Origin of the sequence: Shewanella ulleungensis (assembly GCF_014648315.1) — a bacterium.
In the GTDB taxonomy this organism is placed as follows: Bacteria; Pseudomonadota; Gammaproteobacteria; order Enterobacterales; family Shewanellaceae; genus Shewanella; species Shewanella ulleungensis.
This window is the reverse complement of record NZ_BMQW01000003.1, coordinates 230,687-288,357: the sequence shown is the minus strand read 5'-3', so window position 1 is coordinate 288,357 and position 57,671 is coordinate 230,687. Positions and strand designations below refer to the sequence as shown.

The window sequence follows — 57,671 nt, the reverse complement described above, 5'->3', positions numbered from 1 at the left end:
GTGTCCTGCTGACACAGTTAATTGAGTGCTATGTTTTTGGTTTAAAATAATATCTTGCTTTGCCCTTTCCCACGCATTCAATACTGCTTCGGCATGTCCGAGCATTCGTTCACCGGCTGGTGTAGGTTGAATATTATTGCGTAGACGTTCAAAAAGCTCAACGCCTAGAATACCTTCTAATTGTTTTACCCTAAAGCTGACCGCACTGCGTGTTAAGTAAAGATTTTCAGCAGCCTTACCAAAGTGGCGTGTACGGGAGACTTCTAAGAACGTTTTTAATAAATCTGTATCCATAAAAATTCTTTACCATGAAGGACAAAATATTTTGATTTAAAAATTGATAATACTAGCCAATACTCCAGTTGAAAATCTTTATATCTCATAATCTAGAAGGTATTAGCCATGTCTCAGCAATCATTTGTCAATGCGAAACAAGGTATTGAAGCTCACACCAATGGGTCAAGTGACAGTTTCCGCTCTACTAAACGCTTCTATGATGACGCTAACTTTCCTAAAGGCTTCAAACGCTGCGGTGATTTTACCAGTAAGGAAGCTGACTTGCTTGAACAACATGGTCAAGCAATGAAAAGTTTAGCCGAAGGCAACCAACTGCCGTGCAATGTCGATGAAGACCAATTTGTAAACGTTGCTAAAGGCAATTTACCAGCATCTACAGTAATGGAATTACTGTGGGCTAAATATTGTCGTTTAGCAAAAGGTAAACCTTTTTATGCCGTCGTCGGTACAATTCATACTCCAGCAAGTGCAAAAGTTGAAATTGAATTTGATGACGTTGAAGATGATAGCACTGACACTGATGAATCTGAATAACGCGTATTGAAACCATAAAACAACAAACACAAACGTTAACACCACATTAACATTTCAAGTGAAAGTAGAGCATTTTTACCGCTCTACTTTTTTGTTTTTATCACAAAAACAACCAATCCAGATCCCACTCACTCCTAGACATCATGCAATGACTGCTTTTGTGACAAAAAGGCTGTTTTTAAGCCTTTAAGTTCAAACTACCAGCGAAAACTTGATTTAGTGCAATTTTTCTATACAAATACTTCACATTTAGTTACAAACTGCTAATATAGCTGCTGAACAGTTTGTCCTACTTTTATGTTTGAATTTTATGACGACACATTTTAATCACCCTATGTTGGTTATGTCGTAAGAAAATAAACTCAACCTCAAATACGACAACAGCATCATATGAAGACGCATACCTTGTAACACTAAAACAAATAATAAATGCGGAGTTTCAATGATTAGGCCCCTTTTTTATATTGTCGTGATGCTATTAAGCACTCAAACTGCATACGCAGCGAGTAGCCATAATAGTCACTCAACGTCAGTAATGGATAAATTTGCCCTCGATATTGGGGTATTTTATGCTAACTCAGATTCGAATATGGCTGTTACCAACCCTAAAACAGGCGGATCGTTTCCGATCGATTTCGAAGATGACTTTTTACTCGCAGAAGAACAATATCTCCCCTATTTCGAACTCACCTACTCTTTTAATCAACGTCACAATCTTTTTATCGATTGGAAATCTCTCGACCGAAAAGCCGACAATAATGCCGTTAGCCAAGATTTCATTCTTGAAGATATTGACGGAAAAGATTACCTCATCGAGGTGGGCACTAAACTCAATACAGAATTAAATATTGATATTTTACGTATAAGTTATGGATACGATGTTTGGCAAGGTACTGATTATGCGGTTGGTGTTTCTATTGGATTGCACACCATGTTTGTCGAAACAGTATTTAAAGGCACTATAGGCACTTGCATACCGGACTCATCTCTCACTAGTTTGTGTAACAATGTCGTCGCAACTCCAGAGGTGGTAGATGAAACGCTTACAGCTCCTTTACCTAATGTAGGTGTTTATGGTGCTTATGAGTTTTATCATGGTTGGAACTTTTCGGCACACGCGCAGTATTTCTCAATTAAATATGATGATGTCGATGGCTCATTAATCGATGTACGCTTAGGTGTAGAAACTAAGTTTTGTGACAACTGGTCGTTAAAATTGGCTTATAATTATTATGACGTAGACATCACAATAGAGAAGCAACGTAAGATGAACAACGATGAAATGAGAACCTTCGATCATAAAATCAGTTACAGCTTCACAGGTCCTATGTTTGCCGTTTCGTATGCCTTCTAAGAAACGTTGATGAACACCATAAAAAGCATCTTAGGATGCTTTTTTTGTGATCAGTAAAATGATAATGTCCTATTATTAATTCTATTATATCTAATCACCCTAATGTCTTTTTATCGCCCTATTTATGAGGCAGTTAATGTCTAACACATTATTGCAGACCGCGGCAGCAAATCTGAAAAAAGCAGTGCCGTTAATGCTTAAGTACAGAATCCCCACCACGCCAACCAACTATGCGCTTTGGTATGCTTATGTTGGTGAGCAAAATCCATTGTTAAATCAAGAACTCGATACCGCAATAAAGCAGAATCAAACATGCTCGCCTGTTACCAGTGAGTTGCTATATCGTAAGCATGTGGCCGATCCTGTCGAACTTGATGTACGCGACATGCGTAAAAACTTGGATGCTATGGTATGTGAACTGTCACAATCTCTCAGAGACACAAATTTAGACACTGAAACATTTCAGACTCAAATTGATAAAGACTTCAAGAAATTAAGTGATTTGGAAACCAAAGGCTTTTCGCTTGAGCAAGTCATTGGTGTTGTAAGAAGTATTGTAAAAGAATCCTCTAGCATTCGCTCAAGTACGGTCAGCTTTACTGAGCAATTGCAAAAAGCCCAATCCGAAATTGATACACTCAAAACGCGATTGGCAGAATCTGAAAAAGACATGTTATTTGATGCATTAACCAATGTATTAAACAGGCGCGCTTTTAACCACGATATTGAAGCACAAATTGATTTATCGCCAACAGGTACATGCTTGATTTTAATTGATATCGATCACTTTAAAAACTTTAACGATACCTTCGGCCATCAATTAGGCGACCTAGTCTTAAAAACTGTTGCTAAACGTATTCAGGAAGCGTGTCGAGATGGAATAAAATTGTATCGTTATGGTGGCGAAGAATTTGCCATTATCGTGCCGAGTAGCCAATTGAGAGTCGCAAGACAGTTAGCAGAAGGGATCCGTCGAGCGCTAGAAAAATTGAGCGTAAAAGATAGACGCAGCGATAAAGTGATAGACTCTATCACTGCTTCATTTGGTGTTTCAGAGTGGAAACCAAAACAAAATGTCGGGAACCTAATTGAAGCAACTGACAAGCTATTATACGAGGCAAAGCGTCTTGGCCGTAACCGAGTGATGCCAATTGCCAGTTAATCAATTGAATCACCTATTTTGATTGTTGGTGAGGTTACTCATGATGTTTAATCTCACCAACAAGCTTCATATTAATCACTAACGCTTTGGTAATTGTAGATATCTTGCAGCATTTTCTGCACTCGGTTTTGGCAGATAAGGTACATAACCTAAAAATGGAGCGTGCATCATTTGCTGTAAACTGTCGAGATTCTCGTCAATAAACGCCATATCTGCATCAACCTGATTGGCAACCCAACCAGCAATACATAAACCATCTGCAAGTAGCGCTTCTTGCGTTAACAAAGCATGGTTTAAACAACCTAATTTCATCCCAACAACCAGAATAACTTCAATAGTCGCATTTTTCTTTACTGCTTGAGTCAAGTGAGTATTTTCACTATTCGAGGGTGAAGATTGTAGAAGTTTCGCTTGCAACAATTTAACCGTATCTGACAAATACTCACCATTACCTAACGGCAAGCGCCATCCACCAGCGCCTTCTATCAAGGCAAAGTCTGCATGTAGCATTGCTGGATGAAACATTATATTAAGTACATTTTGCGCACTAAGGCTTAGATTGACTTGCTTGGCTGCAATATGTGGAGCTATTGCTGGTTCAAAGCTAATAGGATTAACTTCTTGATAAGTTAAAGCCATGTTCGATTGTGCCATTAACATCAACGCATCACTATTTCGCAAACCATCTTTAGTCACATCACAACCCGAAGCAATAGGTTTAAAACCGCATTTTTTCCCTTGTGCTTTAACTAACAAAGCGGTGGATATTAGCGTTTTACCACTGTCAGTGTCGGTGCCCGTCACAAAATACAACATGATACTAGCCTCGCTTAGCGCGGATAAACGCAATTTGATAAGTTAATGGAATGCCTTTATCGGTACGCATAGTTTCAGCAAGTGCAATACGTTGCTGCCATTGTTGCTTAGTGAGCGGAGGATGTTGCGTTACATTGTTTTCGTCTTGTTGAGCAAACGACGCACCCACGCCTTTTATTGAATAAAGCAAGCTGCGCAAATCATCAAAATACACCCTAATACTCTCGACCTGAATATCAATATTTAACCAATTGTTTGGTGAATATTGAGATGAGATAAACGCAGCCTTAAGTGCCGATACCGAATTAAACTGATTCACTCTAAAGCCCAATGTTTTTAATTCAGCCAAGCTACCATCAACAACCACACTGAGATGGCATTCGCCACGGGGTCGCAATACTCGATGAAACTCAACAAACGCTTGGGGTAAGTTTTGGCACCATTGCAAGGCTAAGTTGGAATAGATACTGTCGATAGCAGCGCTTTGCAATCCAAGTACCTGCGCATCACTGCAAATAGGCAAATAATCGGGATGTTGCTCAGACAATTGCTTAAGCATGCCATGAGCGATATCAACAGCCACAACTTGCTTAACGTCATTACAAGCATTAAAACTCGTACCAGGGCCAGCTCCTACATCAAGTAAGGTGCCACATAGATGTGCACGGCCTAATAATTGCTTAGCCGTAATACGTTGTAATACATCATGTTGCTTGTAATGAGATGCGGCGATTGAAAACTTATTTGCCACGGGATTATCTAACGTCATGAGAGTCTCATCGATACAATTTATTTAGTCACGGCTTGCGGTGCTAATGCACCTTGCTTTGCATCAGTGTACTGGTGAATAAGCTGAGTTAAGGTGTTCACGAGTGATTGAATATCAGCGGCTTTATGCTGTGCATTTAAAGTAATACGCAGACGCGCTTGACCTTTTGGCACCGTTGGCGAACGAATTGCGCCGACTATAAAGCCTTGTTGTTTTAACTGCTGCGCAATCGCGATAACGTGATGATTATCGCCGATCATAATGGGCTGAATTGCGGTGGTAGACGACGTAATACTGATGTTATTTGCTAATGCAAGTTGTCTAAACAACACAATATTTGCTGTTAACTGTGCCAATAATTCTGGGTGAGTGTGTTGCCAATTAATCGCAGCCAATGTTAGATAAGCATTAGCTGGCGCTAAAGCGGTCGAGTAAATATACTCACGGCAAGTTGCAACCAAGTAATCAATGACCTCTTTTGAGGCTAGAATCGCTGCGCCTTGACACCCTAGTGCTTTACCAAAGGTGACGACTTGAATATCAACTTTATTGGCATTAACAAACGAGCTTGGTAATACCCCAAAACCATGGGCATCATCGACAATAAGCCAACAGCCATGTTGCTTACATAAATCAGATAGCTCAATAATGGGGGCTACATCGCCATCCATACTGAATACACTCTCGGTGACAACGGCTGAATTGGGATTTCGTTCAATAATACGTGCTGCGCTGTTGATGTCATTATGCAAAAAGCGGCTAATTTTACTACCACAGTCTTTTAAGCCATCAATCACTGAGGCGTGCACCAACTTATCGGCAATGACCGTATCATCAGCGTTAAACAAGGTATTCATTAATGCGCTATTAGCACTAAAGCCTGAACTAAACAGCATACAAGCTTGGTGGCCGGTAATCTCACATAAACGTTGTTCCAGCGCCACATGAGCTTGACTATACCCACTCACAAGCGGTGATGCCCGACTACCTACACCATAAGCAGTTGCACCGTCGTAAAGTGCTTGTGCTAACGCTGGTTCGTGGGCTAAACCTAAATAGTCATTATGGCTAAAATCAATCAATGTTGATTGTTGCGTCGTTACCGACACCTGTCGTTGGCGTAACAATCCTGCAGCCTGAAATTCGGCAAGTTCTTTACTTATCCGCAATGTCATTGGATGTTCTCCAATGTCAGGCTGACTGAATGATGTCATATTAGATTACAGCGCTGCGGCATCAAAAAACTGCTTAGTCGATTTATCTTGTTTGGCACTGGCTTTGGCTAACAGTGCACTGTCTGATTCAATGTTAGCTTGCGGGCCTTGCTCTGGATGTAAACCCAAACGACGGAAAAGGCTCATGTCATCATTTTCTTCTGGATTTGGTGTTGTCAGTAACTTACAACCATAGAAAATAGAGTTAGCACCAGCAAAGAAACACATCGATTGCAGTTCATCACTCATATTTTCACGCCCCGCAGACAAACGCACCCGCGACTTAGGCATTAAAATACGTGCAACGGCAATCGTGCGCACAAACTCAAGTGGATCAAGATCATCTAATTTTTCAAACGGTGTGCCCGCTACTTTAACTAACATATTGATTGGCACGGAATCAGGATGTTGCTCTAGGTTTGCCAATTGCTGCAATAATCCAGCACGATCAGTGGCTTTTTCCCCCATACCAACAATCCCGCCTGAACAGACTTTCATACCTGATGCGCGGACGTTTGTTAACGTGTCTAAACGACTTTGATAAGTTCGGGTGGTGATAACATCACCGTAATATTCAGGCGAAGTATCCAAGTTATGGTTGTAGTAATCTAAACCTGCATCGGCCAATTTGTCGGCTTGTTCTGATGATAACATGCCTAATGTCATGCATGTTTCCATGCCTAATGCGCGCACATCTTTAACCATTTGGGTCAAATATGGCATGTCTTTGTCGCGTGGGTTTCGCCAAGCAGCGCCCATACAAAAACGTGATGCTCCAGCGGCTTTTGCACTTTTGGCTTCTGTGAGTACTTTTTCAATTTCAAGTAAACGTTCTTTCTCTAAACCTGTGTCGTAACGTGCGCTTTGTGGGCAGTATTTACAATCCTCAGGGCAAGCACCTGTCTTAATCGACAAAAGGCGGCTGATCTGTACTTCGTTAGGGTCAAACGTCTCACGATGAATACTGTGTGCTTTAAACAGTAAATCATTCATAGGCAATGCAAACAATGCTTCGATTTCAGCTTTTTGCCAATTGTGACGAACTTCAGCTAACGACATGGATCAATCCTTTATTTTGATTTTATGTTGGCTAGGATACCCTGAGCCCGTAAACTGTCAACGCAGCAGACACTTCGCACTATACAAGTGATTAAAAAAAGAGCATCTATAATTATGGCATTTCTAGACACAAATACCACCATCGACTTCGCTTTTGATGCACAACATATTTGGCATCCTTATACCTCTATGACCCAGTCTCTGCCTGTATATGGTGTTGTTTCTGCCCAAGGTTGTGAGCTAACGTTAGACAATGGAAAAGTACTGATCGACGGTACCAGTTCGTGGTGGTCATGTGTACACGGTTACAGTCATCCGACCATTTTAGCCGCTATGCAAAAACAGTTATCACAACTGAGTCATGTGATGTTTGGCGGCATCACCCACCAGCCAGCCATTGAAACCTCAAAACGCTTAGTGCAGATGACCAGCGATAACTTAACTAAGGTTTTCCTGGCTGACTCTGGCTCAATTGCCGTCGAAGTTGCTTTAAAAATGGCATTGCAATATTGGCAGGGGCGCAGCAAGCCGCAAAAACAAAGGATTATGACCGTGAAAAGTGGTTATCACGGCGATACTTTTGCAGCAATGAGTGTATGCGATCCTGACGGTGGCATGCATACTATGTTCGGTAACAACGTCACTAAACAAGTCTTTATTCCTGCACCCACGTCTAAGTTTGATGAACCACTCAATCAAATCGACAATGACGCATTAGAGACGGCCTTTACTCAATACCATCAAGACATTGCCGCTGTGATTATCGAACCTATAATGCAAGGTGCTGGGGCAATGCGTTTTTACTCAGCAGCTTATTTAACCAAATTACGCCAACTTTGCGACCAATACGATGTTCTACTGATTTTAGACGAAATAGCGACCGGATTTGGCCGTACTGGCACCCTATTCGCTTATGAACATGCCAATATCGAAGCTGATATTTTATGTGTAGGTAAAGCCTTAACTGGGGGATATATTAGCCTCGCAGCCACCTTATGCAGTGACGAAGTTGCTAGTGGCATTAGTGACTCACCCGCTGGGGTATTTATGCACGGGCCAACCTTTATGGGTAACCCACTTGCCTGCGCAGCTGCAACCGCCAGTTTAGATTTATTGCTTACGGGCGAGTGGATTCAGCAAGTTAAAGACATTGAAACGCATCTATTACACACCTTGCCTGCTGCGATGAAATCAACACAAGTCAAAGATGTACGAGTACTTGGCAGCGTCGGCGTAATCGAAATGCGTTCGTCAGTAAACACTGCAACCTTGCAAAAAGCGTTTGTTGAGTTAGGCGTATGGGTGAGACCTTTTAGCCGCTATATTTACATTATGCCGCCTTACACTATTACTGAAGAACAGTTAACCCGATTAACCTCTGCAATGCTGGTTGTTGCTGACACAATCGTCCCTAACAAGAATAACCAAACCTTGATTAGTCATGGATAGTGAACACTTTATTCACACAAGCTTGTTTAACCTGAGGCTTAATTGATTTCAGACTGGGTTAATCTAATATCGATTGAGCATGGATAACAATGGCATCTGAGATCTCTTTGTAGACACCTTTAAGTAAAATCCAATGATGCCAGTAAAGGGTTTCTGTGATGATGTGGTCTTTACAAATATGCACTAACTCACCTGACGCTAACTCTGGTTTAATTTGCGTTTTAGGCACTAAACAATAAGCTGCACCATGTTTAGCCATGGTCACAAACGCTTCTGATGAACGAACAGCATGTAACGGGTATTCACCTTGCATCAAACCAAAATGTTGTTGAATATATCGAGTGTGCATATTGTCCTTGTGATCAAACGCAATACCAGGAGCTTTTCTAAGGCTTTCAGCACTAATTCCGTCAGGAAAGTAATGACGACTAAATTCAGGCGATGCAACTAATAGATAGTCAACACAGCCCAAACGAGTTAATTGGCAACCCTTAATTGGTGTCGATTGCACAGAAATGGCACCAAAAGCTTGGCCATCTTTTAATCGATTAATCGTACGTTCTTCACCTTCCATTAATAGATTTATCTCTACCAAATGCGACTTAATCACTGGGGCGATTGCCGGAATAAGCCAAGTAGCGAGGGTGTCTGCATTAGTGGCAATATTCAAAGTTAACGGTGTTTGAGGTGAATGTGGCATCGCACTTGGTAGCAAATCAGCCTCAAGTTGCACGACTTGATAATAATGCTTTAAAAGCTGCTTACCTAAATCAGTAGCTTTAATAGGCTGACTTCTAATGAGTACTGGCTGAGCAAATTGTTGCTCTAACTGTTTAATCCTTTGCGAAACTGCAGATTGTGATAAAAACAAGATATCCGCTGCGCGCTCAAAGCTTTGTTCTTTTATGACACAGCTCAATGCTAGCAGTAACTTATAATCTAATTTGCTCATCATTTTCCCTATTCATTGTATCTGTAAACGCTATCGTAAACAGAATCCAAACACCTTTCATTAGTTTTTCTTATTCTACAGAAAAATTATTAATTTAACTTATATGGTGGGGTCTGATAATTTAGCCACTCTTTACATTATTGGTAAACAGTAAACTCATGACGACTTCTGCATTATTTCAAGGGCTTATTCTCGGATTAGGGATGATTATTCCTATAGGCGCACAAAACTCATACATATTAAGCCAAGGCATAAAGCGTAATCATCATTTTCTAGCGGCAACAATTTGCATGTTGTGTGATGTGTTATTGATTGGCCTTGGTATTTTTGGCGGAGGAAAATTAATCGCCAGTAGTGAATGGTTAATGTTGCTTATAGGTTGGGGAGGCGTATCTTTTTTAGTGGTTTATGCCGCGATATCATTTAAAAGTGTATGGATAAATCAATACTCAGTTGCAACACATATTACGGCGACCACTAGTCGTAAAAAAATTATCGGCACCACCTTTGCCGTGACCCTGCTAAACCCCCATGTATATTTAGATACTGTAATGATCCTAGGCAGTGTGGGAGGCACTTTTGATGGCAACGAAAAATGGGCATTTGCTATTGGTACCATGTTGGCATCAATACTTTGGTTTTACACCATTGCATTTGGTGCAGCTAAACTCGCCCCTTGGCTTGGAACGCCTAACGTACAGCGTTTAATTGACAGTTTAGTAGGCGTTATCATGCTGATAGTGGCTTATTCATTGTTAACCACATTAATATAACATCACAAATAAAAATCCTAATAAATGAACAGTTAACTTGCTGGTGAACTGTTCATTTAAATACTGACTCTTTCAGAAATCATCTCGCCATCAAACTTTTCGTCATCTAACCATTTCAACTTTGATAATGGATAACCTAAAAACCATTTAGCACGTTCAAGCACAATACGAGTTTTGATGTGTTTGATCCTCAAATCAGTTTGGTCACTTAATCCAGAGCAGATTTCATTAAGCTTTTTAAGGTTAGGAAAACAACTTAACGAAATATAATCCACATCACCACTCAATTGCATACAATCCATAATTTCAGGGATTTCGTGAATACGGCTAACAAATCGTCTTCTCGATGGTGCACTATTATCTTCTAAGGTAAATTCAATGTATGCCAACACATGCTCACAAAGCTGATCTAAGTTAATGTCTGCATGTAAATTTCTAAAGTAGCCCGCCTCTTTTAATGCTTTAACTCTCTGAAAACAGGCGCTAGGCGATAAGTTCACTCTTTCAGCTAATTCAATATTGGTTAACGCACCTTCTAGGTGCAAGGTGGATAATATTTTTTTGTTGTAACTGTCAATCTTCAATTTCTTCTTCATTGCATCTACCCACTGAATTTGTGCTACTTCCTATACTGAATCATTGCCAATTAATTTGCAAAAACAAGGTTATTTAATACAAAAGCGCTACAAAATTTTCGAATTTAACCCTAATTACAAAATATTATTTTGCAGACAAAGTCCCAGAATGGTTGTAGATAATTTATTTAACAATTTTATTACGATTACATACGACTAATATAACTTCGAGAGGGAACGCCATGACCCCATATACCCAGACTCTATTTACAAAAAAATCTTTTGTTGCTGCTGCTATCTCAATGGCGATAAGTTCCCCATTATTAGCTGAGGACAACCCATCTCAAGTAGAAACAATTGACACCAGTGGCGTAGAAAGGATCTCTATTACTGCTCGAGGTCGTGTCGAAACCTTACAAAACGTGCCCGATTCCGTTACCGCTTTTAGTGCAGAAATGATTGAGAATCAGCGCATTACTAACTTTCGTGATGTGGCCGATATGACGCCTAATTTGAGCCAATTAGATAATTTTCGCCCGGGGCTTGCTCGCATCACTATACGAGGATTAATTACCCCTCAGGTGGGTGATGCCCCACTCGCCTTTGTCGTAGATGGCGTTACGGCTCCTGATTTAGAATTTATCAATCAAGATTTGGTCGATATAGAACGTATTGAAGTTATGCGGGGTGCTCAAGGCGCGCTATACGGTAAGGGCGCAATTGGCGGTGCAGTGATTGTCACCACAAAAATACCGACAGAAGATATTGAAGGCTCAGTCAAAGGCTCTTATGGTAATGGCAACACCTACAACATGAGTGGAGTGGTATCTGGGTCGCTAAATGAACAAGATAGTGCTTTTTTCCGAGTTGGTGGTTATACCAAAAATAGCGACGGATTAATTGATAATGTCTTCTTAGATGATGAAGCAGATTATATGTCAGAGGACTCAGCGTTTGCACAACTTCAATTTGATTTGTTTGAAGACACAAGCTTAAACCTCAAAGGACGCTATACCACCTCTGATGCGGGATTTGCCTATTATCAGAACGTGTCCGAAGACAGCACAGAAGATTTTGACTTACCGACTTCGCAAAACATTGATAATAATGACCAACGTGATGTTTACGAATTAAGCGCTAAATTAACCCAAGAGTACGATTTAGGCACATTTGACTTTATCACTGCATATAGCGGATCAGAAAACGAACATTTTTATGATGGAGATTACTCCGCTGATGCCACATTCATTGATGAAGATGGCTTTTTTAGAGCACCATTTGCCACCGAAGGGCTGTATGACATTGAATCATTCACTATCGAGTCACGCTTTACCTCTCGTGGCGATCAAGCTTTAAGATGGGCTGTTTCTGCTTTTTATCAAGATAAACAACGCGACAACACCATTAACTTCTTTGATGATTTTGCCGGTGATACCGCACAGTCTCGCTCAGACTTTAATGACGATAGCCTGTTTTTCACCATTGCTGACAAAAATAGCAGCAAAGCATGGGCCCTGTCTGGACAAACTAACTACGATATTACGGACAAACTCGAGTTAACCACCGCATTACGCTACGACGAAGACAAGCGTGAATCCTATGACCCAAGCGCGCGTGATGACACCTTTGCTAAAAATACATTTAGCCAATGGCAGCCTAAAGCAACACTTGCCTATCAAGCAACCGATGACTTATTGCTATACGCTGGTTATTCAAAAGGTTTTAGAAGCGGCGGTTTTAATGAACCCGCAGAGGGCATTAGCCGCTCATTTGACCAAGAAGTGTCAGACAGTTATGAAACTGGCTTTAAATCGAGTTTATTTGATGACCGCTTAACCCTAAATGGCGCAGTGTTCTGGATAGATCAGTCAAATGCACAAATCACTCAATTTAATGTCGACACATTTACCCTAGAAAACCTGTCTATCGATAAAGTTGAAACAAAAGGTATTGAACTCGAAGCAGATCTTGCAGTAACCGATAACTTAGATCTGCGTTTCAGTGCAGGTATTGTCGACTCTGAAATCAAAGAGTTTGACCGTCAGCCAGAACTGGTCGGATACACGCAGTTTTATGTCGCCGATTACAACTATGCACTGTCGATGAATCACCACTATCAACTCAATGGTGAGTGGGCGTTATTGTCACGCGCTGATATTCAAGTTGTTGGACCGCAATCATTTTCTATCGATATCGCAGACATTCGTTCATCATCTTCAACTACATTAAATCTCGGTGTTGGGATTAAATCTGAACAATGGACAATTCAAGCTTATGTAGACAACCTCACTGATGAGCGAAGCATAGAAGACTTATTCATGGTTGCTGACGGTGTCACAGATCTTGCTCGTCAACCCAATAAACCGCGTAGCTTTGGTATAGAAGCCATTTACAACTTCTAAGCAATCTACTTGGGGTTTAATGGCGTCAATAACGGCGCCTTTACTAGGAATCAACATGGCCGATACCAATACAATCGATGACTTGCTAGAAGACTACGCAACCACACCAGTGCCTCAAAATAAAACCCATAACGGTTGGCGGATCGGCATGGTCAATGGTGGCCTAGCCTTTGCGGTACCGGGGCTCATTACAGGTCTAGAGATCGGCTCAGCGTTAGGATTAGAGCAAAGCATATATGCATTTTTAATCGGCGGGTTTATTTTGTCGGTGTTAGGCACGATTACTGGCTATGTTGGTATGAAAAACCGACTAAGCTCTTGTATGACGATGAAATTTGTCTTTGGCTTGCAAGGCGCCAACATTGTCAGTTTGGCGTTTGTATTGTCGTTGCTTGGTTGGTACGGCGTTAACATTAATTTGTTTAGCGAGGTAGCGGCTCAATTTTCAATGCAGCTATTTGATTATGCTCCACCTATTTGGACATTCGATATTGCTGCCAGCATAATGATCACCCTTACCACCTTGTGGGGCTTTAGGTTTATTGAGCGAGTATCAAGCTTATTTGTGCCTATTTTGTTTTTACTCGTGGCATACATGCTTTATCAAAGCTTGGGCTATGTGGTTAAAGACACCCCCTCTAGTGTTGGTCTAACAGGGATAGATTTTACCTTTGGTGAAGCTGTATCAGCCGTTGTCGGCAGCTTTATTGTTAGTGTGGTATTAATGCCAGATTTTAGCCGCTTTGCAGCCAAGCCCAAAGACACGGTCATCGCCTCTTTTTTACCTTTTATGTTTATCAGCAATTTTGTCTATATCGCGGCAGCAATCGCCGGTTTAGCTGTGGTGAACTCCGACATTCTTGTGGTGATGTTAACCCTTGGCTTAGGTGTGTTTGCCTTTGTGTTATTAATTGCATCAAGTGCCGTGACCAATGTGGTCAACCTTTACAGTGCCGCACTCGGTTTTAATGCCATTAAACCTCATTGGTCAGAATGGAAAATCATCATTGTTGGCGGAGTGTTAGGTGCCGTGATGGCATCACTAAATTTACTCGATAACTTTACCGGGTTCATTTTTAGTTTATCGATTCTTTTTAGCCCTGTTGCCGCAATTTACATTGTCGACTTCTTCTTTATTCAACAGCAAAAAATCTATCAAGTTGAGCATTTAAATCAAATAGCAGCGTTTAATTTTCAAGCATTAGTCGCTTGGGTTGGCGGAATTGGTTTTGCCATGATGGCAAATAAAGGCTGGCTAACACTGACAGGCATTGAAGTGTGTGATGCCATGCTAATTACAGCTCCACTTTACCTTGTAATCAAAAAGCTTATGGCAACCAAAAAGCCACAAAACTCAACGCTGAGTCTATAAGCCAAATTTTAATACCAAACCTTAACCGATGATTTAACAGTACATATCAGAGAGTCATATGAAGTTATTAACGCGTTTAGAACTAACAGATATTTTACACGGATGTGTTATTTTGGGCACCGGTGGCGGTGGCGAAATGAATGAAGGTATTGCCTATATCGATGCCGCTCTGGCCGCAGGTAAAACCTTCACCCTCGTTGATGTCGACGAGGTCCCAGCGGGGAGAAAAATCTGCACACCTTATTTGCTGGGTGCATTATCGGCGTTATCTGAAGCCGAAGAAGCGGTTTACGCAAGATTGCCTAAAAGTGCTCAATCATCAATGATGACCGCATTTAAACGCCTTGAACAATACACTGGCGAGAAGTTTTACGGCACCATTTGTTGTGAATTAGGCGGCTCAAATACGGCGGTTTCTTTTTATGTTGCCGCAATGGCTGATGGCTATATTATTGATGCAGACGTCGCTGGCCGTGCCGTACCTGAAATCACCCACTCAACGTATTACTTTAATGATATCCCAGCGGCACCAATTGTGGCGGCAAATGAGTTTGGCGAATGTTTTATTTGTGAAAATATTATTGATGATTTACGTGCAGAGACGGTTATACGTGCTTTATCTGTGATCAGTCGTAATGATATTGCCGCTATCGATCATGCGATGCCAATTGAACAAGTAAAAGATGCGGTGATTAAAGGCACTATTTCTAAGTCACTGGCCATTGGTAAAGCTTACCGCCTAGCAAAAGAGCATGGCGAGGACATTGCTGAGGCAATTGCAAGTCACGGTGAGGGTTATGTTGCATTTAGAGGTCAGGTTTCACAATCACATTTTAGTACCGAAAAAGGCTTTACTATTGGCACCGTAATCATTGATGGAAGTGGTGAGTACCAGCAAGAGCAATATCAATTAGAAATCAAAAATGAGCATCTTTTAGCACGTCGTAATGGTGAAGTTGATGTCACGATCCCAGACTTGATTTGCTGTATTGATATGGACAACCAAGTGGCAATCACAACACCTAACCATCATATAGGCCTAAATGTCGCTATTGTGATTTTACCAGCACCAAAAGAGTTTGTTACCGAACGCGGCTTACAAGCATTTGGCCCAGCTTATGTTGGATTATCAACGCCGTATGAACCCGCTGTGGCAAAACACTTTGCCAATCTTGGCAAACAAACAGTCTAAAGTATTAAACCCGCATTGCAACAAAGCCAGGTATTTGTGTAATGCGGGTTAACCAAGCTCTTATATGTGGGTAATCAACTAATTCAAAACCACCTTGATGCGCCACATGGGTATAAGCGTAAAGCGCGATATCGGCTAAGCTAAATTGCTCACCGCATAAGAATGGCTGCTTTGTCAGTCCAGATTCCATGACGCTCAGCGCCTTATAACCTTTAGCATGCAAAGAGTAGTACTCAGTTAGTCGCGCTTCAGGTAAACCTAAATACAATTGAATATAACGTGCTACGGCAATATAGGGCTCATGACTGTATTGCTCAAAGAACAACCATTGATACATTTTCGCTTTGCTAAACTCATCGTTAGGGATAAGTGCTGAGCCCGAAGATAAATAGCCCATAATTGCGTTGGATTCAGATAACACTCTGCCATCATCGAGTTCAATTAACGGTATTTTTCCTGTCGGATTTTTGGCCAAATAAGCCACGGCCTGTGTATCGCCATTGATAATGCTCATTTCAATCCATTGATGCTCAATCTTAAGAATATTAAGCACCATTTGCACTTTGTAACAGTTACCAGACACACTGTCGCCGTAAGCTTTTATCATGTTTTATTTGCTCCAATATCACCGATTATTTTTTAACTAAACTTGAAATTAATGCTCGTAAAGCCGCTGGCTTAACCATTTTCGCCATATAGTGATATCCACGTCGCTCAATATCATCCACTAAATCTTTATTGGTATTGGCGGTAATTAAAATCCCTGGTACATGGTCACCATAACGAGCACGAATATCATCCATGGCATCAACCCCATTCTTATCATCATCTAAATGATAATCAGCTAAAATAATGTCGGGAGCAACGCCTTTGAGCCCAAGCTTAATTCTAGCGTCGGCTAGATCTGTTGCACAAATAACTTCACATTGCCAACGGCTTAGTAATGAGTCTAGCCCTGCTAAAATAGCGTCTTCATTATCAATGCATAATACTTTAACACCCGCCAATGGTTGCATTAATGACGGCATAGGTTTTGTGACCACCTGACTGATCGTTTGTCCTAACGGTACAATAATGGAAAACATTGAACCGACGCCCAGCGCAGATCGCACTTGAATTGGATGATCGAGTACTTTACTTATGCGGTCTGCAATTGCTAACCCTAACCCTAAGCCACTGACGTTGCGACTGCTTGGATGGTTCAGGCGTTTAAATTCTTTAAAAATCTCTTGGGTATCGTATTCATCAATACCACAACCAGTATCGAGCACTTGAATCTCAATATATTCACCTCGATGACGGCAACCTAATAAGACTCTACCGCCACGAGCATAACGATAAGCATTGGTTAAAAAGTTTTGCAAAATACGCCGTAACAACGATGGGTCTGAATTAACCGTTGCCGAGCATGGCACCATCGAAAATGAAATTTGGTTATCGCCCGCCATTGCATCAAACTCGACCGATAAACCATTAATGATTTCAGACACCGCAAAATCACGGCGGTTGACATCGACCATGCCAGAATCAAGCTTTGAAATGTCGAGTAAGTCAGTTAGAAGCTCGCCAGCCGTTTTTAACGAGCTATTGACGTGAGTTAAGGTTGTGCGAGCCTCAAGGTCTAAATTAGGGTATTGCGATAATGACGCAGTAAACAATCTAGCGGCATTGAGCGGTTGCATTAAATCATGTCCTACCGCAGCTAAAAATCTTGTTTTAGACGCATTAGCGAGCTCTTCTTGTGCTTTAGCCTCAAGTAACTCACTATTGAGCATAGCCAGCTCATAAGTTCGCTCTTTTACTCGACTCTCTAAGGTTTCATTGGCTTCAAGCAGTGCTTTTTCTTGCAAGCGATATTGGGTAATGTCGGTAAATGTCATCACAAAGCCACCATCGGGCATTGGGTTACCTTGAATTTTAATAACTTTCCCGTCTCTACGTTCGCGCTCTGAAGTATGAGCTGTACCATTACGCATATGCTGCACTCTTACAGCAACTTGTGTTTCCATGTCTCCTTTGCCACAAAAACCACGCGATGCATTAAAGCGAACCACATCGGCAATTGGCATACCTTGTTGTAAAAAACCTTCTGGGTATTGGTATAAATCGGCATAACGATAGTTCCATGCCACTAAATTAAGATCTTTATCAACTACACTCATCCCTTCGTATGCATGTTCAATTGCTCCACGAAGCATGTCTTGACTTAAAATGATTTTAGAGGAAGCTTCATCAACTAAGCTAAACACTTCATCTAGTGCCAAATCCCGCCCCTGCAATACAGAGTCCATCACTAATGACGCACTAGAAGCGCCGAGTACCCCCGATAACATATGCTCAGTATGAGCAATTAATTCTTCAGGAGCGGCTTTATACCAACTGTCACTTTTAACTGCTTCAGGTGAAAAACGGCTAAAACTTTCATAAGCACGAGTTGGACTAACAAAGCGGCTGGCTAAAATCAGCAAGTCTTGTTGCGATATCGGCCCCTGACGCTTATTGGCGTCTTTTTTTAACGCCCAAGGCTTAACAAAATTACTGGCTTGAATTCGCTCTGCGACTCCCGCCCTAAACCAAATAGAGCCTAATACATAGCACACCACGTTAGCCAGCAACGCAATGAGAGTGTCACTCACATTCGGGGTAATGGAATTGAGTAAATCAAATTCACCACCAATTAATCGTGCTTTACCAGCACTTTGCAACAAAATAAAACACCACAAACTAAAACCAACGGCAAGCCCCAAATACACGCCCGTACGATTACCATGTTTCCAATACAAACCACCGACCAATGCTGGCGCTAATTGCGAAAATGCGCCAAATGACAACATGCCTAAATGTGATAACGAATCGCTTTCTCCCAAGGTTAAATAACTTAAATAACCAAAACCTAAAATCACTACAATAGCTAAACGTCGAACGTTTAATAGCAATTGCGAGAACTGGCTAAAATTTTTCTCTCTGATCTGTCCTGTGCGCAACAAAAACGGCACCAACCATTCATTACTCACCATTACGCTAATGGTTACAACCGCAACAATCACCATGCCAGTTGCTGCTGACAAGGTGCCAAGTAAAGCAATAACAGCTAAAAACGGTTGGTCCAATGCCAGAGGTAAATTGATCACATAGGTATCAGCCGCGACGGAGTCACCTAATAACACTTTGCCAGCCAACGCCAAAGGCGCGACAAATATGCCAAATAGAACCAAATAAATTGGAAATATCCAACGTGATTTTTTTAAAATATGTTCGCCGCCACATTCTACTACCATCACGTGAAACTGCCTTGGCATACATAAAAATGCTGCCATACCGACAAATAGTTCAGGTAAAAATGACTCCAATCGTATGTGGCTATTTTCAATCAGCCCCTTAGCAGAGGCTTGTTGCCAGATGTCTCCAAAACCATCAAAAAAACCAAAACTGATCACTGCGCCAACAATGATAAAGGCGGCTAACTTGACTAACGACTCAAACGCAATTGCTACCATCATGCCAGGATTATGTTCAGTGGCATCTAATTTTCGAGTACCAAATAAAATAGCAAATACAGCGAGTAACATGGTAATTAACAGTGGCACAGCAACAGGGCTTAATGGGGTATCGTCTGGCTGAAATAAATTAAGGCTAAATACCATCGCTTTAAGCTGTAACGCGATATATGGCATGATGCCAAAGAGTGCAATAAGAGTAACAATTGCGGCTAATAGTTGTGATTTACCATAACGGGCGGCAATAAAGTCGGCAACAGAGGTGATATTTTGTGCTTTTGACACTACGACCATTTTGCGCAACATGCCAAAGCCAAGCGTAAACACTAAAATGGGACCCACAAAAATAGGTAAGAAGGACCATAAATCAGTAGCGGATTGCCCTACTGTGCCTAAAAAGCTCCATGATGAGCAATACACCGCAAGACTAAGGCCGTAAATCCACACTTGAATTTTTTGACTTATTTTACTAAACCAGCGCTCAGCACCCCATGCCAAAATAAACAACAATGACACATAACATACGGCTATGACGGCCACTATAAGAGTTAAATTCATCAGACATCCGCTATCATTTTATTTTTATATAATCTCATCTCAAGTGCAGAGATAAGCTGACTTACTGCTTTTTATCGCTTACATAATCGCGCGTATTGAACACAAAACAACCTAAACAAGAAAAATAGAGATCATTTGCTTACTCTTCATCTTCGATATCAATCACTTTAACACGTGCAACAGACTAAATATTAAGGATATTTTAAAACTAGACCAAGGTCTAATAGTGTTAGGAGACAGTTAAAGATGATACTTTAGCCACGCCATTTTTAGAAAGGGAAGCCCCTATGAGCTCGCAGTCTCTTTACAAAGTTCCTAGTGACATTGCAGACAACGCACTGGTTAATAACGATCAATATAAGAAAATGTACCAGGAGTCCATCGTTAATCCAGAAGGTTTTTGGAGAGAACACGGCAAACGTATCGATTGGATTAAACCTTACACTAAAATCAAAAAAACCTCATTTGATGACCACAATTTATCGATCAATTGGTTTTATGACGGCACATTAAATGCCTCAGCAAACTGTTTAGACCGTCATTTAGAACAGCACGGCGATAAACTGGCCATCATTTGGGAAGGTGATGACGCAAATGAACAGCGTAAAATCACCTATGCAGAATTACATGCTGATGTCTGTAAATTTGCTAATGCCTTACGTAGTCAAGGTGTGGGTAAAGGCGATATCGTCACGATATACATGCCTATGGTGCCAGAAGCCGCTGTAGCGATGCTAGCATGCGCCCGAATTGGTGCAGTCCATTCTGTGGTGTTTGGTGGATTCTCGCCAGACTCAATCGCAGCAAGAGTCATAGACGGAAAATCTAAAGTACTTATTACTTCAGATGAAGGTGTTCGTGGTGGCCGTAAAATCCCATTAAAACGCAGTGTTGATGAAGCAATTGCTAACCCTGACGTCACGTCTGTTGAAAAAGTCATTGTACTAAAACGTACTGGTGGTGATATTGATTGGGTTGATGGTCGTGATGTATGGTGGCACTCATTAATGGAAGTCGCTTCAGAGTATTGTCAACCTGTTGAAATGAATGCTGAAGACCCATTATTTTTACTGTATACCTCTGGCTCAACCGGTAACCCTAAAGGTGTGCTACACACCACTGGCGGTTATATGGTTTATGCCTCAATGACACACGAATATGTGTTTGATTACAAAGCTGACGAGGTTTACTGGTGTACAGCCGATGTCGGTTGGATTACAGGCCACTCGTACATGGTATATGGCCCATTTGCTAACGCTGCTACAGTATTAATTCATGAAGGTGTTCCAAATCATCCAACGCCTGCGCGTCTTGGCGAAATGATTGACCGCCATAATGTGAATATACTTTATACCGCGCCAACATTAATCCGTGCATTAATGGCTGAAGGTAAAGAACAATTTAGCAGCTACAAAGGCGACTCATTGCGCATAATGGGCTCAGTGGGCGAACCGATTAATCCTGAAGCCTGGCGTTGGTACCATGAGGTGATCGGTCATGAAAATTGCCCGATTGTGGATACTTGGTGGCAAACCGAAACCGGCGGTATTTTAATTAGCCCGCTACCAGGTGCAACAGACACTAAACCAGGTTCTGCTACACGTCCATTTTTTGGCGTACAGCCTGCATTAGTCGACAACATGGGCAATATTGTTGAGGGTGCGACAGAAGGAAACCTAGTTATTCTTGATTCTTGGCCTGGTCAAATGCGTACTGTATACGGCGATCACGACAGATTTGCCCTAACCTACTTTAAAACGTTCCGTGGTATGTACTTTACCGGTGATGGCGCTCGTCGCGACGAAGATGGTTACTACTGGATTACCGGACGTGTTGATGACGTGATTAACGTATCTGGCCACCGCTTAGGTACGGCAGAAGTTGAAAGCGCACTAGTGTCGCATGAGCTCGTTGCAGAAGCTGCAGTGGTGGGTTACCCACACGACATCAAAGGCCAAGGTATTTATGCCTACGTCACCCTCACACGCGACGTTGAACCAACAGAAGAGTTACGCCAAGAGTTACGCCAATGGGTTCGTAAAGAGATTGGTGCCCTAGCAACTCCTGACTTGATTCAATGGGCAACCGGTTTACCTAAGACGCGTTCTGGCAAAATTATGCGTCGTTTTTTACGTAAGATTGCGGCAAACGAAGTGACTAACTTAGGGGACTCTTCAACACTGGCAGATCCAGCTGTAATTGATACCTTAATCGAAACCCGTTTAAACAAAACGGAATAACGTTACTCAAGTTAGAATTCTATCCACCCACGAGAAATCCTGACCAATTTCTCTTTCGCCCCTCATTGAGGGGCTTTTTTTATTCGCGCTTCATATCTCGACATTATCGGATAGCGTTTTAGTATATTTGATGAGCACTAACAACATTAAGTCATCCCAATTCTCCCTGATACAACACCAGACATCATACTTGAGTTAACTTAGCCCCAAATATTGATTAAACAAATTAAATGATTAACAACAATGGCATATATCCACTATATGAATATGCTACTCTGTTGCTAAATATGATGATGTATAGATAAACATTTACCACCAACGACCTCAAATATGATAATCAACCTTCGCGACTACCAACAACAAGCCGTAGATGCCGCTGTGGCGCATTTTAAACAAAGCTCGAAGTCAGCGGTATTAGTGTTACCTACTGGTGCAGGTAAAAGCATTGTGATTGCAGAGCTTGCAAGGATAGCCAATGGTAATGTTTTAGTACTCACCCATGTAAAAGAGTTAGTCGCTCAAAATGCTGAAAAAGTAGGTTTACTGACTAAAGCAGCCAATATTTATTCTGCTGGGCTTAAACAAAAAAAAGCCAATGGTAAAACCGTGGTGGCCAGTGTTCAATCGGCTTCACGAGCACTCACTAAATTTGATCAAGCATTTTCATTGGTCATCATTGATGAATGTCATCGGGTCAGTACTGAGCCGACTAGCCAATATCAACAACTGTTGACTCATTTACGCACTAAGAACCCACAAATAAAACTATTAGGGCTCACCGCTACGCCTTATCGGCTTGGCTTAGGTTGGATATATCGGCACCATTATCACGGTAAAATTGGTAATACTGACAAACCAATATTCGAGAAGTGTATTTTCGAATTACCTATGCGACCATTAATTAAGAAAGGATATTTAACTCAACCTACTATATTTGATGGACTTAGCGCGCAATATGACTTTAGTAACCTCGCGCCCGTCGAAACCAATGAATATTCACCTACAGAAGTTGATAACCTACTGCACCATCAAGGCCGTGCAACTACAGCCATTATTAAGCAAGTTAAGCAATTAGCACAACATCGCCAAGGTGTACTTATTTTTGCCGCCACAGTGCGTCATGCAGATGAAATAATGGCGTTAATGGATGATGATGCTGCATTGATCACGGCAAAAACACCACACTTCGAGCGTGATAACATCATCGAGCGCTTTAAAGCAAAAAAACTAAAATTCATCGTGAATGTTGCTGTTTTAACCACAGGTTTTGACGCACCGCATGTCGATTTAATTGCCATATTACGCCCAACCGCATCTGTGAGTTTGTTCCAACAAATGATTGGAAGAGGCTTAAGGCTTGCTGACAATAAAGCTGACTGCTTAGTGATTGATTACGCCGCAAACGGCTATGATTTATTTTACCCAGAAGTAGGTCAAGCTAAACCAAATAGCAAATCGGTCCCAGTACAAGTCCACTGTCCTGTTTGCTATTTTGCTAATACATTTTGGGGTTTAGTTGATGCTGATGGCGATATCATTGAACACTTTGGCCGACGCTGCCAAGGGTTAATCGATGACAACCAGCAATGTGATTTTCGTTTCCGTTCAAAATCGTGCCCTGACTGCGGCGCTGAAAATGACATTGCTGCACGAATTTGCCAAACCTGTCAGTCAACCTTGATTGACCCGGATAAACGCCTTAAACAAGTACTTAATGCCCAGCATCATCACTTATTTAAATGCCAAGAGATGTTGTTACTTTGCCAAGACGAAAAGCTCGTCATTCAATACATCGACATTGAAGGTAACGTTTTCGAACAGACATTTCAATTTTCTACTCTCGCTCAACGTCGAGCATTTTATGCCGTGTTTGTATTGAGTCACACTCGCACACCCGGTTTACTTCATCCTAAATATAACCAAGCTAACGATGTGCTTGCCGATAAAGAGCGGTTTAGAAAACCAGATTTACTACTATTAAAAAAGAATAAATACCGTTGGGATTTAATTGATTCATTTTTTGATTATCAAGGCAAGTATAAAATCGATATGAGTTAAAACAAAATTAATCGCGTTGAATTTTGAATTAAAAAGCTCATATGGTATAAATTGCCCATATCATTAAACAGGAGTTACCATGTTTGTAGTTATTTTTGGCCGCCCAGGTTGTCCATATTGTGTTCGTGCTGTTGAACTGTCTGAAAAATTAGCAGCTCAAAGTGAAGATTTTAAATTTAAATATGTAGATATTCATGCAGAAGGTATCACAAAGGCTGATCTTTCTAAGAGTGTGGGTAAAACGGTAGAAACTGTTCCGCAAATATTTATTGATGAACAGCCTATTGGTGGTTGTACTGAATTTGAAGCTTATGTTCGTCAAAACAACTTATTAAAATAATTTGTTCATTTTGATGCTCATAAAAAAGGCAACCTCATGGTTGCCTTTTGTTTTATCTCAGCGTCTACAGTACGTATTTAGCTGAAAAAATCACTCGATTTAAGTCACCTTCAAAGCCATTTTCAAGCTCATTTAGTGCATGCATAAACTCTACACCAAACGTTAATGGTTTTGATGGAGAGTACAATAAATTGACGTAAGCTGAGTACGCAGATTTATTCACAGCCTCTCCAGTCAACGCAACCTCATTGTCGGCTGTGAAGCCTGAGAATGTCACACTCGAACGCCATTGTTCATTCCACCAATGACGATATGATACAAAACCACCAAATGACTTAATTGCTTGAATATCACCATCGGCATCAATAACGCCTGCGTTAGCGTAATTTAAAGCCATATAACGACCAAGCCCTTCTCCGTAGGTCGCAGTAAACCTGAAATCGTCTTTCCCAACAGGGATAACTCCAGCAAAACTGGCACCGTAACCGAGCTCAGAAGTATCATAAGTCGTACCGCCAATGACTTGTTCTACATTCAATTGTCGCAAGATAGCTGACGCCGAAAATGATGCGCCATTAGCCGTACTAAAATTATAACGCCCAATAAAATCAGGCACTATACCACTACCACTAGTTATTCTAGCACCGCCACCAAAAGGGGTGACTGTGGTTTCAGGGTTCTCTAACGCAAATTGCCAATTACCTGTGCTGTAACGGATCTGCGACTGTCTAACAAAAGGGGTGCCTTCAGGAGCACCAACAAAATCTAAATTCTCAGGTAACGCACCTGGATTTTGAAATGTCGTCCACGTCTGGCCTATAGTCCATTCATCGTAGCTAACAAATGCATGGCGAATACGGGGAGAATAGCTATTAGACACCCGCTCATTACCATCAGTGTGAGTCATAAAATCTAACTCAATAAATCCGGTCAATTTATGACCATCTACATCGGTTACCGTTTTAAAGTTAAAACGAGATTCTCGAGCCTGAAAATCGACAACCTCCTTTCCATTACCTTCTGTACCATATATTGTCCCTGGTACGTAAAACTGACGTGAAAGTGATCCTGAGTCTGGCGCCCCATTGCCATAATCACTAAACATAACATCGGCTTTAATGTATCCACCAAATGTCATATCGGTTGCAGCCTGAGCTCCCCCACTCATCGCTAATATCGCGCCTGCAATATATATACTTAATCTTGCTTGTTTCATTCTTTTCTCCTTTTAATTTTATTCTAATCTTATGCAATATCGACTAATTAACATTCAAGTAACATTAGCAATAGGTCTATGAGACAAAAGTAGACAAGCGAAAGCTAATGCTAAGATTTTTCAGCGAAACGTTTGAAATGAATTCATTTAATATTAAGAACATTATTACAAACGATTAAGCCACAACGATAAAAATACAAAAAGTGTAGTAATAAGGTTATAAAGGTGCCTAATTCTCAACCGTTTAACAGATCTTAGACCTATTGGTTAATATCAATTCGACTCATTATCTGGTCATTCAGTGGGAGTTCTGTGTCTTCTAGGCAAGTAATAGGATTGTAGACATAGTTGCTCTACCTCCTGCGTCCATGCAGTCGTCGGCAACTGCTCCTGCGTTGCTCTACCTCCTGCGTCCATGCAGTCGTACGTCAATGCTATTAAGCAGTAAAGAAGGCACAGAAACCCGCCTTGCAGGAGACGCTCAGACTGTCCATTTCTTTGTTGCATTGCTTTAGGAGGGAATAACCATTATTTCAACAATGCACCTCAAACGGGAAAAGTCTGAGTAACTCTGATTGGTCACATAATTAATGGAAATGGTATAACAGCCAGCTGTATTCATTAAATTCGTACAAATGAATAGTAGTAAAACGAAGTGGGTATGTAACAAGTTTGGAATGAAGTAAAAAAATCATGGGAGGGGTATAAGTAAAAAGTGGTGAGTCGATAAAGATTCAAACCTTTGACCATTTGCTTAAAAGCTAACTGCGTTAAATAAGTTCGCAAAAATCAATAGCAGTTAAACAAAGTGAACATATAACAAGTTTGCTATGAAGTAAGAAATAATTGGAGGGATAAAAATAAGAAGTGGTGGGTCGTGAAGGATTCGAACCTTCGACCAATTGGTTAAAAGCCAACTGCTCTACCGACTGAGCTAACGACCCATCTTGGTTTTATAAGCCTTATTGCTTATTGGAGTAAAAGCCAACTGTCTATGTTTCAAGACCCGCTGAGCTAACGACCCATTTTGGTATTACGGTTAAATTCTTTAGCCACTGTTTAAAAAAGTGGTGGGTCGTGAAGGATTCGAACCTTCGACCAATTGGTTAAAAGCCAACTGCTCTACCGACTGAGCTAACGACCCATCTGGTATTACGGTTAAATTCTTTAGCCACTGTTTAAAAAGTGGTGGGTCGTGAAGGATTCGAACCTTCGACCAATTGGTTAAAAGCCAACTGCTCTACCGACTGAGCTAACGACCCATCTTGGTTTTATAAGCTTCAACACTTACTGGAGAAAAAGCTAACTGTCTATGTTTCAAGACCCGCTGAGCTAACAACCCATCTGCTATTACGGTTAAATTCTTTAGCCACTGTTTAAAAAAGTGGTGGGTCGTGAAGGATTCGAACCTTCGACCAATTGGTTAAAAGCCAACTGCTCTACCGACTGAGCTAACGACCCATCTTGGTTTTATAAGCTTCAACACTTACTGGAGAAAAAGCCAACTGCCTATGTTTCAAGACCCGCTGAGCTAACAACCCATCTGGTATTACGGTTAAATTCTTTAGCCACTATTTAAAAAGTGGTGGGTCGTGAAGGATTCGAACCTTCGACCAATTGGTTAAAAGCCAACTGCTCTACCGACTGAGCTAACGACCCATCTTGGTTTTATAAGCTTCAACACTTACTGGAGAAAAACCCAACTGCCTATGTTTCAAGACCCGCTGAGCTAACGCCCCATCTGGTATTACGGTTAAATTCTTTAGCCACTGTTTAAAAAGTGGTGGGTCGTGAAGGATTCGAACCTTCGACCAATTGGTTAAAAGCCAACTGCTCTACCGACTGAGCTAACGACCCATCTTGGTTTTATAAGCTTCAACACTTACTGGAGCAAAAGCCAACTGTCTATGTTTCAAGACCGACTGAGCTAACGACCCATCTAAGTTTATAAACCTTAGTGACTTTATTATGTAGAAACTACACAAGAAGATTAATGCTTTTAAACCCCTCAGAATGCTGTGCCGTTCTGAGGGCGCCTATAATACCTTTTTCAATTTCTCATGCAAGCGCAAATTTATAATTTCTTGTTGTTTGCATGAAAAACAGACTAAGAGGCTGTTTTTTGTCTAAATTAGCCTTTTAATGCCGATAATTGCTGTTGAGCAAGGCGTGCCGATGCACTGTCAGCATATTCTTTAAGGACTTTATTGTAGAGCGCACGAGCACCTGCTGAGTCATTCTCTTTTTCAGCGATCATGCCTAGTTTAACTAAGCTGTCACCACGCTTATTAGAATCAGAGAATTTGCTAACAACCGTACTGAATGCTTGTTTTGCCGCGGTGTAGTCGCCTTTATTGTATAGCAATTGACCTAACCAGTAGTTTGCGTTTGCTGCATAGCTAGAATCTGGATATTGTTTAATAAAATCACGAAATGCAGGAATGGCATCATCGTATTTACGATCTTTCAAAACGAGGTTAACAGCCGCTTCATAGCTCGCCGTTTCGCCTAATGTTGAACTAGCTGCAGCAACCGTTGTTGGATCCGCTTGAGCTTCAGCAGACGCCGTTGGGGTTGATGACTTAGCAGTAAGATTAGCAATTTCCTCATACAGCTGACGTTGACGTTGCAGCATTTGATTCATTTGATAATTTTGTTGCTCAGTAATGCCTCGTAAATCCAACACTTCATTTTGTAATGCATCCATACGGCGTTGCATTTCAAACTCGCCCTGTTGCTTAGCTTTCATAATACGTTCTAACTTTGCGATTCGATCATCACTTGATCCGCTAGAAGCATCTGAAACAGGTGCTGGGGCAGCAAATGCAGTCGCAGTAGTGAAGAACATTGCCGCAACTAATATGGCTTGTTTCATTTTTTTCACTCCTAAAAAAGGCCAACCGATATCGGTTGGCCTTACATTTTTAACGCTTAATAAACTAACACACCACGACGGTTTTTACCAAAACCGGTGTCAGTGCGAGTATAGTCTAATGGCTTTTCTTCGCCGTAACTTACAATACTCATTTGGTTAGGTTGTACACCCATACCTTGTAAGTATTTAGCAATCGCTTTAGCACGACGTTCACCTAGTGCGATGTTGTACTCAGGCGTACCACGTTCATCAGCATGACCTTCGATCAATACACGAACACTTGGGTTTTCTACTAAATAGTTACCGTGTGCTTGAAGGATATCAGCATTTTCGCTTTGAACTTCACTGCGGTCAAAATCAAAGTAGATGATGTTTTGACGACGTAGCTCTTGTTCTTTTAAACGTTGCTGTTCTGCTGGGCTTAATACTGCTCCAGCACCACCAGTTTCAATACCACCAGCACCATATTCACTACCAGTACCACTCATAGAACCGTTAGCGTCAGTTTCAGAGTCTGAAGTTGAGCTACAGGCACCCAGTGCCATAAGCGGAACTGCAACCAACATAGCTTTAAACAACTTATTCAGATCCATTTTAAATCCTTATCAATATCTATTTAGAGAAACGGAGACCATGCTGGTGACTTCACCTCGCCCTGGCCGACAGGCAATCTTGCTTTAAATCTACCGTCTACAGAGACAGCAGCTAATACTTGTTTACCTTCATGGGTTGTACCATAGATAACCATAGTGCCATTTGGAGCAACACTTGGTGATTCATCAAGTTGAGTTGATGAAAGCACCTGCATAAAACGTGTTGCTAAATCCATTCTAGCAATATGGAACTTACCATTAGTACGGTTTACAAAAATCATACTACGACCGTCTGGAGTAATTGAACCACCAAGGTTCCATTCGCCTTCAAATGTCATACGAGAGACTTTATTTGTATCTAAACTTACACGATACAACTGTGGTCTGCCGCCACGCTCAGAGGTAAATAACAATGATTTACCATCTGGGAACCAAGAAGGCTCAGTATCGATCGCATAATGGTCGGTAATGCGCTGTGAAGCTTTAGTCGCAATATCGACAACATAAATTTCTGGTTGACCATCTTTTGATAATGTAATGGCTAACTTTTTACCGTCGGGTGAAAATGACGGAGCGCCATTAATACCATTAAAACTACTCACCATAGTACGCGTTTGGCTGTAGATGTCTTGTACAAAAATCTCTGCTTTTCTGTTTTCAAAACTAACATATGCTAAACGACGACCATCTGGTGACCACGTTGGTGACATTAATGGTTCTGGCGAACGTAACAGCATTTGCTCGTTGTAACCATCATAGTCAGCAATCATCAAGTGATATGGTGCTTTTTGACCTTGTTTAACAACAACATATGCAATACGAGTTAAAAACGCACCGCGAATACCGGTCAGTTTTTCATAGACGATGTCACTAATACGGTGGCCATATTGTCTAAACTGGTTAGCACTAATTACAGTCTCGCGGCTTTCAAGTAATAGCTCACTGTTATTCACAGGACCTTTGCTGATTAAATTTTGTGCTTTAACTAAGTCGATTAGCTCAAAACTCACAAGATATTGATCAGCACCGTAAGGCTTTACGCTACCAACAACAACCGCTTCAGCATCAACATTTGTCCAGTTTTGCGCTGCAAAACCACTTACAGATGATAATGTAGATTGTGGTAATGCACGCACATCTAATGATTTAAAAGCACCACTGCGAGCTAAATCAGATGTTACTACGTCTGATATTGACGAAGGAGCAGGACCTTGCCCTTGCCAAACAAAAGGCACAACCGCGATTGGTCTTGCCGCATCGACGCCTTCTGTGATTACAATATCTAACGCTGCCCGAGCAGGTGTTGTTAACACAACAAGTGCCAGTGTTAACCATTTAGCCAAATTCTTCATGCGACTCCTTTAATTCAATTCCATCTTAAATACGTTTGATATTAATTAAATTCCGGTGAAACGGTTAAATTAATTTCTTTTAACTGTTGATAAACAGCAGGCTCTGGCGATACAGGTAAACGCCCCGCTTTATTTATCGAAACTTTTGCTGCTCGGCAAACAACTTGATCACCTTCAAGTGTTTGTGCTGTTGTCACAAACCCATCTGCGGCTAAGCGAATAAAGACTCGGCAACTTTTACCACGCATTGATTCATCAACCACTAAGTTACGTTGAATAGTGGCAATGATCATCGCTTTGTATTTATCAACTTCTGATAACACTTGCTTATTGCGTGTTTTAGATAACGAGTCTTGCTCAGCAGCCATTGCTTCTGCCATTTCACGCTCTTGACGTGCTTTAGCATCAGCCTCTGCTTTACGCTTGCGATCAGCATCTTCACGTTGTTTACGTTCGGCTTCTTCTTTGCGCTTGCGTTCTTCTTCTGCTCGTTGGCGCTCTTCTTGCGCTTTCTTGGCAGTAGCTTCTTCTTGCTTGCGCTTTTCAGCAGCTTGTTTAGCGGCTTCTTCAGATGCCTTTTGTTCTTTTTCTTTCTGTTTTCTGATCTCTTCAGCTTTTAAGGCACGCTCTTTCTCTTGTTGCTGCTTAACCTGAGCGGCTTTAGCTGCATCGTTTGCTTTTTGCGTTTCTACCTCTTTCAACTTACGTTGGATCTCTAACGTTTTAATCTTTTCTTGTTCGCTTTCACGCTCACGCCTTGCTTCTAGCGCTTTACGCTCTAACTCAGCTTGACGCGCTTTTTCTTGCTGCAACGCATCTTGCTTTTGTTTTTTTAATTGCTCAACTCTGTCAGTGACTTTTTGTTGATCAATCACAACAGCTTGAACGGCAGGTGCACTGGCTGCTGTTTGCATTGGCTTAGGTTTATCATCAAAACTAATGCCTAAAGCAAGAATGACAATAGCACCAATATGAATACCAGCCGAAATAGAAACTGGTACGGTTAAATCTGAGTTTCCAGCCACCTATTTCTCCTTCGGCGAATCGGTCATAAGTCCCACAGCAGGTACTCCCGCACCTTGAAGACTTATCATTAATTGGATCACACTTTCATACGGAATTGAGCGGTCAGCTTTAACAACTACGGGTCTTAACGGCTCAAGCTGAATTAATGCTCCTACCTCAGTAGACACCTGCTCTAAATCCATAGCAACAGAGTTTGAACTACTGCCCACATTTAAAAAGTATTCACCTGCAGCGTCAATAGACGCCACTATCGGTGGTTTACTATCTGGTGGTAGCGATTCTGCATTGCCTTGCGGCAATTCAACTTTAACACCTTGCGATACAATTGGGGCTGTAACCATAAAAATGATTAACAACACCAACATGACGTCGATATAAGGCACCACGTTGATTTCTGCAACCGGACGACGACGTTTACGCTGATACATTAAACAGCTTCCTTCTCGCTATATGCTTGACGTTGCAATATGTTTGAGAATTCTTCCATAAAGTTAGCATATGAGCTTTCAAGCTTTTCTACTTGAGTCGAAAATCGGTTGTAACCAATAACAGCAGGAATAGCTGCAAATAACCCCATAGCTGTTGCAATCAATGCCTCTGCAATACCTGGCGCAACCATTGCTAAAGTAGCATTTTCAACCGCACCTAGTGCGATAAACGAGTTCATAATCCCCCACACCGTACCAAACAAACCAATATATGGGCTCGTTGAACCAATGGTGGCTAATAAGGGTAAATGATTTTCAAGCTTTTCCATCTCACGCGATAAGCTAACACGCATCGCACGTGACGTTCCGTCCATTACAGCTTCTGGAGATTTGCTGTTAACTTTACTTAGACGGGTATATTCTTTAAAACCGGCCACAAACATCGCTTCTAGACCAGAAATCGCACTTCCACGTGCAATAAGCTCTTTATAAAGACGGTTTAAATCAACACCCGACCAAAACGTGTCTTCAAAGCGTAACGCCTTTACTCTTGCTGAGCTTAATAACTTGTTGCGTTGAATGATCACGGCCCAAGAGGCAATCGATAATGCCAACAAGGTCAACATGACCAATTTTACCAACACACTGGCTTCTAAAAACAAGCCAATAAATGAAATTTCAGCGTGCACTGTCGAACTCCTGAACAATATTTAGGGGAATAGCGCGGGGACGCATTCGTGACAAAGATATACACGCGACAATCACTGTCGCTTCACAATAGCAATCACCTTGATGATCAACTAAGCGCTGGTGAAACACCAATGACGCTTTTTTTAATTCTTCGACCTTGGATTCAACCAATAAGTCTTGCTCAAATTTTGCTGCTTTACGAAAATCTATTTCTGCATGTTTTACGACAAAAGCAATGTCTTCCGCTAGCAATTGCGCTTGGCGAATACCCATCGCTTTTAACCATTGTGTTCGTGCCCGCTCAAAAAAATTCAAATAGTTTGAGTGATACACAACACCACCGGCATCGGTATCTTCATAGTAAATTGATATGGGCCAAACAAACATAATCAGAGTATCAATTCTTAGGTTGCAAAAGTTGGCTTACTATACCGAGTAGCAACACGCTTGTGAATAATGTCTGAGGCTAAAAACAGACTTTATTTTGCTCAAAATGCGCTAAAACACGTGAATTACCTCAGGAACTGTAATAGATGAAGCTTTATTAATGTGTTTACCCAAAATATTAACAAATTTTTAAACAAAAAAATGTAATTAAACCGCAGGTTATACGATACAAAACTAACCATTAATGTAAGGTTAATTGACAATAAATAACACAAGTAGATTATCCATTTTCGGTTTGGTTTACCTCAAACACACAACGGACTTTATCGCATGATGCACATTGATATGGCGTAAACACAAAATACTAAAAAAACTCAATAACACGCCATTACCAACAGAGCTTACTAATGCTTACCCCCCCTAAATCGACGCGATAATAAACTTTCTATTATCACTAATGACGCAAAATCAACTGGCACAGAGATGACAAATATAATCAAGATGTTTTCAGTTCGAAACGCCATGATTAAACTATTTATCACTCAAGCATGCAGCCTAAAATCGACCCATCATTCATTTGTTAAATATTATCGTTTAGCTTAATTTGCTAATCCGACTAGTTATGCAATAAAAATGTATAATAAGTTAACAAACCGCTATTGCTGAGTATAAAGCCTATTTCCACTTTCTAAAAAACCACCAACCCATTAGTTTTACTAATGATAAACTGTAATTTTTCTAGCTTGTCGAATTAGTGCATTCATTCTACTATAGCTTTGTTTTCAGGAGACATCCGATTCAGATGTTGAAAACCAAGAACTCCAAACTGGTGTAACCCAATACCTCAGTTTACCCTAGTTCTTATGCTTGACTTCCTTCCTTAAATTTGTTGATTGCAAATTATTTAGCCCACTTGGATTAAGTGGGTTTTTTTTGCCTTTTTTTTCAAAAAATACTGTAAAAATAAATACTGGTTAAGTTTAATTCATCGCATTACAGCCTTTGTTTAACCACACTTCACTAAACAAGATTATTGGCATAATGCTTATAAATGACGCACAAAATTAAGCCCAAGCGGTTAACCACTTGGACTTATATATTTGGGCAGAGTACTTGTTATATTGAAGATTAAATTTCTTTGGTGATTTTAATTACAACTCGACGGTTTATTTGGCGCTCTTGAGCAAGCTCGTTAGCTGCAACATGACGCTTTTCTCCATGACCTTGAGTATGGATACGATCTTGTGGGATACCACTGGCAACCAAAATGTCTTTAACAGAGTCTGCACGCTTGTCTGACACTCTTTGGTTTACCGAACGACCACCATAGCTGTCAGTGTAAGCATCAATAAGTACAAGCTCTACTTCCGGATCAAAAGACAGATAACGCTGTACTTTCTGTAACTGCATTTTCGAGAAACGCGTTAATTCAACACCACCCTCTTGATAGTTTAATACTGTAAAAGCAATATCATCAAAACTATAAGGCAGTAAATTGGCTAAGCAAGAGCGAAACTCTCGGTATTTACCACCAAAGTTAGCAGACGAGAGTCCTACCGCTATTTTGGCACTTTGATTGTACCAGTCAGCATAATAAAACGTTGGTTCCATACCTTGGCTTAATTCTGACAACATCGACCAGGCGGCTTTTTTAGGCACTTCACCATTAAACTGTTTTTGATAAGATAATTGGGTAATCTCTTTAGAGTTATGCCCTGGACGCCAGCTCGGTGCACGGCTGATTAACGTAGCATTGGTGACAGAATCTGGCTTTAACCACATGTCTAATGTGAAATGTAGGTTTAACTCTTTGCCAGCATGGCTAGTAAAAATAGCACGGCCATAATCAGGGATATCATGTTCGAGTCGACATTCAATTGGATTATTTTCACCCACTCTCCATGCTGAGTTTTCTAAAGACGCAACATAATGTCTCAAATCGGCATGAGCCGTTGAGCAAAGACACAAACTTGTGAGTACCATCAGTTTTCGCCACATAAAAACACCCTTATAAATCGGTTACATAGTAGTTATCGGCCTTATATAGGGTTTCTTTAGCAAACAATCATTTTAATCGCTGATAAAAACCACAATCAAACATGACACTGAGCGTCAGTTTGCGCATAATACTCGGCTTATGTCATTTGCTCTGAAAATGATATCAATTGAGGATGAAGACTGTAATGACTGATATTTGCAACGCTAACAAGTTTAAACACCGCTTCCGTGGTTATTTCCCCGTGGTGATTGATGTTGAAACGGCTGGTTTTAATGCCAAAACAGATGCGTTGCTTGAGATTGCCGTCAGCATGTTAAAAATGAACAGTGATGGTGTCATTGAACTCGATAAAACCTTACATTTTCATATTGAGCCATTTGAAGGTGCCAATTTAGAACCCGAAGCATTGGCATTTAACGGCATTGATCCCACCAACCCACTTCGTGGAGCGGTAGATGAAAAAGTCGCGTTTTTAGAAATTTTTAAAGAAGTTAAAAAAGCGCAAAAGGCCGCTGACTGCCATCGTTGTATTATTGTCGCCCATAACGCTGCATTTGATTTAGGCTTTGTGAATCAGGCAATTGAACGTAATAGTTTAAAACGCTCACCTTTCCACCCGTTTGCAAGCTTTGACACTGCAACACTAGCAGGTTTAGCCATTGGCCATACCGTACTGGCTAAAGCTTGTAAGATGGCAGGGATTGATTTTGACAACAAAGAAGCTCACTCAGCGCTTTATGACACTGAACGTACCGCGGAGCTGTTTTGCTATATTGTTAACCGTTGGAAAGCGCTCGGTGGCTGGCCACTTGTCAGTGCTGACGCAGAAGATACTGAAACAAAATAAGTAACCAAAGAAAGAAGCCACATCAACCTACTCTTCAAAATATACCTGTCTCGATAAGATGGTGTGAGTTTATTGTTATATATTACTCGTCCAACAAAAAAGCTGCCGAGGCAGCTTTTTTTATTAACTCAAACTAGCAGTATTACAGCTTTGAAGAGTTATCTTTTAAGTATGCCGCCACACCTTCAGTGCTAGCAGTCATACCTTTTTCGCCTTTTGACCAACCAGCTGGGCAAACTTCACCGTGCTCTTCATGGAACTGAAGTGCGTCGATCATACGGATCATTTCATCAACGTTACGGCCTAATGGTAAATCGTTAACCACTTGGTGACGTACTTGGCCTTCTTTATCTACTAAGAAAGAACCACGGAAAGCAACACCCGCTTCAGGATGCTCAACATCGTACGCTTTACAGATTTCGTGTTTAACGTCAGCAACTAAAGTGTATTTAACTTGGCCAATACCACCTTTGTCTACTGGGGTGTTACGCCATGCGTTATGAGTAAACTGTGAATCAATAGAAACACCAATCACTTCAACGCCACGCTTAGTGAACTCTTCCATACGGTGATCAAAAGCAATAAGCTCTGATGGACATACAAAAGTAAAATCAAGTGGGTAGAAGAAAATAACTGCTGGCTTACCTTTAATAGCGGTAGCTAGGTTAAATGTGTCAACAATTTCACCAGAACCAAGAACGGCTGCTGCTGTAAAATCTGGGGCTGGACGGCCTACTAATACGCTCATTATCTATCTCCATTTAATGGCTTTTTACATGTTACAAGGGTACAAATATTCTTTGTGGTTATCCATTACTCAAACATTGTGACCATTGATACTAATTCAGTCATCTACCATACAGTTAATTTAGCCGACTTATAAGCTATTTCAGTTGAAAAAAGTTTACCTGCTGAAAAATAAAACATGCAGACTCACTAATGTAATACTGTAGTGTGACAAAAATAGTATATAGCCTAATAAAATGGCATGTGGCACCCATAAATTCAGTCGTAGTCGCCATTAGGTATTGAGCTATTTTGTAATAGACTACAATTAATCGCAGGTAAAATGTGTACTAAAACTGCCCAGTTATTCATTTAAACGCAGCATGTCCCACTAAAAATTTCATCTAAGCTGGACAAACACTACTGCGCAGTCAAAAATAGCCGCCTCACTTACTTTAAAGAATTACGATTATGAATGCGGTTGTTATCGCTGTCTGTTTAATGCTGTTTTTAAGCTTTATTCGAATTAACGTTGTGGTTGCATTAACCATTAGTGCCGTTATTGCGGGTTTAGTCGGTGGATTAGATATACATCAAACCATCGCGGCCTTTAATGATGGTTTAGGCGGTGGTGCTCAAATTGCTTTGAGTTATGCGTTATTGGGCGCATTTGCTGCAGCCTTATCTCATTCTGGCTTAACAACATTAATTTCTCATGCCATTATTAATAAACTGGGTAAAGAGCCTAATAGTAGTAACACCCAAATGGTGCGTTGGTTACTGTTAGTCACCATCCTGGCAATGGCTGTTTCGTCGCAGAATATCTTACCGATCCATATCGCTTTTATCCCCATTCTTATTCCGCCGCTATTGCACGTTATTTCTAAGCTTAATATCGACCGCCGCCTCATTGCATGTATTTTGACGTTTGGTTTAGTCACCACTTATATGATTTTACCTATTGGATTCGGTGGTATTTTCTTAAACGATATCTTATTGGCTAATTTAAATACCAATGGCTTAAATGCCGTAAACGCTCAAATACCTCAAGCAATGTTATTGCCTGCACTCGGTATGGTATGTGGTTTATTGACCGCGGTATTCATTAGTTACCGTAAACCAAGACAATATATGATTGAACAGCCGGTTGTTAGCGACACGACTACACCGGTAATTAATCGTAAAAGTATTGTTATTTCAATATCAGCCATTGTCATCACCCTCATTGTCCAACTCCAAACTGACTCAATGATTTTTGGTGCATTAAGTGGTTTCATCATTTTTCGTTTTTCAGGGATCATTAAACAAGACATCAGCAAAGACTTATTTAATCAAGGCGTGCATATGATGGCTAACATTGGCTTTATTATGATTGCAGCAGCAGGTTTTGCAGCTGTCGTTAAATCTACTGGTGAAGTCGGTACTTTGGTAACATCACTAGGCGATATCATAGGTGATAATAAAGCATTAGCTGCGCTATTAATGTTGATTGTGGGTTTACTTATTACCATGGGTATTGGTTCATCATTTTCGACCATTCCCATTATTGCCACTATTTATGTGCCGTTAGCACTCAGCTTTGGTTTTTCAGTTGCCGCAACGATTGCGTTAGTAGGAACGGCTGCGGCACTAGGAGATGCTGGTTCACCGGCGTCAGACTCGACTTTAGGCCCTACAGCGGGTCTTAATGCTGACGGCCAACATGATCATATCCGTGACAGTGTTATTCCTACATTTGTCCATTATAACATCCCATTGTTAATCTTTGGCTGGATTGCAGCCATGGTGTTGTAGTGCTCAATAGGTTTGTGAGTTAACGTAAAAAACATAAAAAATGGGAGCCTGTTAGGCTCCCATTTTGTTAACGATACTTTTTAACGACTTAATATCGTTTATTCGGCCTGCACTCGGGATAATGGATGGAAATAAACTTTTATTATCCAGAAATCAGGTTATTTAGTACCAAAAATCTTATCACCAGCATCACCTAAACCAGGCAAAATATAACCTTGCTCATTCAAGCAATCATCAATTGCAGCGGTATAAAGTTCGATATCTGGATGCGCTTCTTCTAACGCTTTAATCCCTTCAGGAGCCGCTACAAGTACTAATGCTTTAATTGAAGTACAACCACGCTTTTTCAATAAATCGATAGTCGCAATCATTGAGCCGCCTGTTGCAAGCATTGGGTCGACAACCAACGCAATACGTTCTTCTACATTGCTGACTATTTTCTCAAAGTAAGGAACTGGTTGTAGCGTTTCTTCGTCACGATATATACCCACAACAGAAATACGCGCACTTGGAATATGCTCTAGCACACCGTCCATCATACCTAAACCTGCACGTAAAATAGGCACTACCGTGACTTTTTTACCTTTAAGTTGCTCAATACTGACAGGGCCGTTCCAACCTTCTATCGTCACGGTTTCAGTTTCAAAATCAGCTGTTGCTTCATAGGTTAATAAACTGCCCACTTCTGTGGCCAATTCACGAAATCGTTTGGTGCTGATATCCGCTTCACGCATCAAACCGACTTTATGACGAACCAGTGGATGCTTAACTTCAACGACTTTCATTTCTTTCTCCTAGATTTTCCGACTTTTCAGGCAAATTTGACAAATGTTAGTCGATTTATCCCCTCTATAAAACATAAAGTTTCAAAATTGCAGTAAATCGTGAGCTAAACCAATAAAAAATAGGCAATTCATCGTTTTCTTTTCAGGATAAAGTAAAAACATGGCTTTCGACTAATGAGACAAACTGATAGAATACTGCCGCATAAAATTCCATAAAACGATGTACCCTAGAGGATCCTCCGTGAGCACTCCTACCCCCCTAAGTTACAAAGACGCCGGCGTTGATATCGATGCAGGTAATGCGTTAGTTAGCAACATTAAATCTGCGGTAAAACGCACTCGCCGTCCAGAAGTTATGGGCAATTTAGGCGGTTTTGGCGCACTATGCGAATTACCGACTAAATACAAACACCCTGTACTGGTTTCGGGCACAGATGGTGTTGGTACCAAATTACGTTTAGCCATTGATTACAAAAAGCACGACACTGTTGGTGTCGATTTAGTTGCCATGTGTGTTAATGACTTAATTGTATCTGGTGCTGAGCCACTTTTTTTCCTCGACTACTATGCTACTGGCAAATTAGACGTTGAAACGGCTACCTCTGTTGTCAATGGCATTGCAGAAGGCTGTTTCCAGTCTGGTTGTGCATTAATTGGCGGTGAAACTGCAGAAATGCCTGGCATGTACGAAGGCGAAGATTACGATCTTGCAGGCTTCTGTGTTGGTGTTGTTGAGAAAGCGGACATCATTGATGGCACAAAAGTGAAAGCTGGCGATGCATTAATTGCTTTAGGTTCTAGCGGTCCTCATTCAAATGGTTATTCGTTAATCCGTAAAGTGTTAGAAGTCAGTAAAGCAGATACACAGCAAGACCTTGCTGGTAAGCCATTGATAGAACACTTACTTGAGCCAACGAAAATTTACGTTAAACCATTGCTGAAACTAATCGAACAGTCAGAAATCCATGCTATGGCGCATATCACTGGCGGTGGATTCTGGGAAAACATCCCACGGGTACTTCCTGAAGATTGTAAAGCCGTTGTAAAAGGTGATTCTTGGCAATGGCCAATAGTGTTTGACTGGTTAATGCAAAACGGTAATATCGCTCAACACGAAATGTACCTCACGTTTAACTGTGGTGTAGGCATGATTATCGCCCTACCAGCAGACAAAGTAGACGCAGCATTAGCATTGCTTAAAGCTGAAGGCGAAAACGCTTGGTTAATTGGTGAAATTGCAACGCGTCAAGGTGACGAAGAGCAAGTGGAGATCATCTAATGAGCCAAAGCTGTCGTGTTGTGGTGCTGATCTCTGGCAGTGGTAGTAATCTTCAAGCCATTATTGATGGTTGTGACGATAACTTAAACGCCAATGTGGTTGGAGTCATTAGCAACAAACCGGATGCTTATGGATTAATCCGCGCTCACCATAGCGAAATTGATACCAGTTGCGTTATCGCTTATAAAAATGAAACGCGCAGCGAATACGATGCACGTTTATTAGCTGCCGTTGAAAAATATCAGCCTGATTTAATTGTTCTTGCTGGTTTCATGCGCATTTTAACCGATGAGTTTGTTAGCCGTTTCCTTGGGAAAATGATCAATATCCATCCGTCATTATTACCTAAGTACACGGGCTTAAATACTCATCAACGAGCGATAGAAGCTGGTGATAACGAACATGGGGCTAGCGTACATTTCGTTATTCCAGAGTTAGATTCTGGCCCAGTAATATTACAAGCAAAAGTGCCTGTATATTCTGATGAAGATGCCACTGTTTTAGCAGAACGAGTACACGAACAAGAACATGCTATTTACCCGTTAGTGGTAAAATGGTTTAGTTTAGGTAGATTGACAATGACGGATGGCAAAGCGTATTTAGATGGCGAATTAATTGGTCCATCAGGTTATGCGCCAGACTAACTTGTTCTATTTGTATATGAATGATTAGCACTGACAAAAAACCTCGCTTTTTAGCGAGGTTTTTTATTGTGTCCACACAATGGATACTATTTAACTGGCAGTGAAATATCGGCAAACATTTCATCAATCAATTGTTGATCTCGTAAAGCTACGGCCTTTTCAACTACATCTCGGGTTAAATGTGGTGCGAAGTGTCGCATAAAATCATACATATAACTGCGTAAAAAACTTCCACGCCTAAAACCAATTTTAGTTGTGCTATGGGCAAATAAATGACTAGCATCAATCGCGACTAAATCTTTATCAACTGCAGGATCAATAGCCATAGAAGCAATAACACCCACTCCTAAGCCTAAACGTACATAGGTTTTTAATACATCAGCACTCGTTGCACTGAACACTACTCGAGGGTCTAAATCTGCGCGTTTAAATGACTTTTCAATTTCAGAGGCTTTATCAAAGCCAAACACATAAGTCACTAACGGATGTTCTGCTAAGTCTTCAATACTGATTTTTCCAGATTGAGTCGCCAAAGGATGATCGCGGGTAACCACAATTGAGCGATTCCAATGATAACAAGGCAACATAATTAAATCGGTATATAAATGCATAGCTTCTGTGGCGATAGCAAAGTCTGCATCACCTCTTGCGGCTTGCTCGCTGATTTGTGAAGGCGTGCCTTGATGCATATGCAAGTTAACTTTAGGATAACGCTTAATAAACTCACGAATAATTTGTGGAAGCGCATAACGGGCCTGCGTGTCCGTGGTGGCAATATTTAACTCGCCTTGGTTAGGTTTGGTGTACTCTTCAGATACTTTCTTAATACTGTCTACTTTGCTTAATATATCATTTGCAATATCAATTACTTGCTGACCAGCTGGCGTGACATGAGTTAAATGTTTACCACTGCGTCCAAATATTTGAATACCCAACTCATCTTCCAGCATTCGCACCTGTTTACTGATACCTGGTTGTGAGGTATAGAGGTTTTCTGCTGTCGATGACACATTAAGATTATGTTTAACGACTTCTGCAATATATCTAAGTTGCTGCAGTTTCATGGTGTGATCCTTGATTTAACCGTCACCTATCCACACATGACGCGAATAAGAATAAAGTTTATTTGTGTTTTACATAACTAGAACTAGCGTTCAACTATGACAAAACGATATACATAACGTGAAATGTAATATATATAGTAATAACGAGCAAGAAAAAAACCGATAAATATCTCATATCTACAGTCAATAAATGATTTGTTCGATCTGTTTAATGATTTATCCGCAAAACGACTTATTATTCAACGACAGCCGTAATAACATACGCTAAGATATAGAGTAATTTTGATGAAGTTTATTAATCAACTTTTTCACTCATCAAAATCACTTTTTAGCCGTCATTATTGGCTGTTTTTACCATGAGATATGAAAGATAAAATGGAACCTTTATGTCCTTAATTTTGGTATTAATTCTTATCGGCGCACTGCTATTACTCATTATTGGTTTTAGTATCGTCCAACAACAAAAAGAGCGCGCAGAAGCTGAACGCCGAGTAGAAGTATCGCGCCAACGCGCCATTATCGACGAAACCGATGCCGTATTGTCTAATACGGGTATGGCCCCCTGCTCTAGCCACATAATGCTTGTGCTATATCGCCGTATTCAAGATGCATTGGAACAATCAATTGCGCATGCTTCTGGTCAATTGAAATCTGACTATGAACGCCGCCTTGCTGATATAAAAGCACAAATAACAACGGTATCTAACTCACCTAGCCAAGTGCCTGCCATTGAAAATTTTCGCTTACCAGACAATGACAGACAAATTTTAGAGTTAGTAAAAACCCTTAAAAAACTGAAAGCTATTTTACGAGCTGAACATAACAAGGGAAAAGTTGACCCCACCGTATTTGCCGAAGAAGAAATGCGTATTGATAACTTACAATTGCGCATTAATGTTGAATCGATGATTAGCCGTGCCCGTGCAGCTTGCTTTATGAAGCAATATGGTTCGAGCAAACAAATGGTGACAAAGGCATTAAATACTTTGCACACAATTAAAGCCCAAACGCCAAATGACCCATTTATTGCGCGTAAAGTCGATGAAGCCAAACAATTACTCGATGAAATTATGGGGGCACAACGTAGCAGCGAGCCAACGGCTCCTAAGCCTAAAAAAGAAGGCGACGATATTGATATGCTGTTTCAACCTAAAAAGAAATGGTAATGCTTCTTGCCCCAACGGGTTAATTATCTAACTAACTAGCCTCGTAAAGAGGCTTTTTTGTGTCCCACTTTTAGCGCTTACCTGCAGACTCAGCTATCGCGCATCACAATCTTTCGCAATGAATATTTGATCATTCCTGTTTCGCTGCTAATATACTGTTTATTTATACAGTGTTATTACAGGTTAACTTGGTACTGATATGAAAGTGATCCCAATCTATATTGCTGGCGGTATTAGCGGTTTTGAGTCGCCGGCAGCAGAGTACAAACAGCGTCCATTAAGCTTAGATGAACTGTTAATTACTCACCCAAGCGCGACGTTTATCGGTAAAGTTCAGGGTGACTCAATGACCGGCATTGGTATTTTTGATGGTGACTTAGTCATTGTCGATCGCAGTTGTACTGTAAAGAATGGCCAAGTTATTGTGGCTAACTTTAACGGGGAGTTCGTGTGTAAAATGATCGATCTCAAACGAAGATTATTGCTCTCTTCCAACGATGCTTATGCCGATGTAGTAATTAATCAGTATGATGATTTTAGCATTGAAGGCACAGTCATCTATTCAATACGATGCCATGATGATGCGGTCAATTTATGTTCGCGTTAGTTGATGCCACTTCATATTACTGCAGTGCTGAACAGGTCTTTAGACCTGAATGGCGTCATCGTCCGGTAATTGTATTATCCAATAATGATGGTTGTGTGGTGGCAGCCAATCGCCTTGCAATTGAATTGGGGATCCCCAAGTTTCAGCCCTACTTTAAAATCGCCAATCTTTGCCGCCAACATCAAGTGGTTGTGTTATCCAGCAACTATGAGTTATACGCAGATTTGTCAGCAAAAATGATGCAAGTGATTGGCCGATTCGCCCCTGAGCAACATATTTACTCGATTGATGAATCTTTTCTCTCCTTTAAGCATTGCCAGCAAGCCATTCCGTGTTTAGCCACTCATGCAAGACGTATTCGACAAACGGTTTGGCAATATACTCGGCTGCCCGTTTGTGTGGGTATCGGCTCAACATTGACACTTGCAAAAGTAGCGAACAAAGTCGCTAAATTAACATCTGCATCTAAAGGGGTGTGCATAATAGATAACGAGGTAACTCGCCAAGCAACATTAGCTTCACTACCTATCAGCGATGTTTGGGGTATTGGCCGTAAAACCGCCGCCAAGTTAACTGTAATGAACATTAATACCGCTTGGGAACTCGCAAACACCTCACCCACCATGATGCGCAAGCAATTTAGCATTGAAATAGAGCGTACAATTCGTGAACTTAATGGCATAGCATGTAAACAATGGGATGAAGTAAAGGCCGATAAACAACAAATATTCTCAACCCGCAGCGTCGGTGAACGTATTACCGATATTGACAGCTTACATCAAGCGTTGTGCATGCATATCTCTATCGCGGCTGCCAAAGCTAGAAAACAACAATCTTTGTGTAAGGTGATGATGTTATTCGCGCATAACTCGCCTCATGATAGTTACCCGCAAAGTTTTAAAGTGAATGTTAACTTTACCTGTGCCACACAATGTAGCGCTGAAATGACTCATGCCGCATCATCGGTAATACATCAGCTTTACCGTCCAGGAGTGCATTATTATAAAGTAGGCGTAGGACTACTCGATTTAGTGAATAGTCAACACCAGCAATTCGACCTATTTAATGCCAGCAAAGCCAAACCACAATTGATGCAGGTACTGGATAATATTAATCACCGTTATGGCAGCGACACCCTATATCTAGGTGCACAAGGAGCACAACAAAAATGGACGATGCACAGAGATTTTTTAACACCACAATACACCACTGATTGGCGCCACATTCCGATTATTCATTGTTAATCATGCCCATTTTTATCGATTCAAGATCTATTTAGGTGGCGTTCCAAAAATAGTGCATATAAAACTGCAACCGTCGTCATCAAAAATGTAATACCATTATTGTAATACAGTAAATAGCGACCATAAAAAAGCGCTACCCGAGGGTAACGCTAATATGATTGAAGTACTGCTTACTTCTTGGTTTTTTTCTTAGTCGATTCGCTAATCCACTTACCATTAACAAATTTCGCAGACCAGCCTGTCGCTTTACCATCAACTTCGGTAGCAACGTATTGCTCTTTAGTTTTACGGCTAAATTTAACAGCGGCTTTATTGCCGTCGTCATCTTCAACAGGTGCATCAGCAAGATAGGCGTACTTAGGCCATAATAGTTCACGGTAAGTAACCAGCTCTTCCACTAAAGGCGCTCGAGTTTCGCGTGATTTAGGAAAAGTACTCGCGGCTAAAAATATACCTGCAGCGCCATCTCGTAACACAAAATGGGCATCAGACTTGGTACATTTTAAATCTGGCAAGAAAATAGGATCTTCTTTTGGTGGCGCAGCTTCACCACTACGTAACAACTTACGAGTATTTTTACACTCACTGTTGGTACAACCAAAATATTTACCAAAACGACCGTTTTTAAGTTCCATGTCATTGCCACAACGATCGCACTCAATCAATGGGCCTTCATAGCCTTTAATTTTAAACTGGCCCGCTTCAACTTCATAGCCATCACATGATGGGTTATTACCACATACATGTAACTTACGAGACTCGTCAATGAGGTAACTGTCCATTGCCGTGCCACACTTGCCACAACGATGTTTCGCGCGTAATGCTTCCGTTTCACCATCTTCATTATCGCTAACAGCTTCTTCACCAGGGGTTAAGTTAAGCGTAGTTTTACAACGCTCTTTTGGTGGTAGTGCATAACCAGAACAGCCTAAGAATACTCCAGTAGAACCAGTACGGATACCCATTGGACGACCACAGGTAGGACACTTAATGTCTTCTGTTAGTACCATCTCATTTGGGCGCATACCGCCTTCTGTTGGATCTAATTCAGCCATCAACAGTTGTTTAGTGAAATCACCGTAGAAACCGTCAAGTACTTTTTTCCAATCCAGCTTGCCTTGAGCGACATCATCTAATGTTTGCTCCATGCTGGCGGTAAAATCGTAGCTCATTAAGTCTTTAAAACTATCGACCAAACGTTCACTGACAATCTCGCCCATTTTTTCAGCGAAGAAACGGCGGTTATCCACTTTTACGTAACCACGGTCTTGGATGGTTGAAATAATTGTGGCGTAAGTTGATGGACGTCCGATACCACGTTTCTCCAACTCTTTGACTAATGATGCTTCGCTGTAACGCGCTGGCGGCTTAGTAAAGTGTTGTTTTGGCAATATTTGTTCAAGTGTGAGCTTGTCACCCTTTTCAACCACAGGCAAGGTGCTGTCTTCTTCGTTTTTCTTACCCATTGGTGGTTGTACGCGAGTCCAACCATCAAAACGTAACGTGCGGCCACTGGCTTTTAATTCATAATCACCCGCTGTCACGGTTAAACGAGTCGCATCATATTGAGCAGGTGTCATTTGGCAAGATACAAATTGACGCCAAATGAGCTCATATAAACGCTGAGCATCACGTTCCATATCGGTTAGTGAAGCAGACTGCACGGCAACGTTTGACGGTCTAATCGCTTCGTGAGCCTCTTGTGCGCCTTCTTTACTGCCATAACGAATAGGATCGGCAGGCAAATACTTCGCGCCAAACTCAGAACCAATCATTTCACGCACATTTTCAACAGCTTCTTGGCTTAGGTTTGTTGAGTCGGTACGCATATAAGTAATATGGCCCGCTTCATACAAACGTTGCGCCATCATCATCGTCTTTTTAACACCAAAGCTGAGACGAGTACTGGCCGCTTGTTGCAATGTAGAGGTAATAAATGGTGCCGAAGGCTTGCTTGACGTTGCTTTGTCTTCACGAGCAGAAACAACAAATGTTTCATTACGCAATGCATCGACTGCAACTTGGGCTTGTGCTTCATTAATTGGCTCAAATGCAGCAGATTGATATTTCATCACCTGCATTTTTAAACTTTGCGCTTTAGTGGTATTTAAATCAGCATGAATATCCCAAAACTCTTCAGGAACAAACGCCTTAATTTCACTTTCACGCTCAACAACTAAACGCACGGCTACCGACTGAACACGGCCTGCAGATAAGCCACGGGCAACCTTTTTCCATAATAAAGGTGACACCATAAAGCCAACAACACGGTCTAAAAAACGGCGTGCTTGTTGAGCGTTAACCATATTGGTATCAAGTACCGATGGTTTGCTAAAAGCATCTTGAATAGCAGTTTTGGTAATTTCGTTAAATACCACACGTTGATACCGCGAAGCGTCGCCACCAATAATTTCCTGCAAATGCCAGGCAATGGCTTCCCCTTCACGGTCCAAATCCGTTGCGAGATAGATGTGGTCAGCATTTTCAGCTAACGCTTTTAATTCTTTAACCACTTTTTCTTTGCCAGGTAAAATTTGATACTTGGCTGCCCAGTCTTTGTCTGGGTTGACGCCCATACGCGCCACAAGTGCTTGCTTGTCTCTGATTAGCTTGTATTTAGCTTTTTCTTCAGGTGACATTTTTCTGACTTCAGCTGCGGTTTTAGTTGCAGTTGTACCGTCAGAAGTAGACGAAGTCGGTAAGTCACGGATATGACCTACACTCGACTTCACGATGAAATCTTTACCAAGATATTTATTAATTGTCTTGGCTTTGGCCGGCGATTCGACAATAACTAGCGATTTACCCATAGTTTTATTTGCGCCAAAAAGTCTCAAAATATAGAAAATTGATTCCATATATAGAGGGTTGAGACAATAGTTTCAAGTTAATCCCTCTTTTATATAGGTTATTAAGTCATTTTTTAAACAATAGTAAAAAATAGAAAAAATAATATGCGTTTTTTAAACGTAATTTTTCACTTAATGATACTTGCGAGCATCTTCAGTGCATTTTTAGTCATTTATGCGTGTTTGTGCAAAATTAACACGCCTTGTTAACCCTAATAGCTTCAGTATACTGGCATTAATTTAGCGTTAACTGACATGAGCAATCACGTTTCCTTTTTTATAAGTAACACAAAAAAGTGTAACTACAATAATAATTATTCACAAAAATTCTCAAGGGATCACGAATGAAGCATTTTGAAGCAAACTTTGATGGCTTGGTTGGACCAACCCATAACTATGCTGGATTATCGTTTGGTAATGTCGCCTCATTAAGTAATGCGGCACTCACCTCAAACCCAAAGGCAGCAGCCAAACAAGGTTTACAGAAAGCCAAAGCATTAGCGGATTTAGGTATGGTACAAGGCGTATTGGCCCCACAGGAGCGCCCAGATCTATACACATTACGTCGAATTGGTTTTTCTGGGTCAGATGCTGAAGTATTACAAAAAGCGGCTCAGCAGGCTCCTGCACTGCTTAATGCTTGTTGCAGCGCGTCGAGTATGTGGACAGCAAACGCAGCAACCGTTTCACCCAGTGCCGACACCCGAGACGGTAAAGTGCACTTCACTCCGGCCAATTTAGTCGATAAATTACACCGCAGTATTGAACCCATTACCACAGGCAATATTCTGCAAGCCACATTTAATAACGATCGCTACTTTAAACATCATCAACACCTCCCTGAACATACAAGCTTTGGTGACGAAGGCGCAGCAAATCATACGCGTTTATGTAGCGAATATGGACACGCTGGTGTTGAGTTATTTGTTTATGGGCAAGAAGCGACTAATCCAAGTGCAGTAAAACCAACAAAATATCCAGCACGCCAGACATTAGAAGCATCACAAGCGGTCGCAAGATTACATCAACTCGAAGATGAAAGTTGTGTATTTATGCAGCAAAACCCTGATGTTATCGATCAAGGTGTATTCCACAATGACGTGATTTCCGTCGGTAACCAAAACGTGTTGTTTTATCATGAACAGGCTTTTTTAAACACCGAAGCCAAGTTCGATGAAATTCGTCGTAAAATGAACACTGAGATGCATTTTGTGAAAGTAGCAACTAGTCAGGTATCAATCGATGATGCGGTTCGTAGTTACTTGTTTAATACACAGATTATTACTTTACCTTCTGGCGAAATGGCGATTATTGCGCCCACTAATTGCCAAGAAAACCCTGCGGTATTTGCTTACCTAAATGAACTAGTCACGCTAGGCACTCCAATTAAGCAAGTACGTTATTACGATGTAAAACAGAGCATGCAAAATGGTGGTGGACCAGCATGTTTACGCTTACGCGTAGCAATGAACGAGCAAGAAGTCGCAGCGGTAAACCCAAACACGATAATGAATGACGCCTTGTTTACTCGTTTAAATACCTGGGTAGAAAAACATTACCGTGATCAACTTACGGTAAGCGATCTTGCTGATCCGCAATTGATTATCGAGTCACGCACCGCATTAGATGAGCTAACGCAAATTTTAAAGCTGGGCAGTGTGTATCAATTCCAACGTTAAAATAATATCGAAAGAAAAAAGCCAGCCACTTTCGTCGCTGGCTTTTTTTATGTGTGTCCCGTCCTGAGATAAGTTGACACATTGGAGACTTATCTATGAAACAAAAAGGGCGCTAAATGCGCCCTTCTATAAACAACTTCACACATTGATTAACGATTAAAGAATAGTAACCCCAATCGATACTACCGGCGTGACTAACCCATTAGGTGATTCAACTTCAACAAGGAATACTCCCGAGTTAGGTTCATCTTCACCTTTGATCGTAGTGGTAAATTGACGACCACCATTATAACTCGAGCTCGGCCATGTGTATTCACTTGAACTGACTACAGAACCCGCAGATGTTGTAAATCGTACAATAGAACCCGCTGGCATTTGCTGATTATGCAAATCAGAAATAGTAAACGTTGCCGTTGCAGAGCCTTTACCCACAATAGTCATGCTGCTTTCACCTGAATGAGTGCCAGTGCTATCAACAACGATAATATCGGCTGGTGCAGTAGCAAACGCTGTACTGCCAGACATCACTAAGGTTAAGCTACGACGGACAAATAATGACTTAGAATCTGTTATGCCATCAGCACATGCACTATGTACAGGTTCAGAGCACAACACACCATTGTATTTGCCGTCTTTGAGGTCAAAAACTTCGTTAGAGTTGAAATCAACTAACTCTTCTAATGAACCACCTGTCTGACCACCAGTTTGCTGAGGGTTAAAGAAACCATCTTCGTTATAATCGTTAAACGCATCATTTAAATCAAACGATTGGCCTGTCACATCTGTGCCAGTAAGAAACTCTGACGCTTCTGACGCATCAAATCGGCCATTACCATTAAGGTCAGGGAAAGACTCTTCGCCAATCGCAGTCGCAGTAATTGTTGCGCGTCCACCGTACTTTTGACCATAAATGTTGCCATATATGTCAAGAGTAGAATCGTATCCTAGCGTAGCATCAGGATTACGGACCATTTGTCCAGCGGCATTCAGCAAGCTTTGGCCTTCAGGTCTTGGTAACTGACTAGTCCACAGAACAGAACAAGCACCATCTACCGTTTGGCAGGCATCTTCAATAGAACCGCCTTCAGTGGTGAATGACACAGTCGTGCCATCTGGTACTGGGTTATTAAAAGCGTCAGCCATACGAGCAGTAATGGTCACTGTAGTACCATCAACGTCCCAACCTTCAGCATTCAGTAGAGTCGCCGCTACAGAAAAGCTGTCTTGATCAGGAATACCAGTCGACACAATTAATTGGCTAGATTGACTAGAAATAACAGGTACCGCACTATTATCTACAGTTGCAGTGACACGTAAAGAGGTCGCCACTGTACCCGTTGTAACAACTGTTTGAACTAAACCATCGCTATCCGTTGTTGCTTCGATAGGATCAATACCAACGCCACCCACACTGGTATTTAAAGAAAATTTCACATTTTGGTTAGCAACAAGATTACTATTTTTATCTAATACTTTAAATTGAACGATTGATGATTCTGTACCACCAGTACCTAAAATACTGATATTTTCAGGTGTGGCAGATACAAACACAATACTACCAACATCAGATTGCAGTACATTAATTGTACCTACGGCTGATAAGCTAATACCACCAGCACTAGCAGTAACATTAATTTGATCGACACCAACACACCCTTCTGCGCGATAAGTCGAACTTGCAACACCATTACTAGAAGAAACAGGTGAGCTGATTACCGCTTGAGCAGGACTTTTACTTGCACACGTTGAAGAAAAATAAACGTCAACGGGTTCAGTATAGGCATTTCCCTCATCATCTTGAATAGAAACAGAAATAGTTGCTGTTCCGCCTGCTGATAAATCGGTGGTACTAATAGACGCTACACCTTCAACAAATGGCGTACCGCTTCCCATAACGACATCTGTCGCGCCAACAACCACAATAGTCGAACCGGTTTCATTGGTTGATAAAGTTGCAGTTGCTTCTCCAGCACCTAAGGAACTGCCGGCATAAATATCCACTGTCGCTTTACCTGATGCATTGGTCACGGCAGTCGTTACAGGTAAGTCACCAATTGAACTTGCAAATGTAACAATTGAAGTTTTTGAGATGCCCGTTACTGTTGCCGTTAATTTACCAGGCGATAAAGTACTAATAGAATCAATACTGTTACCAGCCGAATCGGTTAACACTAATGATACTTGCGCACCACCGTCAGCGGCACCACCATCACCAGCCATGGTGACATACAAAGATGCAGTAACGCCTTCGGCTGTAGTCGCTGTAACTGTTGCGCCTGTATTGACTTCAGCAGTGTCTAATTGGATTGTTGCAACGCCGTTTGAATTTGTAACAACTTCACCAGTACTAGGCGAAAATGTACCGTAGGTATCATTGTTAAGTTCAAAGGTAACGAGCGTACTGAAAGCTTTACCCGTTGAATCCTTTACCGTTGCGGTAATGATTGCGGGTTCCGCAACTGAAATTTGAGAATTATCGATAGCTAAGGTTATTGTTGTCGTTGTATCACTATCTCCTGAATCATCTGTAATACTTCCCCCTCCGCCACAAGCGAAGAGAAAAAATGAACATAAAAGTGCAAAACATACTTTATATGCTGACCTCATTGTCAGGCTCCCTGTTACATTAAGATTAAACTAAATAATTATTATAGTTACTTATAGATTAACAATACGCAAATATCTTGTAACTTTACCATAACTCTACTGCTTTATTCGTTATTTATCAGCGAAAACTTTCACTTTATGGCCATTTCCTAAAAGAACGATTCCTGCTAGTCTTTAGACCATTCAATACAGATCTAAAAATATTATAATGAAAAGGAATACTCTGTGAGTAAACAAAGCAAGCTCGGACTCACGAGCAAAATTTTAATTGGTATGGGAGTCGGCATTTTATTTGGCCTCGCATTAAGGAACTTCTTCCCAGGTAGTGCATTTATTCAAGAATACATCACTAATGGATTCTTACATGTTATTGGCACTATCTTTATTTCCAGCTTAAAAATGCTCGTCGTACCGCTAGTGTTTATTTCACTTGTTTGTGGAACTTGCTCCTTAAGCGACCCCTCTAAGCTAGGCCGTCTTGGGGGTAAAACCATTTCATTCTACTTATTCACTACTGCCATTGCGCTTACAATCGCTATTTTAGCCGCCGTAATTATCCATCCTGGTAACGCAAGTCTTGCAGGTAACGCATTAGAATACACAGCAAAAGACGCACCAAGCCTGTCTGAAGTACTTATTAATATCGTACCCACAAACCCTATGCAAGCAATGAGTGAAGGCAACATGCTACAGATCATTCTATTTGCTGTTATTTTTGGTTTTGCGATCTCACATATTGGTGAACGTGGCGCACGTGTCGCATCATTCTTCAATGATCTTAATGAAGTCATCATGCGTGTGGTCACACTTATTATGCAGTTAGCGCCTTATGGCGTCTTTGCCTTAATGGCAACACTCAGCTTAACACTAGGATTAGAAACCTTTGAGAGTGTTGTTAAGTACTTCTTATTAGTCGTCGCGGTATTATTTATCCAAGGCTTAGTGGTTTACCCCACATTACTAAAGCTGTTTTCAGGCTTAAGTCCGCTAATGTTCTTACGTAAAATTCGTGACGTACAATTATTTGCCTTCAGTACTGCCAGCTCAAACGCAACATTGCCTGTCACCATTGAAACAGCAGAGCACAGAATGGGTGTAGACAATAAAATTGCCTCATTTACCTTACCATTAGGTGCCACACTAAACATGGATGGTACCGCCATTATGCAAGGTGTTGCGACGGTATTTATTGCACAAGTGTTTGGTATTGAATTAAGCATTATGGATTACGCAACGGTTGTTGTTACCGCAACATTGGCATCCATCGGTACTGCTGGGGTTCCTGGTGTAGGCTTAATTATGCTTGCTATGGTGCTTAACCAAGTGGGTTTACCCGTTGAAGGTATTGCATTAATTATTGGTGTCGACAGAATGTTAGACATGATCCGCACAGCAGTAAACGTAACCGGTGATGCTGTTGCGACTGTGATTATCGCTAAGTCAGAAGGTGAGTTTAACGAAGAAACCTTTAACAACTCACAAGCGGGTAAAGCGGCTAAAAGCTTTGAAGAGCAAGTGTTAAACAGTAAATAACAGACTTAAGTCAGCTCGAATATAAAAAAGCGCTAATATAGCGCTTTTTTGTTATCATTTTTCTGTATAACTGTGCCATGATCATTGGCTTATCCTAAAATACACAATAATTACTAGAGCACAATGAATATGGATATCACCTTATTAGCCAGTTTAGCGGTTATTCATTTAGTCGCATTAATGAGTCCTGGGCCGGACTTTGCCATCGTCGTAAAAATGGCCACACAACAAACACGCTTAACCGCCGTTTATTGCGCCTTGGGGATCGCTGCAGCCATTTTGGTTCATACATTATTGTCACTATTGGGGATCAGCGTGATGATCCAACAATCACCTGTGGCTTATATTGTGGTTCAGCTTATTGGTAGTGGTTATTTAGCTTGGATGGGATTCGGCGCACTAGCATCTGCTCTTAAAGCACTTAAATTAAAACGTCGACCAACTACTGTGGTGACGCCACCAATTGACAATGTGGCACAAATGTCGTCATTTAAAGGCTTTAAAATTGGCTTATACACCAATTTACTCAACCCCAAAGCATTAATCTTTTTCATTACTTTGTTTACAGTTCTCATTACCCCACAAGTGGGTTATGCCACTAAAACAGCGGCAGCAATATTATTATTTAGTTTGTCTTTTATTTGGTTTGGGTTATTAGCATTAGTATTATCTAAACCACGTATTCAACAAAAACTATTAGCGGCAAATACAATTATTGATTTATTAGTGGGGATTATATTTATTACTGTCGCCGTTACTATAGCAAGTAATATTGCCAGCAATATGATGAGTCAATGACTAGCTTAATAGAATCTAAATCGATTAACACGCTTGTAATTTGTCCCGCGGAGCTTGAAGAAGTTTGCGAGCAGTATAATCAACCAGCACATTTAATCCTGCTGTGAACATCAATAACAGTAACGCACCACTAAAGCGAATTTCCGCAAAGTTACTGTCCACATAAAACCCTAATGTCATTACACCTAACATGCCTAAAATAGCAGTTTCGCGGATTATGACCTCAAATCGATAAAACAATAATCCCATAAAGTGTGGATAAATTACAGGCAACACCATATAACTGTAATGATCTAATCGCGGACGATAGGTTAACGGCACAATAATGTCGTCAGACTGTCTAGCCATTAAAAAAACCATTAAACCGCTGTTGTGCAATGCTAACGCAATGATTGCTGGCAACATTGACGGGCCAAGTAATAACATAAACACAAACGCTAATAAGTATTCGGGTAACGAACGCAATATTAAATTAATCCCACGCATTAGTATTATCACCGGCTTTGGCATCATCAATGTCGTGTTGAGCGGTAACATGATTAAAGTTAACACATGGGTTAACCCCAATGCGCAACAAGCTAGCACTAACGTGGCCACAATTCCCGGCCATACTTGGTCGCGCACTAGTTCATAAGCCCAATCAAATACAGCAATAAACGTATCGACAGCGAACCAGGTTGTCAGGGTTTGCCCTTGGAGCATCGGTGGTAAAATATCAATGGAGACAAAGCGCCAAATAAGTTGGGGTTGAAATACGGGTAACTCAGGTAAAAAATACACTGCTAAGGGCAAGTAAACCCATAACATCAATGGCTTAGCCCAAAAACGAATAGTCCCTATCAATACGATAAACAATATCAACAGCGCCCCACCTTGCTGGTAATGGCCTTGACGAAATGCAGACTCTAAATAAAACCCTAGCGTCGGCATGCCAATAAAGCCTAATACCGCACTGCTTCTAAGCGCACATTCAAAGCGATAACGGATATAAGCCACAATTTGCGGATACATATGCATCCAGCGGCCATAAATTAGTGCAGAGAGTTTGTCCGTACCTTTAGGCAAAGTAAACAGCGTTTGCGAGGGAGCTTGTTGTAAAATATCCGCAAACACTCGAGCAAACGTGGCTGCATATGGCAGGCCAATAGCTAAAATCCCGGTAAGAGGAGATAAACCAAAAACTTGTAAAAAAATCAGTGCCCAAAAAATCTCATGGATCGCCCGAATAAAAGCGCAAATAGCCGCTATCAAAGGATGTTGATATGCGAGCGCTAATGGAAGCCCGAGTAGCAATCCCAAACAAATACCCAATAATGCAAAGCTGATTGTTTGCCATACTGCATCTAATAAATATTCGGTTGCGCCAAAGTCAGGTGTAATAAAGCCAGTAAACATCCGCCCAAGTTCAGCCCAAGGCTCTAATGCAATAACTTCTGTATCTGCAAAAAACCAGCACACAAACACAAGTAAAAATAACCCTAAGGTGATTCTTTGCCAGTGGCCAATAAAAGGAAAAAAACGTGTTGAAGAAGTATTTGCCATTTTGTCAGGGTTAACCTGCACTATGAGGTAGAGTTGACTCATCGGTCACAACATAATGTTGAGACAAGTGCGCCAGAGTGAGTTGATTAGCTTTAGTATCAAGCGCCACTTTACCTGCACTGATCACAATAATACGATCAAAATGTGCCAACGCCAGCTCGGCATCATGCAGAACACAAATAACACTTTGATGAGATTGTTTTATTAAATTGAGTAACCTGCCCCCCATAAGCGGATCTAAAGCCGAAAAAGGTTCATCGCCCATAAATACGGGTTGGTGTTGAAATAACGCTCTTGCTAACGCCACTCGTTGACGCTGCCCACCAGACAACTCACTAACTTTTTTTTGCAATGGCAGATTCAATTCAAGCTGTTGGCAAATCACGCTAATTTGTTGCTGCGGTTGTGTAAACGGTAGCAACAAATTAGCCATATTATACCAACGAGAATGACGCGCTAATCCTCCCATAAACACATTATGATAAATCGACAGATTATCGACTAAACCTTGTGCCTGAGAACACAAACACGTTTGCTCAGCCAGTTGTTGATACAGATGATGTAATAATGTCGTTTTACCGACCCCTGAAGGCCCTAAAATGGCAACATGCTCACTTGGATTAAGTGTCAAGTTTATGTTGGGCAAAATAACTTTTTGCCCATAGCCTAAATCAGTATCAACAACAGCAAGCATTAATCTAACATTCCAATTGCTTTTGCCACTCGCTCAATAGGCTCATAATCACTGTTACTTGCTGGAACAAATGACTCGCGTGGAAAACTGTCTAATAAATCTTTATCTTTCATGCCGATTAACGTTTTAGTTAGCTTTTCTTTAAAGCCTGCACCAAAGGTCTTATCAACACCAGAATGGACAGTCCATTGGTAATCTGGGTAAGTCGGACTTTGCCAAATCACGTTAACTTTACTGGTATCGACATCGCCTTTTTCAACTGCGGTGTCCCACACTTTGTAATTTACCGCACCCACTTGATATACACCGGCTTCAACTTGACTAATCGTGCGGCTGTGATCACCCGAAAAACCAATACGCTTAAAGATTTTATCGACAGATTGGCCAACATTACTCTCAATAAAATACTGCGGCATTAGGCGCCCAGATGTTGAGTCTTTTGAACCGAACGTAAAGGTATAATCATTCAATACCGGAAAACTATCAGTTGCAGCTAATTCAGTAGAATGATGCGCAATAATATAGCTTTTGAAAAACTGATCTTCAAAACCTTGTGCAATGGCCTCAGAACCAGGCACTAAACGACGAGCCTGCACACCAGATAAACCACCAAACCATGCTAACTGCACTTGAT

Annotated in this window: 47 protein-coding genes and 6 tRNA genes (2 of these 53 running past the window's edge); 21 read left to right on the top strand and 32 right to left on the bottom strand. The window is 41.1% G+C overall.

All coding sequences use genetic code 11. The annotated features are described in order from the left end of the window. Positions 1–294, bottom strand: partial view of an HTH-type transcriptional regulator HdfR gene (gene hdfR / locus IEY40_RS08015; RefSeq protein WP_188954993.1) — the beginning only. 579 nt of this gene lie to the left of the window's left edge; 294 of the gene's 873 nt are visible here — the first part of the coding sequence; it begins with the start codon at positions 292–294; its stop codon lies off the left edge, out of view. Between the two features lie 108 nt (positions 295–402). Between hdfR and IEY40_RS08010 the strand changes: the two genes are divergently transcribed. From IEY40_RS08010 to IEY40_RS08000, 3 genes are all read left to right on the top strand, one after another. Next, positions 403–831 carry a MaoP family protein gene (locus IEY40_RS08010; RefSeq protein WP_188954991.1) on the top strand — a complete coding sequence of 143 codons (429 nt, stop codon included), beginning with the start codon at positions 403–405 and terminating at the stop codon, positions 829–831. 442 nt (positions 832–1,273) lie between these two features. Continuing rightward, positions 1,274–2,185: a hypothetical protein gene (locus IEY40_RS08005; protein WP_188954989.1), complete on the top strand. Its 912-nt coding sequence runs from the start codon at positions 1,274–1,276 to the stop codon at positions 2,183–2,185. 136 nt (positions 2,186–2,321) lie between these two features. Further along, positions 2,322–3,347, top strand: coding sequence for a GGDEF domain-containing protein (locus tag IEY40_RS08000; RefSeq protein WP_188954987.1), 1,026 nt, complete (start codon positions 2,322–2,324; stop codon positions 3,345–3,347). Positions 3,348–3,425: 78 nt separating this feature from the next. Here IEY40_RS08000 and bioD read toward each other — a convergent pair whose 3' ends face one another. Genes bioD through bioB form a run of 4 tightly spaced genes read right to left on the bottom strand, consistent with a single transcriptional unit; the run spans position 3,426 to position 7,205 of the window. Then, entirely contained in the window at positions 3,426–4,163 is a 738-nt protein-coding gene (gene bioD, locus IEY40_RS07995) for a dethiobiotin synthase (protein ID WP_428848170.1), read from the bottom strand. A gap of 4 nt (positions 4,164–4,167) precedes the next feature. After that, entirely contained in the window at positions 4,168–4,932 is a 765-nt protein-coding gene (locus IEY40_RS07990; RefSeq protein WP_188954985.1) for a methyltransferase domain-containing protein, read from the bottom strand. 20 nt (positions 4,933–4,952) lie between these two features. Beyond that, a complete protein-coding gene (locus IEY40_RS07985; RefSeq protein ID WP_188954983.1) occupies positions 4,953–6,107 on the bottom strand; it encodes an aminotransferase class I/II-fold pyridoxal phosphate-dependent enzyme in 1,155 nt (384 codons plus the stop codon). Between the two features lie 45 nt (positions 6,108–6,152). Then, entirely contained in the window at positions 6,153–7,205 is a 1,053-nt protein-coding gene (gene bioB / locus IEY40_RS07980) for a biotin synthase BioB (protein WP_188954981.1), read from the bottom strand. Between the two features lie 114 nt (positions 7,206–7,319). On the opposite strand from bioB, the gene bioA reads away from it, so the two are divergent. Beyond that, the gene (gene bioA / locus IEY40_RS07975) at positions 7,320–8,654 is read left to right on the top strand and encodes an adenosylmethionine--8-amino-7-oxononanoate transaminase (protein ID WP_188954979.1); all 1,335 of its coding nucleotides are present in this window, start codon (positions 7,320–7,322) and stop codon (positions 8,652–8,654) included. Positions 8,655–8,712: 58 nt separating this feature from the next. Here bioA and IEY40_RS07970 read toward each other — a convergent pair whose 3' ends face one another. Next, on the bottom strand, positions 8,713–9,606 hold the full coding sequence (locus IEY40_RS07970) for a LysR family transcriptional regulator ArgP (protein WP_188954977.1): 894 nt from the start codon (positions 9,604–9,606) through the stop codon (positions 8,713–8,715). 158 nt (positions 9,607–9,764) lie between these two features. On the opposite strand from IEY40_RS07970, the gene IEY40_RS07965 reads away from it, so the two are divergent. Beyond that, positions 9,765–10,379, top strand: coding sequence for a LysE/ArgO family amino acid transporter (locus IEY40_RS07965; RefSeq protein ID WP_188954975.1), 615 nt, complete (start codon positions 9,765–9,767; stop codon positions 10,377–10,379). Positions 10,380–10,435: 56 nt separating this feature from the next. Here the strand turns inward: IEY40_RS07965 and IEY40_RS07960 are convergent, their stop codons facing one another. Next, positions 10,436–10,975 carry an Lrp/AsnC family transcriptional regulator gene (locus IEY40_RS07960; RefSeq protein ID WP_188954973.1) on the bottom strand — a complete coding sequence of 180 codons (540 nt, stop codon included), beginning with the start codon at positions 10,973–10,975 and terminating at the stop codon, positions 10,436–10,438. 221 nt (positions 10,976–11,196) lie between these two features. Between IEY40_RS07960 and IEY40_RS07955 the strand changes: the two genes are divergently transcribed. The 3 genes from IEY40_RS07955 to IEY40_RS07945 are packed head-to-tail and all read left to right on the top strand — an operon-like array spanning position 11,197 to position 15,920. Next, on the top strand, positions 11,197–13,356 hold the full coding sequence (locus IEY40_RS07955) for a TonB-dependent receptor (RefSeq protein ID WP_188954971.1): 2,160 nt from the start codon (positions 11,197–11,199) through the stop codon (positions 13,354–13,356). A gap of 55 nt (positions 13,357–13,411) precedes the next feature. Continuing rightward, positions 13,412–14,728 carry a cytosine permease gene (locus IEY40_RS07950; RefSeq protein ID WP_188954969.1) on the top strand — a complete coding sequence of 439 codons (1,317 nt, stop codon included), beginning with the start codon at positions 13,412–13,414 and terminating at the stop codon, positions 14,726–14,728. Between the two features lie 58 nt (positions 14,729–14,786). Continuing rightward, a complete protein-coding gene (locus IEY40_RS07945) occupies positions 14,787–15,920 on the top strand; it encodes an S-methyl thiohydantoin desulfurase family protein (protein WP_188954967.1) in 1,134 nt (377 codons plus the stop codon). A 4-nt stretch (positions 15,921–15,924) separates the two neighbouring features. Here the strand turns inward: IEY40_RS07945 and IEY40_RS07940 are convergent, their stop codons facing one another. Both IEY40_RS07940 and IEY40_RS07935 read right to left on the bottom strand, forming a co-directional pair. After that, positions 15,925–16,524: a glutathione S-transferase family protein gene (locus tag IEY40_RS07940; protein WP_229777058.1), complete on the bottom strand. Its 600-nt coding sequence runs from the start codon at positions 16,522–16,524 to the stop codon at positions 15,925–15,927. Between the two features lie 28 nt (positions 16,525–16,552). Then, positions 16,553–19,975, bottom strand: coding sequence for a hybrid sensor histidine kinase/response regulator (locus IEY40_RS07935; protein ID WP_188954963.1), 3,423 nt, complete (start codon positions 19,973–19,975; stop codon positions 16,553–16,555). 287 nt (positions 19,976–20,262) lie between these two features. Here IEY40_RS07935 and acs point away from each other — a divergent pair, with 287 nt between their 5' ends. The 3 genes from acs to IEY40_RS07920 all read left to right on the top strand — a co-directional run bounded on the left by acs (position 20,263) and on the right by IEY40_RS07920 (position 24,613). After that, entirely contained in the window at positions 20,263–22,215 is a 1,953-nt protein-coding gene (gene acs / locus IEY40_RS07930; protein WP_188954961.1) for an acetate--CoA ligase, read from the top strand. 330 nt (positions 22,216–22,545) lie between these two features. Continuing rightward, complete coding sequence (gene radD, locus IEY40_RS07925; RefSeq protein WP_188954959.1) at positions 22,546–24,273, top strand: DNA repair helicase RadD; 1,728 nt, start codon at positions 22,546–22,548, stop codon at positions 24,271–24,273. A gap of 79 nt (positions 24,274–24,352) precedes the next feature. Beyond that, a complete protein-coding gene (locus IEY40_RS07920) occupies positions 24,353–24,613 on the top strand; it encodes a GrxA family glutaredoxin (protein ID WP_160056739.1) in 261 nt (86 codons plus the stop codon). A gap of 64 nt (positions 24,614–24,677) precedes the next feature. Here the strand turns inward: IEY40_RS07920 and IEY40_RS07915 are convergent, their stop codons facing one another. From IEY40_RS07915 to IEY40_RS07845, 15 genes are all read right to left on the bottom strand, one after another. Beyond that, positions 24,678–25,829 (bottom strand): DcaP family trimeric outer membrane transporter, encoded by a 1,152-nt coding sequence (locus IEY40_RS07915; protein ID WP_188954957.1) that lies wholly within the window; start codon positions 25,827–25,829, stop codon positions 24,678–24,680. 868 nt (positions 25,830–26,697) lie between these two features. Continuing rightward, positions 26,698–26,773, bottom strand: a tRNA-Lys gene (locus IEY40_RS07910). Between the two features lie 124 nt (positions 26,774–26,897). Next, a tRNA-Lys gene (locus IEY40_RS07905) sits at positions 26,898–26,973 on the bottom strand. A gap of 42 nt (positions 26,974–27,015) precedes the next feature. Further along, positions 27,016–27,091, bottom strand: a tRNA-Lys gene (locus IEY40_RS07900). A 123-nt stretch (positions 27,092–27,214) separates the two neighbouring features. Continuing rightward, positions 27,215–27,290 (bottom strand) — tRNA-Lys (locus tag IEY40_RS07895). A gap of 122 nt (positions 27,291–27,412) precedes the next feature. Then, a tRNA-Lys gene (locus IEY40_RS07890) sits at positions 27,413–27,488 on the bottom strand. Between the two features lie 122 nt (positions 27,489–27,610). Continuing rightward, a tRNA-Lys gene (locus tag IEY40_RS07885) sits at positions 27,611–27,686 on the bottom strand. 274 nt (positions 27,687–27,960) lie between these two features. Continuing rightward, on the bottom strand, positions 27,961–28,704 hold the full coding sequence (ybgF, locus tag IEY40_RS07880; protein WP_188954955.1) for a tol-pal system protein YbgF: 744 nt from the start codon (positions 28,702–28,704) through the stop codon (positions 27,961–27,963). 56 nt (positions 28,705–28,760) lie between these two features. Beyond that, the gene (gene pal / locus IEY40_RS07875) at positions 28,761–29,297 is read right to left on the bottom strand and encodes a peptidoglycan-associated lipoprotein Pal (RefSeq protein ID WP_188954953.1); all 537 of its coding nucleotides are present in this window, start codon (positions 29,295–29,297) and stop codon (positions 28,761–28,763) included. A 23-nt stretch (positions 29,298–29,320) separates the two neighbouring features. After that, a complete protein-coding gene (gene tolB / locus IEY40_RS07870) occupies positions 29,321–30,649 on the bottom strand; it encodes a Tol-Pal system beta propeller repeat protein TolB (protein WP_188954951.1) in 1,329 nt (442 codons plus the stop codon). A 41-nt stretch (positions 30,650–30,690) separates the two neighbouring features. Further along, the gene (gene tolA, locus IEY40_RS07865; RefSeq protein WP_188954949.1) at positions 30,691–31,674 is read right to left on the bottom strand and encodes a cell envelope integrity protein TolA; all 984 of its coding nucleotides are present in this window, start codon (positions 31,672–31,674) and stop codon (positions 30,691–30,693) included. Beyond that, on the bottom strand, positions 31,675–32,103 hold the full coding sequence (gene tolR / locus IEY40_RS07860) for a protein TolR (RefSeq protein WP_188954947.1): 429 nt from the start codon (positions 32,101–32,103) through the stop codon (positions 31,675–31,677). Then, positions 32,103–32,792: a protein TolQ gene (gene tolQ, locus IEY40_RS07855; protein ID WP_188954945.1), complete on the bottom strand. Its 690-nt coding sequence runs from the start codon at positions 32,790–32,792 to the stop codon at positions 32,103–32,105. Before tolQ ends, tolR begins: the two co-directional genes overlap by 1 nt. Beyond that, on the bottom strand, positions 32,782–33,183 hold the full coding sequence (ybgC, locus tag IEY40_RS07850) for a tol-pal system-associated acyl-CoA thioesterase (protein WP_188955336.1): 402 nt from the start codon (positions 33,181–33,183) through the stop codon (positions 32,782–32,784). Before ybgC ends, tolQ begins: the two co-directional genes overlap by 11 nt. Positions 33,184–34,308: 1,125 nt before the next feature. Then, positions 34,309–35,178 carry a flagellar protein MotY gene (locus IEY40_RS07845; protein ID WP_188954943.1) on the bottom strand — a complete coding sequence of 290 codons (870 nt, stop codon included), beginning with the start codon at positions 35,176–35,178 and terminating at the stop codon, positions 34,309–34,311. 185 nt (positions 35,179–35,363) lie between these two features. Between IEY40_RS07845 and rnt the strand changes: the two genes are divergently transcribed. Continuing rightward, positions 35,364–36,026 (top strand): ribonuclease T, encoded by a 663-nt coding sequence (gene rnt / locus IEY40_RS07840; protein WP_188954941.1) that lies wholly within the window; start codon positions 35,364–35,366, stop codon positions 36,024–36,026. A gap of 142 nt (positions 36,027–36,168) precedes the next feature. On the opposite strand, the gene IEY40_RS07835 is transcribed toward rnt, so the two are convergent. Continuing rightward, on the bottom strand, positions 36,169–36,774 hold the full coding sequence (locus IEY40_RS07835; RefSeq protein ID WP_160056527.1) for a peroxiredoxin: 606 nt from the start codon (positions 36,772–36,774) through the stop codon (positions 36,169–36,171). Positions 36,775–37,223: 449 nt separating this feature from the next. Here IEY40_RS07835 and IEY40_RS07830 point away from each other — a divergent pair, with 449 nt between their 5' ends. Further along, complete coding sequence (locus tag IEY40_RS07830) at positions 37,224–38,546, top strand: Na+/H+ antiporter family protein (RefSeq protein WP_188954939.1); 1,323 nt, start codon at positions 37,224–37,226, stop codon at positions 38,544–38,546. A gap of 158 nt (positions 38,547–38,704) precedes the next feature. On the opposite strand, the gene upp is transcribed toward IEY40_RS07830, so the two are convergent. After that, positions 38,705–39,331, bottom strand: a complete 627-nt coding sequence (gene upp / locus IEY40_RS07825) for a uracil phosphoribosyltransferase (RefSeq protein ID WP_188954937.1) — start codon at positions 39,329–39,331, stop codon at positions 38,705–38,707. Positions 39,332–39,572: 241 nt separating this feature from the next. Here upp and purM point away from each other — a divergent pair, with 241 nt between their 5' ends. Together purM and purN are read left to right on the top strand one after the other, a co-directional pair. Beyond that, positions 39,573–40,610, top strand: a complete 1,038-nt coding sequence (purM, locus tag IEY40_RS07820; RefSeq protein ID WP_188954935.1) for a phosphoribosylformylglycinamidine cyclo-ligase — start codon at positions 39,573–39,575, stop codon at positions 40,608–40,610. Then, positions 40,610–41,254: a phosphoribosylglycinamide formyltransferase gene (gene purN / locus IEY40_RS07815; RefSeq protein WP_188954933.1), complete on the top strand. Its 645-nt coding sequence runs from the start codon at positions 40,610–40,612 to the stop codon at positions 41,252–41,254. Before purM ends, purN begins: the two co-directional genes overlap by 1 nt. 86 nt (positions 41,255–41,340) lie before the next feature. Here the strand turns inward: purN and cysB are convergent, their stop codons facing one another. After that, positions 41,341–42,318 carry an HTH-type transcriptional regulator CysB gene (gene cysB / locus IEY40_RS07810; protein ID WP_188954931.1) on the bottom strand — a complete coding sequence of 326 codons (978 nt, stop codon included), beginning with the start codon at positions 42,316–42,318 and terminating at the stop codon, positions 41,341–41,343. Between the two features lie 386 nt (positions 42,319–42,704). Between cysB and IEY40_RS07805 the strand changes: the two genes are divergently transcribed. From IEY40_RS07805 to IEY40_RS07795, 3 genes are all read left to right on the top strand, one after another. Further along, a complete protein-coding gene (locus tag IEY40_RS07805; RefSeq protein ID WP_188954929.1) occupies positions 42,705–43,484 on the top strand; it encodes a hypothetical protein in 780 nt (259 codons plus the stop codon). Positions 43,485–43,683: 199 nt separating this feature from the next. Beyond that, positions 43,684–44,091 (top strand): LexA family protein, encoded by a 408-nt coding sequence (locus tag IEY40_RS07800; protein WP_188954926.1) that lies wholly within the window; start codon positions 43,684–43,686, stop codon positions 44,089–44,091. Further along, on the top strand, positions 44,079–45,335 hold the full coding sequence (locus IEY40_RS07795) for a Y-family DNA polymerase (protein ID WP_188954924.1): 1,257 nt from the start codon (positions 44,079–44,081) through the stop codon (positions 45,333–45,335). The genes IEY40_RS07800 and IEY40_RS07795 overlap by 13 nt, the downstream gene beginning before the upstream one ends. Before the next feature lie 170 nt (positions 45,336–45,505). Here IEY40_RS07795 and topA read toward each other — a convergent pair whose 3' ends face one another. After that, the gene (gene topA / locus IEY40_RS07790; protein WP_188954922.1) at positions 45,506–48,145 is read right to left on the bottom strand and encodes a type I DNA topoisomerase; all 2,640 of its coding nucleotides are present in this window, start codon (positions 48,143–48,145) and stop codon (positions 45,506–45,508) included. Positions 48,146–48,528: 383 nt separating this feature from the next. On the opposite strand from topA, the gene astB reads away from it, so the two are divergent. Continuing rightward, positions 48,529–49,863, top strand: coding sequence for an N-succinylarginine dihydrolase (gene astB, locus IEY40_RS07785; RefSeq protein WP_188954920.1), 1,335 nt, complete (start codon positions 48,529–48,531; stop codon positions 49,861–49,863). A gap of 156 nt (positions 49,864–50,019) precedes the next feature. On the opposite strand, the gene IEY40_RS07780 is transcribed toward astB, so the two are convergent. Continuing rightward, complete coding sequence (locus IEY40_RS07780) at positions 50,020–52,470, bottom strand: hypothetical protein (protein ID WP_188954918.1); 2,451 nt, start codon at positions 52,468–52,470, stop codon at positions 50,020–50,022. A 225-nt stretch (positions 52,471–52,695) separates the two neighbouring features. On the opposite strand from IEY40_RS07780, the gene IEY40_RS07775 reads away from it, so the two are divergent. Together IEY40_RS07775 and IEY40_RS07770 are read left to right on the top strand one after the other, a co-directional pair. Continuing rightward, a complete protein-coding gene (locus IEY40_RS07775) occupies positions 52,696–54,003 on the top strand; it encodes a dicarboxylate/amino acid:cation symporter (protein ID WP_188954916.1) in 1,308 nt (435 codons plus the stop codon). Between the two features lie 129 nt (positions 54,004–54,132). Next, a complete protein-coding gene (locus tag IEY40_RS07770; protein ID WP_188955334.1) occupies positions 54,133–54,801 on the top strand; it encodes a LysE family translocator in 669 nt (222 codons plus the stop codon). 24 nt (positions 54,802–54,825) lie between these two features. Here the strand turns inward: IEY40_RS07770 and IEY40_RS07765 are convergent, their stop codons facing one another. The 3 genes in view from IEY40_RS07765 to IEY40_RS07755 are tightly spaced (at most 10 nt apart) and all read right to left on the bottom strand, a layout consistent with a single transcriptional unit that may run on beyond the window. Then, on the bottom strand, positions 54,826–56,343 hold the full coding sequence (locus IEY40_RS07765) for a PhnE/PtxC family ABC transporter permease (protein WP_188955332.1): 1,518 nt from the start codon (positions 56,341–56,343) through the stop codon (positions 54,826–54,828). Between the two features lie 10 nt (positions 56,344–56,353). After that, a complete protein-coding gene (locus tag IEY40_RS07760; RefSeq protein ID WP_188954913.1) occupies positions 56,354–57,037 on the bottom strand; it encodes an ATP-binding cassette domain-containing protein in 684 nt (227 codons plus the stop codon). Continuing rightward, positions 57,037–57,671, bottom strand: the 3' portion of a protein-coding gene (locus IEY40_RS07755) for a putative selenate ABC transporter substrate-binding protein (RefSeq protein WP_428848155.1). The gene runs 205 nt beyond the window's last position; 635 of the gene's 840 nt are visible here — the last part of the coding sequence; its start codon lies beyond the right edge, outside the window; it ends in the stop codon at positions 57,037–57,039. Before IEY40_RS07755 ends, IEY40_RS07760 begins: the two co-directional genes overlap by 1 nt.

Excerpts from the sequence above, each read along its gene's own strand:
- IEY40_RS07760 (WP_188954913.1), bottom strand. The coding sequence starts at position 57,037 with ATGCTTGCTGTTGTTGATACTGATTTAGGCTATGGGCAAAAAGTTATT.
- purN (WP_188954933.1), top strand. The coding sequence starts at position 40,610 with ATGAGCCAAAGCTGTCGTGTTGTGGTGCTGATCTCTGGCAGTGGTAGT.
- IEY40_RS07960 (WP_188954973.1), bottom strand. The coding sequence starts at position 10,975 with ATGAAGAAGAAATTGAAGATTGACAGTTACAACAAAAAAATATTATCC.
- IEY40_RS07835 (WP_160056527.1), bottom strand. The coding sequence starts at position 36,774 with ATGAGCGTATTAGTAGGCCGTCCAGCCCCAGATTTTACAGCAGCAGCC.
- acs (WP_188954961.1), top strand. The coding sequence starts at position 20,263 with ATGAGCTCGCAGTCTCTTTACAAAGTTCCTAGTGACATTGCAGACAAC.
- bioA (WP_188954979.1), top strand. The coding sequence starts at position 7,320 with ATGGCATTTCTAGACACAAATACCACCATCGACTTCGCTTTTGATGCA.
- upp (WP_188954937.1), bottom strand. The coding sequence starts at position 39,331 with ATGAAAGTCGTTGAAGTTAAGCATCCACTGGTTCGTCATAAAGTCGGT.
- IEY40_RS07950 (WP_188954969.1), top strand. The coding sequence starts at position 13,412 with ATGGCCGATACCAATACAATCGATGACTTGCTAGAAGACTACGCAACC.
- IEY40_RS07965 (WP_188954975.1), top strand. The coding sequence starts at position 9,765 with ATGACGACTTCTGCATTATTTCAAGGGCTTATTCTCGGATTAGGGATG.
- ybgF (WP_188954955.1), bottom strand. The coding sequence starts at position 28,704 with ATGAAACAAGCCATATTAGTTGCGGCAATGTTCTTCACTACTGCGACT.
- IEY40_RS07780 (WP_188954918.1), bottom strand. The coding sequence starts at position 52,470 with ATGAGGTCAGCATATAAAGTATGTTTTGCACTTTTATGTTCATTTTTT.
- cysB (WP_188954931.1), bottom strand. The coding sequence starts at position 42,318 with ATGAAACTGCAGCAACTTAGATATATTGCAGAAGTCGTTAAACATAAT.
- IEY40_RS08005 (WP_188954989.1), top strand. The coding sequence starts at position 1,274 with ATGATTAGGCCCCTTTTTTATATTGTCGTGATGCTATTAAGCACTCAA.
- IEY40_RS07955 (WP_188954971.1), top strand. The coding sequence starts at position 11,197 with ATGACCCCATATACCCAGACTCTATTTACAAAAAAATCTTTTGTTGCT.
- IEY40_RS07765 (WP_188955332.1), bottom strand. The coding sequence starts at position 56,343 with ATGGCAAATACTTCTTCAACACGTTTTTTTCCTTTTATTGGCCACTGG.
- IEY40_RS07985 (WP_188954983.1), bottom strand. The coding sequence starts at position 6,107 with ATGACATTGCGGATAAGTAAAGAACTTGCCGAATTTCAGGCTGCAGGA.
- bioB (WP_188954981.1), bottom strand. The coding sequence starts at position 7,205 with ATGTCGTTAGCTGAAGTTCGTCACAATTGGCAAAAAGCTGAAATCGAA.
- tolB (WP_188954951.1), bottom strand. The coding sequence starts at position 30,649 with ATGAAGAATTTGGCTAAATGGTTAACACTGGCACTTGTTGTGTTAACA.
- IEY40_RS07800 (WP_188954926.1), top strand. The coding sequence starts at position 43,684 with ATGAAAGTGATCCCAATCTATATTGCTGGCGGTATTAGCGGTTTTGAG.
- IEY40_RS07990 (WP_188954985.1), bottom strand. The coding sequence starts at position 4,932 with ATGACGTTAGATAATCCCGTGGCAAATAAGTTTTCAATCGCCGCATCT.
- IEY40_RS07970 (WP_188954977.1), bottom strand. The coding sequence starts at position 9,606 with ATGAGCAAATTAGATTATAAGTTACTGCTAGCATTGAGCTGTGTCATA.
- rnt (WP_188954941.1), top strand. The coding sequence starts at position 35,364 with ATGACTGATATTTGCAACGCTAACAAGTTTAAACACCGCTTCCGTGGT.
- tolR (WP_188954947.1), bottom strand. The coding sequence starts at position 32,103 with ATGTATCAGCGTAAACGTCGTCGTCCGGTTGCAGAAATCAACGTGGTG.
- topA (WP_188954922.1), bottom strand. The coding sequence starts at position 48,145 with ATGGGTAAATCGCTAGTTATTGTCGAATCGCCGGCCAAAGCCAAGACA.
- IEY40_RS07845 (WP_188954943.1), bottom strand. The coding sequence starts at position 35,178 with ATGTGGCGAAAACTGATGGTACTCACAAGTTTGTGTCTTTGCTCAACG.
- IEY40_RS07920 (WP_160056739.1), top strand. The coding sequence starts at position 24,353 with ATGTTTGTAGTTATTTTTGGCCGCCCAGGTTGTCCATATTGTGTTCGT.
- bioD (WP_428848170.1), bottom strand. The coding sequence starts at position 4,163 with ATGTTGTATTTTGTGACGGGCACCGACACTGACAGTGGTAAAACGCTA.
- astB (WP_188954920.1), top strand. The coding sequence starts at position 48,529 with ATGAAGCATTTTGAAGCAAACTTTGATGGCTTGGTTGGACCAACCCAT.
- IEY40_RS07795 (WP_188954924.1), top strand. The coding sequence starts at position 44,079 with ATGTTCGCGTTAGTTGATGCCACTTCATATTACTGCAGTGCTGAACAG.
- pal (WP_188954953.1), bottom strand. The coding sequence starts at position 29,297 with ATGGATCTGAATAAGTTGTTTAAAGCTATGTTGGTTGCAGTTCCGCTT.
- IEY40_RS08010 (WP_188954991.1), top strand. The coding sequence starts at position 403 with ATGTCTCAGCAATCATTTGTCAATGCGAAACAAGGTATTGAAGCTCAC.
- IEY40_RS08000 (WP_188954987.1), top strand. The coding sequence starts at position 2,322 with ATGTCTAACACATTATTGCAGACCGCGGCAGCAAATCTGAAAAAAGCA.
- radD (WP_188954959.1), top strand. The coding sequence starts at position 22,546 with ATGATAATCAACCTTCGCGACTACCAACAACAAGCCGTAGATGCCGCT.
- IEY40_RS07915 (WP_188954957.1), bottom strand. The coding sequence starts at position 25,829 with ATGAAACAAGCAAGATTAAGTATATATATTGCAGGCGCGATATTAGCG.
- IEY40_RS07805 (WP_188954929.1), top strand. The coding sequence starts at position 42,705 with ATGTCCTTAATTTTGGTATTAATTCTTATCGGCGCACTGCTATTACTC.
- IEY40_RS07935 (WP_188954963.1), bottom strand. The coding sequence starts at position 19,975 with ATGAATTTAACTCTTATAGTGGCCGTCATAGCCGTATGTTATGTGTCA.
- IEY40_RS07770 (WP_188955334.1), top strand. The coding sequence starts at position 54,133 with ATGGATATCACCTTATTAGCCAGTTTAGCGGTTATTCATTTAGTCGCA.
- IEY40_RS07945 (WP_188954967.1), top strand. The coding sequence starts at position 14,787 with ATGAAGTTATTAACGCGTTTAGAACTAACAGATATTTTACACGGATGT.
- IEY40_RS07830 (WP_188954939.1), top strand. The coding sequence starts at position 37,224 with ATGAATGCGGTTGTTATCGCTGTCTGTTTAATGCTGTTTTTAAGCTTT.